Consider the following 57,671-nt stretch of genomic DNA (forward strand, 5'->3'; position numbering starts at 1 on the left):
GTATGTGGTCTAACTATTGGGTCTCACTTCACAATGATTCCACTTTTTCTTTTTTGTATTTTAAAAAGCGTTTACATTATAAAAAATATGTGTTATTCTCTTTGTGTAAACATTATAATGTTATAACAACAAAAGGAACTAGAGGGGGAGCAACATGGATAAATTTGTAGGCATCATTGAGCAAAAGATTATGCCAGTAGCCAATCGAATTGGAACACAACGACACATGACTGCAATCAGAAAGGGAATCATCGCAACAATGCCATTAACGATTGTTGGTTCATTTTTCACTATTTTGTTAAATATTCCGATTGAATCAGTTGCTGCAGTGATTGAACCATACCGAGAAATTTTAGATATTCCATTTCGTTACACCGTTGGGATCTTAGCATTATATGCAACTTTCGGGATTGCTTCATCATTAGCAAAAAGCTACAAAGTCGATTCATTAACAGCCGGAATTTTAGCATTAATGTCATTTTTGATCGTTGCAGCACCACCAACACGTGTATTTGAAGATGTGGATAACGTGATTGGTGCAGGACGCTATATCAATATTGCTAATTTAGGTTCAGGGTCATTATTTGGTGCAATCGTAACTGCAATTATTTCTGTAGAAATTTATCGCTTTTTTATTGAAAAGAAAATTACCATCAAAATGCCAGATGGCGTGCCACCTGAAGTCACCAATTCATTTGTCGCTTTGATCCCAGGTGCAGTAATCTTGATTTTCTTCTGGGTTATTCGTCATATGCTAGGATTCGATTTGAATGGATTCTTAAGTCAAATTTTGATGCCTCTAAAAGGAATTTTAGCTGGAAATAGCTTGTTTGGTGGTTTACTAACTGTTTTCTTAATCTGCTTCTTCTGGGTTTTAGGGATTCATGGGCCAGCAATCATGGGACCAGTTATCCGTCCGTTTTGGGATATTTCAATTGCTGAAAACATTGATGCATTCAATGCTGGAGCAAGTGCACAAAACATGCCAAATATTTTCACAGAACAATTTTTACAATGGTTCATTTGGATTGGTGGCGCTGGAACAACCCTTGCTTTAGTCGTGTTGTTCATGTTCTCAAAATCAAAATATTTGAAGAGTTTAGGACGATTATCCATTCTCCCTGGCTTATTTAACATCAATGAACCAGTGATTTTCGGGGCTCCAATCGTGATGAATCCTGTTTTAGGTATTCCATTTATCGTAGCACCGTTGATTACAACAACTTTATCTTATGTCTTAACAATCAGCGGAGTTGTACCGATGATGGTCGCACGCTTACCATTTGCAATGCCTGCACCAATCGCTGCTTGGATGAGCACGAATTGGAGCGTAGCCGCAGGAATCTTAGTTGTGGTGAACTTCTTCATTACGTTAGGAATTTACTATCCATTCTTTAAAGTATTTGAAAAACAACAGCTAGCAAGAGAAGCTGAAGAACAGGCACAAGAACAAGCAACACAAGAAGTATTGAATACTGGGATCACGCAAGAACAATAAACAACGAAGGGCGGGATGCAGTCCTGCCCTTTATTGAATTGAATCAGTAAAAGTGAATGGTGGTGAAAAAATGGAACTGATCGTTGGCATAGTTGTGTTAATTGCAGCACATACTTATTTGGAAAAAAGAGGATTACCTCCAAAAATGGAGCAGATGAAATTACGTTATTTTCTAGTTATTGCAATCATTGGTATTTCAACTGTGATTATTTTGAGTGGACTTTTTGCTGGTTTACACCAACTTGTAGGAATTGTGACCATTCTTTTTGCCACAAGTATTGCTTATAAGTACCGAAAAAAATTTGAAAAAATGGAACGAGGAGAAGAAGTATGAAGAGAGTTTTAGGTATTTCAGTTTATCCAGACCACAGTGATAGTGAGACAGATCGTGCTTATATTGAACTGGCACATCGTTATGGTTTCCGTCGAATTTTTATGAGTATGTTAGAAATCAATGAAGATAGTGAAGTTGTCAAAGAAAAATTCAAAAATTTGATTTTTTTCGCCAAATCACTTGGTTACGAAACGATTTTAGATGTTGCACCAACGATTTTTGAACAGCTTGGCATTTCGTATGATGATTTGAGTTTTTTCAACGAATTAGGTGCGGATGGCATTCGTTTAGATTTAGGTTTTGATGGAAATAAGGAAGCAATGCTAACATACAATCCTTATGAATTAGCAATCGAATTAAATATGAGTAATGATGTTGCTTACTTAGATAACATTTTGACTTATCAAGCAAATACACCATTTTTATATGGTTGTCATAATTTTTATCCCCAAGAAGGCACGGCTTTACCTTTTGAATTTTTTGAAAAATGTAGCCAACGCTTTAAACGTCAAGGTATTCGCACAGCGGCATTCATTACTTCACAAGTTGGAGAAATTGGCCCTTGGGACATCAACGATGGGTTACCAACATTAGAAATGCATCGCCATTTACCTGTTGATGTTGCTGCAAAACATTTATTTGCGACAGACTTGATTGATGACGTTATTATCGGAAATGCATATGCTTCAGAAGAAGAGCTAGAAGCTTTAGGCAAGATTGATCGTTATCAAACTGTTTTTGCGATTGAATTTGTACCAGAAGTAAATGAAGTAGAGCGTCAAATCGTATTGAATGAGCAACATGTTCGTCGTGGAGATATTACCAACCAAGTGATTCGTTCAACTGAAGTACGAAAAAAATATAAAAATGTAGACAATCCTGTCCATGATGCAAGTTTTGAATTTCAGGTGGGTGACGTTGTGATTGGCAATGATCAATTTGGCAAATACAAAAATGAACTTCAAGTCGTTTTAGAGCCTCATAGTGATTCAAGAAAAAATAAAGTAGGAACAATTCGTGAAGAAGAGCTTATTTTATTGCCATTTATTCATCCTTGGTCAAAATTTAAATTTATTGAAAAGTAGGGTGTCGCCATGTTTGATTTAGTAATAAAAAATGCAAAAGAACTTAAAGGTCCGTCCTTTGAAATTGGTATTGAAAATGGGAAAATCAGCCAAATTGCACCCAAAATTACGGGAGAGACAAAAGAAACGTTGACCTTATCCTCACAGCAATATTTATCAGCTGGCTGGATTGATGATCATGTACATTGTTTTGAAGAAATGACGCTTTATTATGATTATCCGGATAAAATTGGCGTTGAAAAAGGTGTGACGACCGTTATTGATGCCGGAACAACTGGCGCAGAAAATATCGAAACGTTTTATCGTTACGCCAAGCAAGCAAAAACGAATGTCTATGCGCTACTGAATATCTCTAAATGGGGAATTGTCACGCAAGATGAGTTAGCTGATTTAAGTAAAGTGCAAGAAACATTAGTGAAACAAAAAATGAATGAACTTCCTGAATTCATTGTTGGAATCAAGGCACGAATGAGTAAAACTGTGGTAGGAAAAAATGGCATCACACCACTAGATTTAGCTAAAAAAATCCAAAATGAGAATCAGCATCTACCTTTAATGGTTCATATTGGTTCTGCGCCACCAGAATTAGCCGAAGTTTTAGCTAGAATGGAAAAGGGAGATGTCTTGACTCACTGTTTCAATGGAAAAAGTAATGGTATCCTTGATTCAGAAACAAATGAAATCAAATTGATTGCTAAAGAAGCCTTTGCGAAAGGAATCATTTTTGATATTGGTCATGGGACAGATAGTTTCAATTTTCATGTGGCAGAAGTCGCAAAACAAGCAAATATCAAAGCATCATCAATTAGTACGGATATCTATATTCGTAATCGTGAAAATGGACCAGTTTATGATTTAGCAACCACGATGGAAAAGTTACATGTCGTTGGTTATTCTTGGGAAGAAATTATTGAAAAAGTAACAAAGGCACCTGCGGAAAACTTTCATCTAGCCAATAAAGGGCAGTTGAAAGAACGATTTGATGCAGATTTAACGATTTTTGAATTTTTAGAAGAACCAAAAGTGTTAACAGATTCCAATGGTTTTACTCGGACGACGGATAGTCAGATCAAACCAGTCAAAACCATTATTGGAGGGGAAATTTATGACTGTCAGTTATGAAAAATTTCACTTAAAAGAAGTCATCAACGCTTCTGGAAAAATGACCATTCTAGGTGTATCAAAGGTTTCAGAAAAAGTGCTGGAAGCGCAGCGTTTTGGCGGTGAACACTTTTTTGAAATGAGTGAATTAGTGAAAGAAACAGGGAGCTACTTGGCTGGGCTACTTCAAGTCGAAGATACTCAAATCGTTTCGAGTGCCTCAGCTGGAATTGCACAGTCAGTTGCTGGCATTATTGGGCAAGGAAGTGCCTATCACGTGTATCACCCTTATACCAAAAAAATCACCAAGCGAGAAATCATTTTACCTAAGGGTCATAATGTGGATTATGGTACGCCTGTTGAAGTGATGGTTGAACAAGGTGGTGGACAAGTTGTCGAGGCAGGATATGCCAATATGTGTACACCTGATCACCTAGAAATGATGATTACGGAAGAAACAGCAGCAATTTTATATATTAAAAGTCATCACACCGTTCAAAAAAGTATGCTGAGTGTCCAAGAAGCTGCAGCAGTGGCACATCAACATGATCTTCCTTTAATTGTTGATGCAGCCGCAGAAGAAGATTTGTTTACTTATAGTCAACTTGGTGCCGACTTAGTAATTTACTCTGGCGCGAAAGCAATTGAAGGCCCTAGTGCTGGCTTAGTGATTGGCAAGAAAACGTATGTGGAATGGGTTCGTTTGCAAAGCAAAGGAATCGGACGTGCGATGAAAATCGGCAAAGATAATTTACTAGGCTTTACTCAAGCCGTTGAGGACTATTTACTTACAGGAAGTGAAACTGGGGAATCAATGAAAAAAAGATTACTTCCTTTTGTTGAGGCGATGAACCAACTACCAAATATTGAAGCAAAAATCGTGCAGGATGGTGCTGGTCGGGATATTTATCGGGCAAGCATCAAAGTTTCAGGTGAAAAGTCAGCTAAAGAAGTGATTACTGAGTTGAAAGAAAAAGATCCTGCCATCTATACAAGAGAATATCAGGCAAACAATGGTGTGATCGAATTTGATATTCGGTCAGTCACAGAAGCCGAAATGAAAAAAATTATTACACGATTAGCAGAAATTTTAAACTAAAACCAATTGATGAGGAGAATGAAGATGTCACTTAGTCCAAATTATTTAGCCGATCGAATTTGTCTAAACGTTTTAGCAAACTCTGTCGAAAATGCAAAAGCATGTTATGAAGCAGCCAATGGTCATATTGTTTTAGGTGTTCTTTCAAAAAATTACGAAACAGATGAAGCAGCAATTACTGATATGAAAAAATATCAAGAAGCAACGAATAATGCTTTGTCCGTTGGTTTGGGTGCGGGCGATCCCAATCAAAGCCAAATGGTCTCAAGACTGTCGGCTGTTTTGCAACCACAACATGTGAACCAAGTATTTACGGGAGTAGGTGCTTCACGAGCATTACTACAACAAGAAGAAACAGTTGTCAATGGTCTTGTGTCACCGACTGGAAAAGTGGGCTATGTCAATATCGCAACTGGGCCATTAAGTTCACAAGCACCTGCAGCTGAAGTACCAATTGAAACAGCTATTCAGTTGTTAAAAGACATGGGCGGGACATCCATTAAATATTTCCCTATGAAGGGACTTGCGCACAAAGAAGAATATCAAGCAGTCGCAAAAGCTTGTGCGGAATTCGCTTTTGCGTTGGAGCCAACTGGTGGCATTGATTTGGCGAATTTCGAAGAGATCGTGCAGATTGCCGTTGATGCTGGTGTGAAAAAAATCATTCCCCATGTTTATAGCTCAATTATTGATTCAGAAACAGGAGATACAAAAGTTGAAGATGTTAAAACGTTATTGGAAATGATGGAGAAGCTGGTGAAGTAAAGTGAAAAAAATGAAGATTGGTGCATATGGTGAAGTGATGTTACGCTTGACGCCCCCTGAACATTTGCAATTGGAACAAACACATACTTTGCGAATGGCGTATACGGGAACAGGTGTGAATCTGGTTGGAAATTTAGCACATTTTGAAATAGAAAGTTATCTGTTGACGGCGTTACCCGATAATCGTTTGGGGAAAGCTGCGTTAGCTAATTTAAAAAGTTTAGGTATTCAAACAGCGTATATCGTTCAACAACATCAACATATTGGTACGTACTTTGCGGAGATGGGATTTGGTGCAAGACCAACCGAAGTGACTTACCAAAACCGAAAAAGTAGTTCGTTTAGTTTGTCTCCAATCGAAGCTTATGACGTGAAACAATTCATTGAGCAAGTGGATATGCTTCATATCTGCGGAATTAGTTTAAGTTTGACTGAAATTACAGCACAAACGGCGATTACGTTGGCAAAAGAGGCACATGCTGCGGGGAAAATCGTTTGTTTTGATTTTAATTTTCGCCCAAGTTTAAACCAAGAACCAGGGAAAAAAGAGCAAATGAAACAGCGTTACGAAGAAATATTGCCTTATTGTACGATAGTTTTTGGTTCCACCCGAGATTTGGTGGAGTTGATGCAATGGAAAACAGAAGTCTCCGTTTCAGAAAATGAAACAGCCTTTATCCAATCCTTTTTAGCACATTATGATATTACGTGGTTTGCTGGTACAAAACGCCAAGTGATTAATCACGAAAAATTTTTGAGCGGTTATTTGATAACGCCGACAGACGCATTTGAAATACCCAAACAACGATTAGAGGTTTTAGATCGGATTGGTGCTGGAGATGCGTATGCCGCAGGAATCCTACTTGGTTTTGCAGAAGGCTGGTCATTGGAAGAAACTGTTGCATTTGCTATTGCCAATGCACGACTTGCGCATGCGATTCAAGGGGATGTACCATTGACAACGCGAAAACAAGTCAAGCAATTATTGGAACATCCAGACACAGATTTGATTCGTTAAGAAAAAGGCTGTGGCTCAAAGTGGTTAGCTTTAAGTAATAAGGAATTTTTTCTAAAAATAGTTTCTCATGTTTTTATGAAAAAAAGACTTATTACCGAAGAAGCTACTTTGTGAACACCGTGAATAAAAGCTGTGGCTCAAAACGCTCAGCTCTAATAAATAAGAATAAATTTTCAGAAATTGCTTCTAAAATTTTTGTGAAATTTATTCTTATTTTGAAGGAGTTACTTCTTGAGTACCGAGGAAAAGGTTGTGGCGCAAAACGTTTAGCTCCGACAAGATAGCGAGCTGGCACTCAAAATAGCCTTTCATATTTTGAAGTGGATGCAAGCTATTGCGAGGAGTTGTTTTGGGAACACCGAGGAAAAAAGGTTGTAGCTCCAAGCGGTCAGCTTCACGCAATAAGAAATTTTTCTAAAAATAGTTCCTCATATTTTTATGAAAAGAGGACTTGTTGCCGAAAAAGCTGATTTGGGAAATATCGCCTATTAAGAAACAGGAGCTATGACAATCATTTTGTCACAGCTCCTGTTTTACTATGTTTGATGCTACTTTTTTTTGTTTGAATTTTTTATCAATTAATTAGTCTACTCTAGTCCATTCATCTAGACTTTTCCCATTCTCATCCAGAATTTCAAGCCAACTGTTTGTCCCGCCAAGGTAAAGGAACAGACTCACTTCATTGACACTTTTCAAAATAATATCAGCAGTTGTTTTATTACCAGAAATGTTTTCTTGATGATCGGCACGTAATTTGTCACCATACTTTGCGGCGTAACTCACGGAACCATCTTTATTAAGCGGAGCTTCCTCCATCATAATAGCGCCTTTTTTAACTAGCATTTCATTTCGACTTTTCCAATAAAGGGTGGCTTTACTGCCACGAAAATGAACAGTGAATGGAATCTCACTGACTTCTTTTGTCCAACGATGACGTGCTTTGGCTGGTTTCTTTTTCTTTGTTTCTGCTGGCAAGAAGAAGTAACCGATTGTTGTCAGTATACGCAAAAATTGTTCGCGTGTTTCCTCGATTTTCGGTAAAACATTTGTAGGGATCTGCTTGGCAATTTCTTCTGGTTTCAAAATGGTTAAGTTGTTTTCTTCTGCGAGTACTAAAAAGGAGTGACTTAAATAATTTGCTTCTATTTCCCAAGGGAGCGTTACCAAAATAAGCGTATCGAAGTCTTTAGGTACGGAATCAATTCCAACACAGTGGCGATTTTGGAAGTATAATTCAAAAGAGTTGTCCATAGGTTCTACTTTCTTAGTTGAAATGGTTAAGGTTCCTTGGCTCTCAGCTAACTCGATAATTGTTTGGTCTGGTTTGATTGTTCCAGTAAATGAGATTGTCATAATGTTTTCCCTTCTCTCTCGTTTAGTTTAAGCAATAGCTACGTTCAGTTTAGCATGAATGAAAAACAACTTCCCTTTATTTGGCTTTAACTTTAGTGATTTTAGCAAAAGAACGCTAAAATAAAGAGAACTTGATAAGTTTAGAAAGAGGCGAGAACATGAATTATTTTATTAGTGATCTTCATTTTTTTCATGAGGCTCTATTAGGACAAAATGATTTTGCTCCACGTTTATTTAAAACAGTTGATGAAATGAATGCTCAACTTATCGATAGCTGGAATGCTATTGTAAAAGAGCAAGATACCGTTTATCACTTAGGTGATCTTGCCATGCATCCTCAGTATGAAAAGGGGAGTCAGGAAATACTTGAACAAGTGAAACAACTAAATGGGGAAATCCATTTTATTAAAGGCAACCATGATAGCCGTGCCTTTTTTCGTTATTTAGAAAAAAATGATCCTGGAATGATGAATCAAGACAAGAAGTTTTATTTTCATGATGTCGGTGCAATCGTTAAATTTAATCACCATCAATATTACTTAACGCATTATCCTTTATTGTTGGGGCAAAATGATGCCGTTCGTAATTTGCACGGTCACATCCATAATTATAGTGTTCCAATCGGCAATGATGTAAATGTGGGTGTAGATGCGCCGGAAAGGAAATTATTAGCCAAAACCTTACCATTCGGATCGCCATTATCAGAAGCAAACATTGATGAAATTTTTCAAGCAAAGCAAGAAGAATTAGCAAAAATTAACCGATTATGAACAAACTTCATCTTATATAAAACGGTGATTTTTTGGTTATAAATTATTGAAATTATTTTTGGTAAAATCTTAAGAACAAAGAGATGAAATTTTCAAAAAAATGACGTATAATGGAAAGCACTGAAAAGTTGCGACCTTCAACTCGTAGATGTTTCAGAAAATCTAATTGAAATGATGGTGATAGTATGACAGACAACAGCAAAACACGCGTTGTCGTAGGGATGAGTGGCGGAGTTGACTCATCAGTAACAGCACTTTTACTAAAGGAACAAGGGTATGATGTCGTTGGTATCTTCATGAAAAATTGGGACGATACTGACGAAAATGGCGTATGTACAGCGACGGAAGACTACAAAGATGTTGCAAAAGTTGCAGCGCAAATTGGAATTCCTTATTACTCTGTGAATTTTGAAAAAGAATATTGGGATCGAGTGTTTGAATATTTCTTAGCAGAATACCGTGCAGGACGGACACCAAATCCAGATGTGATGTGTAATAAAGAAATCAAGTTTAAGGCATTTTTAGATTACGCAATGGATTTAGGTGCAGAATATGTAGCAACTGGGCATTATGCACAAGTTTCTCGTGATGAAAATGGTGTGGTTCACATGCTTCGTGGTGTGGACAATAACAAGGATCAAACCTATTTCTTGAGCCAATTGTCACAAGAACAATTAGCAAAAACAATGTTCCCACTAGGCGGTATGGAAAAATCAGAAGTACGTGCCATTGCTGAACGTGCTGGCTTAGCGACAGCAAAGAAAAAAGATTCAACTGGGATCTGTTTTATTGGAGAAAAGAATTTCAAACAATTTTTAAGCAATTACTTACCAGCAAAAAAAGGAAACATGGTGACGCTTGATGGTGAAGTCATGGGACAACATGCTGGTTTAATGTATTACACAATCGGTCAACGCCAAGGATTAGGAATTGGTGGTGGCGGAAAGACACAAGAACCATGGTTTGTTGTTGGAAAAGACTTAACAACAAACACGTTATATGTTGGACAAGGATTTAATCATCCTGCCTTGTATGCAACAAGTCTTGAAGCAAGTGAAATTCATTTCACAACCAACAATGAAATGCCGAAAGAATTCAAATGCACAGCGAAATTCCGTTATCGTCAACAAGATGTTCCTGTAACGGTTCGCTTACTTCCTGGAAATCGTGCAGAAGTCATTTTTGATGAACCAGTACGTGCGATCACACCAGGGCAAGCAGTTGTCTTTTATGATGGAATGGAATGTTTGGGTGGCGGTTTAATTGATAATGCCTTCCAAGAAGCAAAAGTGTTGCAATATATCTAAAGGTTGCGGCCCAAATCGTTTAACTCCGAGAAGATAAGGAGTGATGTTCAAAAACAGTTGCCATCGTTTGGAACAATCAAGAGTTATCACAAGGAGTTGATTTGAGAGCACCGAATATCAAAGGTTGCGGCCCAAATCGTTTAACTCCGAGAAGATAAGGAGTGATGTTCAAAAACAGTTGTCATCGTTTAGAACAAACATTAATGATTATTTTAAGTAACGCAAGTAACAAAAAATAAATAAAAAAATAGCTGCTCCTAATTGGGAGTAGCTATTTTTTTATTTACTAGCAGATAAGTTAAGAGAAATTGGTGTAAAAAAGGCTGGCTGACATGGCAACCAACCTTTTCATTTTTTAGTTAATGTAATTGTTTTTTTTTCAAAGAATGCTCTGTTAATGCTGAATCATCTAAAGAAACTGACTTTTCAACAACGGGTTCATGGATTTCTTGTGTATTATGACGGACTAATAAAAAATTAACCATAACGAGTAACGAGGTTGAGAGAAACACGCCCCGATAACCAAAAGCACTTGAAACGCTTGAACCAATCATTGGACCAATCACATTCCCTGTCGCTTGGAAAGATTGATTGTAACTAAAAATTCTACCAGCAGCGTGATGTGGTGAATATTTCGTGATCAATGCTTGAACCGCTGGAAGAAGACAAGCATCCGAGATCCCAACTAAAAAACGCAAACCAGCAAGCTGCCAAACATTTGTGACAAATGCCATTGGAATATAAACTAAGACGGCAAAGCCTAAGCCGATTGCTAGAATTCGTTCACTACCGATTCGATCACCAAGCCGTCCAAAACGAGGTGCTGCAATCAAAGTTGCTATCCCAGGAATCGATGCAATAATTCCGCTAACTAAAGTCACGTCTCCATGTCCATTCAATAACTGACGAATATACAAACTAATGATTGGACTAATTGAATTATTAGATGCTTGGATAATCATTGTAGTGATAAACATTCCCAAGACAACTTGAGGATACTTAAGCTCTCGAAAAATTTGTTTAGCAGAAACCATGTTTTCTTTTTTCACAGGTATAAATTCTTCATGAACAAAAAATAGACTAAGTAGAAAAACCAAAAATAAAATAATTCCAGTAATGAAAAATGTTGGACGATAGCCAAAGGTTGAAGCAGAAATACCACCTAACAGCGGACCGAGTAATGTTCCAGTAACTGATCCAGTAGCCAGTGTTCCAAGAACTTGACCACTTTTTTCTTTAGGAGTACCTGTCGCAACGAGAGCGGTGGCATTACTGATGTAGCCCGAAAAGATACCTTGCAAAAGACGTAAGCCAACAAGTTGATAAACATTGCTGACGCAACCCATTAAGGCAATCACAACTGCCATCCCAAGAGAAGCACGTAACAGCATCAATTTTCGCCCTTTTTGATCGGCAAGTTTTCCCCACCATGGGGAGATAATCGTCGTTACCAAAAAAGTAGAAGAAAAGGTTAAGCCACTCCAAAAATTCAACTGAGCGGTACTATAATGACCTAACGTATCTATGTAAAGTGACATAAATGGCATGACCAGACTGAACCCAATACCAGCCATAAAAGTTCCAAACCATAAAACGAGTAGATTGCGTTCCCAAACTTCTCTTCTTCTAAATATTTTTCTTTTTATTTCCGTAGTCAAGCAAAATCCTTCTTTCTGAAAATTTTCATCTACAGTCGATTATTATAAACTACAACTTGTAGTTTATCAACAAAACTTCCTTTTTTATCCGAGTTTTTCATGTTAAACTATGAATGTTAAGGATTTTTTTACTTATGAGGAGATTAAAGAAATGAAAAAGAGAAATCTGTCTCAAGAAAAAATCATCGACTGTTTTCGTGAGTTAGCAGAAGAAATGGATGTGCAACAACTTACTTTTCAACATTTAGCAAAACGTTTAGACATCAAGTCGCCTTCACTCTATAACTATTTTAAAAATATTCGTGAGGTGAAAACGGCGTTGACTGCGCAGCTTTTACGTGAACTGAATGACCAATTGTTACGAGCATTAGTTGGGAAAAGTGGTGCTGAGGCACTCCGAATATACGCAAAAACTTATCAAGAATTTGCTTTTGCCAATCGCGCAGTCTATGAGTTATTGATTAGTATTCCCCACACGAATGAAGAAATTTTACTCGATGGGATCCATGAAACGAATCAAATCATCTTGCAGATTTTTGAAGTATTTGAATTAACAAATGAAGAAAAAGTTCATCGCAGCCGTGAGCTAAGAAGTCTGATCCATGGGTATTTATCTTTACGTTTTTTAGGCTATTTTACTCGTGAACCACAAGTGGATCCAGAAGAAAGCTATCGCTGGATGATTGAAGATTTTATTGCGACATTGTCATCTAAAAAAGGTTTGGATAAATGAAAATTAAAATAGATTGATTTTCGTAAGAGTGATTTCTTGCAACTTTTTTGAAAAGTGACTAAGATGTAGCTATTGTGAAACGAGCAGAACAAAATGCTTACGTCTAAGTTGAAAAGAGGGAACGCAAATATGTATCAAGTAATAACCATGTTTGGTGATAATGAGCCATGGTGGTTTTTCGAGAATTGGGAAGAAGATATTCAAGATGAGAAAATCTTTGATTCTTTTGAAGAAGCCAAAGCTGAGTATGAAAAACAATGGATCGCAATCCATCAAAAATATGAATATATCAATGCGAAGAGCAACTTTCTAAGCGCCTTTTGGAATGAAGGAGAAGAGCGCTGGTGTGAAGAATGTGATGATGATCTCCAACAATATAAAGGTTTAGCTTTATTAAAAGAAAATCAACCACTCAGCGTAGAAAGTGGAAAGGAATTTTATGAAACAACTAATTCTAGCGGAAAAACCAAGCGTTGCCAAAGACCTAAGCAAGGTGCTTGGAGCTAATCAAAAACATAAAAATTATTACGAAGGACCCAAGGTGATTGTGACCTGGGCCCTTGGTCATTTATTGGGACTGAAAATGCCAGAAGACTTGAACAAAGAATGGCAGAGTTGGCAGATGGAAACATTACCGATGATTCCCAAAAATCTAGGAATCAAACCACTACCAAAAACTGGCCATCAATTAAAGGCAATCAAGCAATTAGCAACCCGAAAAGATGTGGATGAAGTTGTCATTGCAACGGATGCTGGAAGAGAAGGCGAGTTAGTCGCGCGCTGGATTTTAGAATACGTACATTTTAATAAACCAGTAAAACGTTTATGGATTTCTTCTCAAACAGATAAAGCAATCAAAGATGGATTTAAGCACCTCAAGCCAGCCAAAGAATACGATGCACTTTATGCGTCTGCTTTGGCAAGAGCAAAAGCAGACTGGTTAGTCGGTTTAAATGTGACACGAGCATTGACGGTTAAATATCAGGATAATTTATCTGCAGGCCGTGTGCAAACACCAACTTTAGCTTTAGTACGTAATCAAGAAAAGAAGATTGAACAATTTCGACCACAGACTTATTTTACAATCCATTTAGCGGTTGCTAACGAACAAGCGAAAATGATTCAAAAAAATCAATTTGCGTTGAAAAAAATAGAAGAAGCACAAGCACTTGTGAAAACATTAAGTCAGTCGAATGGTACGGTAACAGAGATTCAAGAAAAGCTAAAGACTGAACCTGCTCCGTTGCCTTATGATTTGACAGAAATCCAGCGTGAAGCGAACCAACGACATGGTTATTCAGCGAAAAAAACATTAAGTTTAGTTCAAAGTTTGTATGAAACACACAAAATCGTGACTTATCCGCGTACAGATAGTAAGTATTTGACAAATGATATGAAAAGCACGATGAAAGAGCGTCTACAAGCTGTTAGTGATTTTGCACCAGAAGTGAAACTTTACTTGAAAAATGGCGCAGTAGTGAAACAAACAAAAGTTTTTCAAGATAGCAAAGTAACTGATCATCATGCGCTGTTACCAACGGAAAATCGTCCACGTTATGAAAAATTGAGCAACGAGGAACAAAAAATTTATCAAATGATCGTAACACGTTTCTTAACGTTATTTGCTGAACCACATAAAGTGAGCCAGACAAAAATCACCGTAAATTTTGGAAAAGAAATATTTGTTTTTCGTCAAAATCGAGTGGTTCAAGCTGGCTGGAAGAAATCAGCGGAAGAAACGGTTAACGAAGTTGAATGGAAAAAAGGGCAGCGCATTACGCCAAACTTTACTATCAAAAAAGAACTTTCTGCACCGCCAAAGCCATTAACTGAAGCAAGTTTACTTGGATTTATGGAGAAGTATAGTTTGGGCACACCAGCGACTCGTGCGGAGATTATTGAAAAATTGATTAAATCAGAATTAATGGAGCGGACACCAGCTGGTCTACAAGTTTCGCCGAAAGGTAAGCAATTACTTGAGTTAGTTAATCCTTCATTAGTTACACCGGAATTGACTGAAAGTTGGGAAAAAGATCTGGAAGCCATTGCCGCAGGAAAAAAACAGGCGGGTCAATTTTTACAAGGAATTGAAAAGGAAACGAAACGTTTAGTTCAAGAAATCAAAACAAGCAAGCAATCTTATCAAGATTTTTCAATTACACAAAAGAAATGTCCTGAATGTGGTTCAAATTTACGAGAAAAAAATACGCGTGACGGTAAAATCTATGTCTGTACGAATGCGGACTGTAGTTATCGTCGACGAAAAGATCCTAAGGTCTCTAACCATCGTTGCCCACAATGTCATCGAAAAATGGAAATCATTGAGGGAAAAAATGGCGCTTATTTCCGTTGTAAATATGATGGAACGACAGAAAAAATGTTAGGGAAAAAAGAGCAAAAGAAAAAGATGACGAAGCATGAAGAGCGTCGTCTGATGAAAAAATATTCACAGGCGGAAGAGCCGGAAGAAAGTCCTTTGGCAGCTGCTTTAAAAGCTGCGATGAAAGAGTAGTAGAAAAAGGATGTGGCGCAAAACGCTTAGCTCCGACAAGATAGTGAGCAAACACGCAAAATAGCTTTTCATATTTTGCCGTGTATGCAAACTATCTGGAGGAGTTGTTTTGGGAACACCGTGAAAAAGGTTGTGAAAGAAGTGCGCTGCTCCAATAAATAAGAATAAATTTTCGGAAATTGCTTTTCAAATTTTTGTGAAATTTGGACTTATTTGGAAGGAGTTATTTCTTGAATAACGTGAATAAAGATTGTGGCGCAAAACGCTTAGCTCCGACAAGATAGTGAGCAAACACGCAAAATAGCTTTTCATATTTTGCCGTGTATGCAAACTATCTGGAGGAGTTGTTTTGGGAACACCGTGAATAGAGGTTGTGGCACAAAACGTCTTGCTTCAAACAAGTAAGAACACTTTTCTAAAAATAATAGCTCAAAATTAGTTAAACAACTAAAGAATAAAAGAAAATCAAAAAAGCCACGCAAGCTTCTACATGAGAAGCTGCGTGGCTTTTTATAAGATTTCTGCTATTTTTCAGCAGATTGTTTGATATGAATAAAGAAAATTTGAACCAGACTTATTTACTTAATTTCAAATGCCTATAAACTTTCAAAAATTGGCGGATGATTTAAATACTTTAGAATTTTTTGGAAATCTACAAAATCGATAATTAATGTTGTTGTATTTATGTTTGGGTGAAAGCCAACTGTGTCTTTTTGGTCGATTGCCGCATCAATAACTACTTGAATTTGATTTTCGGTATCGTGCATAAGGGCTAAAGGCGTGAGGGTGCCAGCAGGAACGCCTAATAATTGGGTCATTTGTTCTTCTGATAAAAAAGAAAGACGCTTCTCAGCTAATTCATCGGCTAACTTTTTTAAATCAGCATGTTTTTCATCAGGCAAGATAACAAGATAAATTTGCTTGCCTTTTTTTGATTTCAACAATAAATTTTTAACTTGAGGACCAGGTAAATCAAATGTCAAATTTTTAACAGATGTAATTGCTGGATGGTCCACTTTTTGATAAAAAATTCCTAGGTGAGAAAGTAGCTCGTACGCTTCTTGTTCAGTTGCTTGTGGCATATTTCATTCGACCTCCTTCATTTATTTTTATTTTAACAGGTAAAAAAAATTTGACAAATGAAAATTAATCCTGTAAATTACACGTAAGTAAATGAAATGACATCGAAAAGAAGAGTAGCCATTAGCAGTTTTTAGAGAGTCTCTGGTTGGTGCGAAGAGATAGCAACTAATTGTGAAACACATCTTGGAGTCGGTTTTTTGAAATTGAGAAGTAGGAGAACCCGGGTAGCCCGTTATAGCTGCGGTCATTGTTTGATGACCAGATGAGGTTGGCTGACTGTGAAGTGCCAACAAAAAAAGGTGGAACCACGTTTATTCGTCCTTTGGTCATAACGACCAAAGGCTTTTTTTTTCACCAATTTCTGGAAACAAGACCGCTAGAGGTTTTTTCTGCAAGGAAAAAGCAAACAGAGGTGGAACCACGTGTAAACGTCCTCTTGGCATCAAGCCAAGAGGGCTTTTTTTATTTAAAGGAGGAAAAACAATGAAAGATTTAATTGAAGTTATGCCGCAATTATTAGTTGGAGCACTGACAACCTTGAAATTATTTTGTTTGACATTAGTCGGCTCACTACCACTCGGATTGATTTTAGCGTTAGGATTATCGCTCAACTTTAAGCCAATTCGTTATCTTCTTCAAACGTATGTCTGGGTTATGCGAGGAACACCATTACTTTTACAATTGATTTTTGTTTTTTATGGGTTACCAACGATTGGGATTGTCTTCGATCGTTTTGAAGCAGCTTTACTAGCGTTTGTATTAAATTATGCGGCATACTTTGCCGAAATCTTTCGCGGGGGAATCCAATCTATTCCACAAGGACAGTATGAAGCAGCACAAGTTTTACAATTTAGTCCTTTTCAAACAGTGACGAAAATCGTGATCCCACAGGTAATAAAAATTGTTCTTCCTTCTGTAGGAAATGAAGTCATCAACTTGGTGAAAGATTCTTCATTAGTTTATATTTTAGGTTTAGGGGACGTTATGCGTGCAGGAAAAATTGCCATGGAACGGGATGCTAGTTTATTACCATTACTAGGTGTGGCAGGAATTTATCTTGCACTGACAGGAATCTTGACATTGATTATGAAACAAGTAGAAGAGAAGTTGAACTATTATCGCTAGGAGGAAAAAAGATGATCGAATTAAAAAAAGTAAGTAAAACATTTGGTAAAAAACAAGTAATCAAAGAGTTAGATTTAGTCATTGCTGATGGTAAGACATTAGCTATCGTTGGTCCTTCTGGTGGTGGGAAGACAACCCTCCTTCGTGTATTAGCTGGACTTGAAAAAGTAGATAGTGGTGAGTTTTATTTAGATCAAGAACCATTTAACCCAGCGGAACTAAAAAATCGGGAACAAGTGGTAGGCGTTGTATTCCAAGATTTTCAATTATTCCCACATTTAAGTATTTTCGATAACATCACTTTAGCGCCTAAGAATGTGTTAAAACAGCCAAAAGAAGTGTATACCAAAAAGGCAAAAGAGCTGGCAGAGTCTTTAGGTATCAGTGATTTATTAGACAGCTATCCTTTCCAATTGTCAGGTGGGCAAAAGCAACGTGTTGCAATCGCACGCGCGTTAGCTATGAATCCCAGAGTGTTAGCTTATGATGAGCCAACAAGTGCACTAGACCCTGAGTTGCGTCAACAAGTTGAAAAGTTGATTGTATCTCTGAAAGAAGAAGGTGTAACTCAAATTATTGTGACCCATGATTTAGTTTTTGCAGAAAATGTGAGCGATCAGTTATTAAAAGTAACACCAAACCAGTAAAAGAAAGGGAGAAAAAATAGATGAAAAAATTTACTCAGGCATTATTTTTAGTTCTTTTTATTTTACTCGGACTTTCTGGTTGTGGACGAAAGCCAACAGAAGACAGTTGGGCGACAATCAATCAAGAAAAAGAAATCACGATTGGCTTAGACGATACATTTGTTCCGATGGGGTTTCGTGATAAAGATGGTAAGTTAACTGGCTTTGATATCGAGTTAGCTAAAGCTGTGTTTAAAGAATATGGAATCAAGGTCAACTTTCAACCGATTGACTGGTCAATGAAGGAGTTTGAGTTGACTAATGGAACGATTGATCTGATTTGGAATGGCTATTCCAAAACCCCTGCACGTGAAAAAAAAGTACAGTTTACACAACCTTACATGGAAAACATGCAAGTTTTAATAACGCCTAAAAGTTCTAAAATCACAAGTTTTGCAGACATGAAGGGGAAGATTCTAGGTGCTCAAAATGGTTCATCAGGTTACGATGTCTTTACGAAGCAACCGGAAGTCCTAAAAGATTATGTTAAAAACAAGGAAGCTGTTCTATATGATAGCTTTAATGAAGCATTGATTGATTTGAGAAGTGGTCGAATTGATGGTTTATTAATGGATCGTGTGTATGCAAATTATTATTTGAAACAAAAAAATCAATTGCAAGATTATCACATTTTAACTGGAGATTATGCAAGCGAGGATTTTGCAGTAGGGGCGAGAAAATCAGATCAGACATTAGTGACAAAAATCAATCAGGCGTTTGATCAACTAGAAGCCTCAGGTGAGTTTCAGAAACTGTCACAGCGATGGTTTGGGGAAGATGTGACGCCAAAATGACTAAATGAAAGATAGTTTAAGAAATCAGTAACGGGGTTTCTTGAGCTATTTTTTATTTAAGTAAGTAAATATAAAGAAACAGAAGAGAAGGTTACCCTATAAAAAAGGAACACTGGTATGTGAAGATAAGAGCAGGTATGCGTCCGTTTGGATCACTCATGTTTTTTTATAAATGTAAAAAAGAATGTTATCATAAATGAGACATATTTTTACGGAGGAACAGTTTAATGAAAAAGGGTGTAGGGTATTTAGTATGTGTGACGTTGCTGTCAACAACGATGTTAGCAACGATGTTAGCAACGATGTTAGCAACGACAAGTGTTCTTGCTGAAGAAACAATTGATACAACGACGAATACAACAATGAATAAGCAGACGATAATGTCTACTTATACGGAGGAACAAACGAAAAGTAGTACAGTTACAGAGGAAGACCAAGTGAATGAAGAAGTTCAGACAACTATTGTCAATGGGGAACAAGTAACTGTTGAGCCACCAGTCAAAGAAGGTCAAGCTGAGGCAGAGGCAACGGAGGCACCAAAAGAAGAGTTGCAAGAAGGTGGATCAAGTCTTTATGCGCGAAGTGCGATTCAAAGTTCTGTTCAAACATTTCCGATGTATCGTTTATTCAATCCCTATAGTGGGGAACATTTTTACACAAGAGATACTGGTGAGCGTGATAAACTGAGAAAAATTGGCTGGAACTATGAAGGAGTCGGCTGGCAAGCGCCAACAACTGGTGCACCTGTTTATCGTTTGTACAACCGTTACAATGGGGAACATTTTTACACGCTAAATGCGAAAGAGCGCGACAATATCACTAAATATGGTTGGAAGTATGAAGGCATTGGTTGGTACTCTTACACTGGCACAAATGGAATCCCCGTTAGCCGTCTGTATAGTAAACGGGTCAACTGGCATCATTACACGCTAGACGAAAAAGAGAAAAATGTGATTAGTAAACAAGGCTGGAACTATGAAGGTGTAGGTTGGTATGCGGTAGGGAATGGCCAACAAACGAATGATGACTATAAGTTTCTTGGTGTGAAAAATTACAACCAATACGCTTTAGGTGCACCAAGCGGTTGTGAGGGTGCTTCATTACTGCAAGCTTTACAATACAAAGGGAAAATCACTAACTGGAGCTTAACTCAATTTTTAAATACGATTCCTAAATCTACAAATGGAAATCCAAATACTGGTTTTGTTGGCAGTCCTTTTGTAGAAAATTCTTGGACCTATTCCGCAATCTATCCTGCACCATTAACAACTTGGGGACAAAAGTATGGCAATGTTCAAAACATTTCTGGAAGTTCGATGAATATTCTTTTAAATGAAGTGAAAAGCGGGAACCCAGTTGTTGCTTGGGTAACGATTAATTTCCAACCGATACGCTGGGGCAACTGGAATTTTGGGGTAGCAGCCAATAATAATCACGCAGTAACACTCGATGGCTACAACAAGGGCAGTAATCAAGTTCATGTTTCTGATCCAATCAGTGGCTCCTATTGGCTAAGCCGAACAACATTTGAGAATATTTACAATGCAAGAAAATATGCAGTAGTTGTAAAATAAGTAAAAGACAAGACAGGGACAAAATTAAAATCCAGCCGTTCTTAACACATTTTCCAATTTAAAAAACGCCTAAAATTATCGTTTTCAAAACGAATTTTGGGCGTTTTTCTATTTAGGTTACTTTTGTTCCAGTCCAATTCTTTTATGAATTAGCCACCTGATTGAAAATAAAAAAATGAAAGTTAAAAGGCAATCTCTTGAAAATGAGCAGGAGAATGGTTATAGTTTGTGGATTTATTTCCAGAAGGGAATAGGAAGGTAACGCATTTGAAGCAACTAATATATGATAATTAGCTACTTTTCTAAAGAAAAACAAGGATTGACTTTGAAGGCTTTTTTTCTATTATAAAGAGAAGGGGGGGAGTACATGAAAGAAGAATTGTTGAATTATTTGAAGAACCAAACGGCATTTCTCAATTTGAATGATTTAAGTGATATCTTCACTGCTTCAAAGTTGGCTGAAATATTTAAAGTGAAACGAAATACAGTTAGCCAATATTTAAATCTTATGACAGAAACTGGTGAGTTAGTGAAGATAAATTCACGCCCAGTTTATTATTTTCACAAAGAAGCATTCGAAAAACAGTTTTTTACTTTGCGCACAAACTATTATGAAAGCGCTAAACAAATTTTATCTGAGCAACCCTTGTTTGGTAAAAAACAAGATTTATTTTCTCTTCTAATCGGTCACGATAAGAGTTTGCATCAAGTAATTGAACAAATCAAAGCAGCGCTTAACTATCCTGATGGTGGATTACCTGTCTTGATTAATGGAGAAAGTGGTACAGGAAAAAGCTATTTGGTTAAATTGATTCATCATTACTGTATCCAAAATGATCTTATCGCAGAAGACGCACCTTTTGTGACATTGAATTGTGCACAATATGCGAATAATCCTGAACTTCTGACTAGTAATCTTTTTGGACATGTGAGAGGGGCTTACACTGGGGCGGATGACGATCGCAAAGGCGCATTTGAATTAGCAAATGGCGGGATTTTATTTTTAGATGAAGTGCATCGCTTGACTGCTGAAGGTCAAGAAAAATTATTTACTTATTTAGATCAGCATTTAATTTATCGAATGGGAGATACAAGTAATCCAATTAATGTTCAAACAAGGTTATTTTTTGCAACAACAGAAGAGCTAACTAGTAATTTCTTAAATACATTTATTCGGCGAATCCCGATCCAAGTGACAATTCCTTCACTACAACAGCGAGAGAAGAATGAACGAGTCGAGTTAATTTATTCTTTTCTGATTAATGAACAAACAAAAATCAAACGCGATCTTTTGATTAGTGGTCAAACACTTGAATTACTGGCTAATGGAAAATTTAAAGGGAATATTGGGGAATTAAAAAATATTATTAAGGTCATGGTGGCTAAAGCTTTCTCTGAATCGATGAAAGAACAGCCAATCAAATTGACCATTTATCAGCTACCAGAAAGATTGTTTTCGCAACATAGTTACAACTTACAAACATCATTTCCAGAAGAAATAGTCATTCATAGTGAATCTAAAGTAGAACATTTAATGATGCCAAATACGCATAATCAAAAAAAAGTGGATGACTTTTTATCAACTATCATTTTAGAATATCAAAAATCTAACGGGCATTTGAACGAGTGCCATTTAAAATTAAAAGAAATAGTTGATCGGTTATTTGACTATTTGCTATTTAAAACAGACCGTAACCAAAAACATGAGACATTGCTATACCTAACTCAATATGTTCGTGAAACTTTTCAACAAATGGAAAATGCTTATCAGATAAAGTTTAACGGAAATAGTGTATACGCAGTTGGCTATTATTTATTTCAACGTGGTGCTAGTCGTTGGATACCTGAGGATCGACAGATTATGGGATTAGTCTATCAACTGGAAGCACAGCTCTTGGAAGCCTATCCAGCAAGCTATCATTATGTTGAAAGAATACTTGAGTTATGCAAACCAAAGGTCGATATTGAAGTATCAGTAATGGATCGAATCGTTCTGACCCTATATTTAAAAAAAGCAGATTGGACCAAAAAACAGGGAATACCGAAAGCAATTATTGTCGCCCATGGTTATGCGACAGCTAGTAGTATTGCAAATGTTGCGAACCGTTTTTTAGAACATAATATTTTTGAATCATTTGATATGTCTTTAGATGTAACGCCACAGCAAATTGCAGAAGAAATCCTAGTATACAGTGAAAACAATGATATTTCTAATGGACTAGTCATTTTAGTGGATATGGGCAGCCTCAAAGAGATCTATCAGTATTTTCCGAAGCAAATCAATGTACCAATTGTCATTATGAACAATGTGACAACGCCACTAGCGATTTTAGTAGGTGAAAACATTAAGAACCAACGAACTTTAAATGAAATTGCAAGTGAGTCTGTTGATAAAGTACATTTTGATTGGGAAATCATCTATCCAGAGGAAAATCGACCAAAAGCCTTGTTAACCACTTGTCAAACAGGTATAGGAACGGCAACTAAGATTAGTCAGTTATTAGAAAAAAGTTTACCTAATTCCTGCAAACTAAAAATTTTGCCACAAGAATATCGGATTTTAAATGAAAGAAAAGTAAATGAGATTGTTTTTTCTGTTTATGACGTCTTAGGGATTATTGGTACAGATGATCCAGCAATTGAAGGTGTAGCATACCTATCTTTAGAAGAACTGATTTCAGGAGATGAGCATCAGAAATTGAATGAGTGGCTAAGTCAAGTGATGACACCAGAAGAAAAGCAGATTTTTAATACAAACATCGTCCGCAATTTTTCATTAGAAAGAGTGATTGATTCAGTCACGATTCTTGATACGGATAAAGTGATGAGTGAAATTGATTTATTTATACGCGACCTGGAATTAGTTAACTTGATTCAGTTATCAAATGCAAAAAAATTAGCACTATATGTCCATGTTAGCTGTCTGATTGAGCGTTTGATTCGAAATATCCCAATCGAAACTTATGAAGGACCCTTGGTATTTGATCAGTGTCAAAAGGAACGCTTGAAGAGCCTTAAGAAAGCTTTTAGTGTCATTGAACGTGATTATAGTGTCGTGATTCCAGATTCTGAAGTTGCTTATATTTTTGATATCGTCTATAGAAACACGGACACCTCAATGAAAACTGAAGAATTTTAGAAAAGTAAGCAGTACGCCACTAAAGTTGGCACGCTGCTTGCTTTTATTTAACTGTAAAGGACGGAGAGGTGAACATTATTGAAAAGAAAGCTGATTTTAGCATCACATGGAAAGTTAGCATCGGGGATAAAATCTTCTTTGGATTTGATTTGTGGAGAAAAAGAAATTGAAACACTAGATTGCTACTTGAGTGAAGAGTTTAATTTAGAAAAAGAAGTCAAAAAAATAATGGAACGTCACCAAGATCATCAGTTAGTAGTTGTGACGGATTTATTTGGTGGGAGTGTGAACAATGAATTTTTAACGTATATTCAACAAGACAATTTTTATTTAGTTACAGGAATGAATTTACCTTTTTTAATTGAGTTAACTATGCAGTTTCAAATAACAGAATCACTCTCAAGTTTAATTAAAGAAACTTTAGAGAAAACGAAACAAACGATTCTGTTTTGTAATTCATTAATCAGCAACGAAGTAGAGGAAGAAGAGTTTTAAATCATTAAATAAATGGAGGAAAAATAATGATTTTATTAACAAGAGTGGATCACCGTTTATTACATGGACAAGTGGCATTTTCTTGGACACAAGGGTTGGGGGCAGATTGTATTTTGATTGCAAATGATGATGTACCAACAAATGAAATTCGGAAAACGACAATCAAGTTAGCTAAACCACAAGGAGTAAAGTTGGTTATCAAAAATATCGAAGATTCAATTTCAGCATTACAAAGTGGTGTGACAGATAAGTACAAACTTTTTATTGTAGTGGAGTCAATTGCTGATGCCAAGAAATTAGCAGAAGGCTATCCAGAAATCAAAAAAATCAATTTGGGTGGAATCAAAGCAAAAGAAGGAACGCGAAGTCTGGGTAAGGCAGTCAATGTTTTACCGGAAGAAGAAGATCTATTAGCAGAAATGGTCGATAAAGGAATCGAAGTAGAAATACGACAAGTACCATCTGATAAAAAAGTTATTGTTACTGAAGTTCTTTAAAAGAAAGGTTGAAGAAAAATGTTCATTCAAGCAATTTTACTCGGACTCGTTGCATTTATTGCCCAGTCGGAATATGCATTAGGAACATCATTACTGTCACGGCCAATCGTTACAGGTCTATTTACTGGACTAGTATTAGGTGATTTGAAGACTGGAATCGTTATGGGAGCTACTCTAGAATTAGCATTTATCGGTTCATTTTCTGTTGGTGCAGCGATTCCACCAGATGTTGTTACTGGTGGTGTGTTGGGAACAGCTTTCGCAATTACTGCTGATGCGGGACCCGAAACAGCTTTGCTATTGGGCTTACCTATTGCGACATTGACTTTGATTTTAAAGAATGTCTATCTTGGCCTTTTGATTCCAATCATGAACCAAAAAGCGGACAAATACGCTCTAGAAGGAAACTATAAAGGTATTGAGCGAATGCATTTGACTGCAGGGTTTGGTCTATCATTGATGCTAGGTTTAGTGGTCATGGTTTCATTTGTGGTGGGTAGTAAAACAATCGGTGATTTATTAAACATGATTCCTGATTTCATTCAGCATGGATTATCTGTAGCGACGGGATTGATTCCAGCACTTGGATTTGCTATGCTCGCACGACTTTTAATCAATAAAGAAGTAGCACCGTATTTTTTCCTAGGTTTTGCTTTAGCTGCTTATCTAGAAATTCCAGTTACTGGAATCGCAATTTTTGGCGCTATCGTAGCAGTCGTAGTTGTTAACATTATGAATGTACGTGGTAATCAAGAAAACAGTGCCCAAACTTCAACAGGAGGGATAGTTGATGATGACTTCTAATGAGAATAATGAGTTGAAAATCACTAAGAAAGATCTGAGCAAAGTATTTTGGCGTTCATTTCAGATGGAATTTTCTTGGAATTATGAGCGACAAATGAATCTTGCTTATTGTTATGCAATGATTCCTATTTTGAAAAAACTTTACAAAACTAAGAACGAAATGGCCAATGCTTTGAGACGTCATTTGGAGTTTTTCAATACAACACCACACATTGTTACGCTGATTTTAGGAATCAATGCAGCGATGGAAGAAGAAAATGCCAACGATCCCAATTTTGATGTGTCCACGATTGATAATATCAAAACCTCACTTATGGGACCATTGGCAGGCATCGGCGATTCTTTCTTTTGGGGAACACTACGTTTAATTGCTACTGGTGTAGGTACTTCGTTAGCAATGCAAGGAAATATATTAGGACCTATTCTATTTATACTTATTTTCAACATACCTCATTTACTATTTCGTTATTTTGCAACATCTTGGGGATATAAATTGGGAACAGGGTTCTTAAAGAAAATTCAAGAAAATGGCATGATGGGAAGTTTGACATTGGGAGCGTCGATCATTGGTTTGATGGTAGTGGGAGGAATGACAGCTTCAATGATTGATATCAATATTCCATTAAAAATTGGCACAGGAGAAAATGCAGTAACAGTTCAAAGTATTTTTGACGATATTGTTCCTCAAATTTTATCGCTTGGCGCTTTCGGTGTGGTCTTTTACTTACTTAAAAAGGAAGTCAAAGCATTAACGATTTTATTAGGCTTAGCTATCTTTGGGATTTTTGGTTCATGGGTCGGCTTTTTTTAGAATGGGGGAAATAAAATGGAACCAATGACAATGCTTCACTATATCAATGAGGAACAAAAAGCACTGTCTAAAATTTTAGATGAGTATGATTTTACGTTAGATCCCAGATTGACAAAGCTGAAAACAGTGACAATTTTGGCTACAGGATCTTCGTATAATGCGTGTTTATCCGCTAAAATGGCATTTGAAAAAATAGCTGATGCTACGATTGTGATTGAAGAGCCGTATCATTTTAATCATTATGGACGACTGATAGCGGGAACAGATACGATCATCGGTGTTTCACAAAGCGGGAAAAGTGCTTCTACTGTGGATGCTATCAAAAACTTAAAAAGTAGTGAGATACAACAAATTATTTTAACAAGTGATGTAACAAGTCCCATTGCACAAGTAGCTGATTATGTAATTGATTTGAATATGGGAGTTGAGACAGTAGGGTTTGTGACAAAAGGTTTTTCAGCAACGGTGTTACATCTTATGCTACTTGCCATTCGTGTTGGCGTTTCTAAAAAACAGATTGATAGTCACAGACTAAACGAATTAAAAAAAGAATTATATGAGCTAATCAGTCATTTTCAAGGAGTGATTGACCAGTCGAATGCTTTTTTTGAACAACACGAGAAAATATTGAAACTTGGTGGAAGATTCGTTGCATTAGGTTATGGACCAAATTGGGGAACGGTAAAAGAATTTGAAACGAAATTCACTGAAACAGTTCGTCGTCCTAGCCAAGGATTTGAGCTAGAGTCATACATGCACGGTCCTTATTTGGAGGCAAACTGGGAACATACACTGTTTTTTGTTGAAACGCCAAGTTGTAACAAAAGTCGGTCATACGCATTAGCAAATTATATGGCTAATTATGTTGGTAAATTGTTCAAGATTACAACAGAGGACAGCCCTGATAGTGATACTCTGGCATTGAATATTGCTGTTTCTGAGGAGTTTTCTCCACTACTACTAGTTATTCCGTTTCAAGTATTAGCTTATCGGATAGCCACAACCAAAGGGATAGATTTAAGCAAACGAATTTTTAATGATTTTGATTCAGTATTAAAAAGTAAAATAGAAAAAGTTGAGGAGAGTTAAAAATGTTGAAATTTAATGAACAAAAACAAGTTGATGATATTCAAGGTGCATTAAACTTGCGTCCACACGTAGAGCAAATCGTAGATAAGATTTGCGAAAAAGGATATGATAACATTTTTTATTTAGGAATTGGAGGAACATACGCTTCAGCACTACAAGCGGAAACGTACATTAAGGGACATAGTAATTTACCGGTTTACGTTCAACATGCTGCCGAATATTATACGACAGGAAATCGGAGATTAACGAAAGATTCACTTGTGATTTTGTCATCTGTTACAGGAACAACGGAAGAAGTTGTTAAAGCAGTTAATGAAATCGAAAAAGTTGGGGCAACATTAGTAGGATTTATTGATACGAAAGATACACCACTTGCTGAAAGCTGTGACCATGTAATCACTTATCCTGCACCTGGTACAGAACAAATCAAATTCTTTATGGTAGCTGATCGACTAATGAATAACAATGGTGATTTTCCTGACTATGAAGAATATTATGCGGAACTAGAAGGTCATTTAGCCAAAGGATTAGTTGAGGCAGAAAAGCAGGCAGATACTTTTGGTCAAGCGTTCGCGGAAAAACATCGCCACGATGCAATGCATTATTTCATTGGTGCTGGTAATCAATGGGGAGGCGTATATTCGTATGCAATGTGTTATTGGGAAGAACAAAGTTGGTTGCGATCCAAGTCAATTCATGCAGCTGAATTTTTACATGGCACATTAGAAATCGTTGATGAAACAACACCAGTAACTTTATTCCTAGGCGAAGATGAGCAACGGCCACTAGCTGAACGCGTAAAAAAACTATTACCGCGTATCTGTGGAAATTATACGTTTATTGATTCAAAAGACTATCCTATCGAAGGAATTAGTGAAAAAAATAGAGGGAGAGTATTATCTCATTTATTGATGCACTGCGTGACACAACGAATTGATGCTCACGTTGAAAAACTAAATTGTCATCCACTAGATATTCGTCGTTATTATCGTCAATTTGAATATTAATTAAGAAAATAATGAATCTCTTTTGTGTGAGCAAAAGAGATTCAGACTTTAGAAAAACACGCTCAACACTCTATTATTTTAATGATGTATTTTGTATCTAAGATTAATAGTTAGTGATATAGCAGGCGAAAATAGCAATACAGTTAGAATTAGAATGTAGAATCACGAGAAACAATCGGACAATTTTTGAGGTGATTAATGATGTAGATCCTGAAAAAAACTAAACTGGGAAAATTTGCTTAGCCAATTCGATTGCAGGATTTGAAATTTTGATTCTAAATGCCGAAGTTAGTGATGGAAAACTTCATTTTATTTAAAAGATGTTTCTTTGCAAAGTTATGTAGATTTAAGGACCACTATCGCTGGTGATGAAGGCGTAAAATCACCAGCTAAGATTAGCAGTTTACCGCAATATATAATGAGAAAATGAGTATGGTTGAATTACGCAACAGTTAATTCAACCATACTCATTTATTTAATAGAATAATCAGTTAGGAGAGGAGGAACCTTCAAGTGAAAAGCTTCTTTTATTTGAATTCACTATACCGACAAGCTTGCAACAATTCATTGACTATTTAGTCAGTTAAAGTACTAATTAGCGACAGTTATGAGTGAGCCGTTTATTCATAATACTTGGATTGCTGAAATTATACTCAATTTAAAATTCAAAAGTACTTGCATTTTCTTTCGTTTATATGTATAATTTCGATAATTTAGGGTTATTTTTCAGGAAAAGGGGTAAGGTGAAATGTCAAAGTATCAACGGAAAGTTTTATTGTCAACATCAGCGGGAATCGCATTAGAAAATATGGATATCATGTTTTTAGCTTTTTCTTTATCTTCAATGATTGCAACTTTTCATATTAGTGGAACACAGGCGGGAATGATCGCTACAATCACTAATTTGGGGATGCTCGTTGGAGGTATTTTTTTTGGGCTCATGGCAGATAAATATGGACGAGTAAAAGTATTCTCACAAACAGTCATTTTATTCTCAATTGCTTCATTATTGATGTTTTTTGCTTCAAATATCTATCTCGTTTATCTTTTTCGTTTTATCGCAGGGATCGGTGCAGGAGGAGAATATGGCGCATGTATGTCCTTAATTTCTGAAAGCTTTTCGAAAAAACAAATTGGAAGAGCTTCTTCGATTGCAGGAATTGGCGCTCAGGTAGGGGCTGCTTTAGCAGCTATTTTAGCAGCTCTCGTTATTCCTTTGCTAGGTTGGAAAATGTTGTATGTTATTGGGGTACTGCCAGTACTAATGGTTTTATTTATACGTCGAGGATTGAAGGAACCAGAGGAATTCCAGAAAAAGCGAGTGACTGGTAAACCAACGAAACTGATTAATCTATTTGAAACAAAGAAACTAGCCTGGCAAACAATTGGTCTAAGTATCATGGTGACAGTGCAAATTGCTGGTTACTTTGGTTTGATGAATTGGTTACCTTCCATTATGCAGAAACAATTAGGTTTATCTGTCTCAGGTTCTTCAATATGGATGGTTAGTACGATTGCAGGGATGTCACTAGGAATGTTGACTTTTGGTATCATTATGGACAAATTAGGACCTAGAACTGCATTTACGTTATTTTTGATTTGTTCTTCATTGTCAGTATTCCTACTGGTAATGGCTCACAGTCAGTGGAGTTTAATCGCAGCTGCAGTTGTCGTTGGCTATTTTATCAACGGCATGTATGGCGGGTACGGTGCAATTATTAGTAGTTTATATCCAACTGAAATTAGAGCAACTGCGAATAATTTCATTATGAACTTAGGACGTGCAGTTGGTGGTTTTTCTTCTATTATTATTGGTTTTTTGATGGATCATTATGATTTGACCGCAGTTATCATTTTTTTAAGTAGTATTTATCTAGTTAGTTTGCTGGTTTTGATGACACTTACTGAGGTTAAAGCTTTAAAGGTAAGTTTGCAAGAATAGATGGTGTTGAAAGTGCTTAGCTGATTTAGATGCTAAGCTCTTTATTTATTACGTGATAAAAGGGACTACCTTCAATAGATAGTCCCTCAGACTGTAGACAAATACGTTCAACATTTAGAAAATAGAGTGTTGAACGTATTTTTTGTCTTAGTATCAAAGTAAAAAAAGAAAGATGAAGGCTTTTCTTTTAGCCCCGTATGCACTGTGACTTTTCCCAACAAGGAAACCATCATGTATTGATTTATTTCATTCATTGAGTGTTTTGACATGTTTCTTCCGCATTTCTTTAAAGTGTTTTCGTATATTAAGTGTAAAATAAAAAAACTATAGATGGCACCCCTTTTTTGGGACTTTGTTTACAGTCTGGAACCTCTTTTGTGTGAGCAAAAGAGGTTTTTGTTTTATAGAAAAACAAAATGGCTTATCTTACTAGTCCTGACTGAATAAATTTCATTTAAAATCATTTGGCCAGCTATTTAGGAATAAATGGCTGGTTTTGGTCGTTAAAAAAGCAAATTTCCTCCTTGCTACAGAAAAATGGACAATTTCGGACAAAAGAAAAATGCGGAAATTTCGAGTGCTTGCTAACATAAATTATAGAGTTGAGGTACTTGATTCGCCAGCCACCACCATAATGCGAAAGGGGGGATAATATGGGCAGTATGGAAATGAAAAATATTAATGTTTATCGTGTGGGATTTTGTAGTCAAAGAAAAAATGGTGGGATGTTACATGTAGAACGAGCTTTTGCATTTGAGCCAGAAATGACTGAAGCAGAAATCAAAAAAGTTTTGTCTGCTCGTATGGGAAGAATTTTATCGATTGAATATATTGATGAAATTGAGCGAGATGTCATTTGTTGGTAATTAAGTTGCTAAAAAGAAGATGGGAGGAAAACAGTGTGTAAATTTATTCGTTCATGTTTTCTAGCACTTCTTTGTACGCTGAGTTTGGGTTATACCTCAGAGGTAAATGCCAGAACAACGGTCCAAAGAGAATCTGAAGTACGTGTGAGAATCATCAATCCGCAAGATAGTAAGTTGGTCAATAACGAGAACAATTTGCTTCCCAAAACAGGGAGCATTGCAAATAACAAGTTCTTCTTTAGCGGTGTATTACTACTGTTGAGTGGAGCATATTTAATCAAAACTAGAAAAAGAAAGAAGGAACAGGAATAATGAAAAAAATTGGATTAACAGCTGTCGGTATTTTAGCTATTACAGGAGGTAGTGTTGTTGCACAAGCTACAACCGAGTTTCCAGAAGCAGGAAAAGCAGAGAGTTCTGTACGAGTATTGATTGAAGATGATGGAGAAATTGTCATTCCACCGATTGATCCGGAGGTGCCAGAACCACCAATTGACCCAGAAAAGCCAAATCCAGAACCTGGTTTACTAGATGTTTTGTATGTATCTCCTTTAGATTTTGGCACAGTTGTGTTGAATGGTGAAGAACAAGTGATTGATGCTGCAGATGATGTAGATAAAGCAGGACAAGTTTTTTCACCAATGGTTTCCGTTCAAGATCGACGCGCAGATGCACAACGTCAAGGCTGGGCTTTAACGGTTCGGTACGAAGCTGATTTCTTAGATGGTGCAGAAATCAAAATGAATCCATATGTTCATAGTAGTAATCAAGAAGACTTTGGCATTGAGCCTGGCAGAGAAATTTCATTAAGCACTAATGCAACAACCTTTGCGGAAGCTGGTCAAGTACCATATGCACGTCACACGGTTTCCATGGGAATGGCACAACCAGATCAAGCTGTTCAATTAGTTATTCCTGGAGAAGATTATGCTTCAGGTGAGTATACAACGACGATTATCTGGGAATTAACAGACGGTCCGTTGGGCTAAACATTGGGTAACTCAAGCTAAAACTCCTTATGAAAAAAGTATTTAAAATAACAACAACAAACTTAGAAAAATAAAGATTAGAAAGCAGGAAAAAGATGAAATCAATCAAATTAATGAGCACAGCTGCCTTAATGGCAATGCTAGTAGGGACAGGTATTCAAGTTTCTGCAACGACATATAATGGACCGCTTGATGCAAACTCTTCAGTTACAGCGGAAATTACGATTCCACCGATTGATCCAGAAAATCCAGAGATTCCGCCAATCGATCCAGAAAATCCGGAACCACCGATTGATCCAGAAGTGATTAATCCAGATCGTGGAGATGGGTTATCGATTCGTTATGTTTCTTCATTAGACTTTGGAAGTGCGGAATTCTCAACAGAGGCTCAACGTTTGACGGCAAGTCTAGATTTTGGGCTTGATGAAGAGTCAGAAGTACAAGAATTTGAAAACATGGTCACGGTAGAAGATATTCGTGGGGAACGAGATGGCTGGACATTGACCGTTCGTCAAGCAACAGCATTCATGGACGGCTCTGTTATGACGCTGAATCCACATGTGGCAAACAATGACTATGGCGTAACGACTACTTCGGGTGCGCTAATTGTCAATACAGAAGATGAAGTTTTTGCACAAGCGGATAATCAAGAGGCCGATGCTGGTGTGATTTCCATGGGGATGGGGAATGTCACACTAGATGTACCCGCACGTGCAGGTGTAGGGGCATACGAAACAAGTTTGATGTGGAATTTGACAAACGGACCTGAGTAAGTCAAGACAAAAAAGCAAAAAAGAATGAACAACAAAAAAGGGTACTTATTCCCTTTTCTTGTTCATAACTAAAAAACAGTCAAAAAAGAAAGGAAGATGCATACGTGCGACGAGTAGTAGTGGGATTGATTTGCTTTGCCTCTGTAGTAGGTTTGTTTTTTACGGGAGGCAGTGTAGTAGAAGCAAGTTCACCTGATTTTAGTGTGCAAGCAGTGTTGCCCGAAAGCCAAACGAATGAAGGCGTTTCGTATTTTGATATCAACTTAGAACCAAAACAGGAAGAGACGTTGGCAGTTCAAGTTACAAACAATTCGGAAGAAGAAATGACCCTTGATATAGGTGTGAATACTGCAACAACCAATAGTAATGGTGTGATCAACTATGGATTTAGTGAGGCAGAACCGGATGATACCTTACCAGTTAATTTTGCTGAAATCGTTGAACTCGAAGACCAAGCAATCACACTAGCTGCAAACGAAACGCGCACGGTTGAAGCGAAAGTAAAGATGCCAGAACAATCTTTTGATGGCATCTTACTGGGTGGAATCACGGTTTCTGAACAAGTACCAGAAAGTGAGAGCCAAATCACAAACCGCTTTTCCTATTCCTTAGCTGTGGTCATTAACCAAACGGATCAAGAAATTTCACCTGTGGTAGACCTCACACAAGTAAACGTAGACCAACGAAACCGTCGAAGTTTTGTGATTGGTTCGATTCAAAATCAAGCAGCAATGATTTTGAATGACGTACAGGTAGAAGCACAAGTGTTTGAAAAAGGAAACGAGACACCGATTTATACAGAAGCACGAGGCGATATGCGCATGGCACCTAATTCGACTTTACCTTTTGGGATTAGTACAGGGACGAAACCATTACAGGCTGGCGACTATCGACTAAAAATGGTTGTTGCTTCTGGCAAGGAAGAGTGGCAATTCGAAAAAAACTTTACCATCACCGCAAAAGAAGCCAGAGAACTAAATGAGAAAGCGGTGAATTTAGAAACGAATCGAACCGGTCTTTACTTGGCAATTGCTAGTGGTGTGGTCGTGTTGTTATTATTAGTGATTGCTTGGTTAGTGTATTCAAAACGAAAAAAGAAGTAGGTGAAAACATGAAACAGAAAATTTGGCAGAAGTTTTCCGTCCTATGTATGGTTTTAGCTTTGATGATGCCAAGTATCGTACAAGCAACAGAAATCGTCGCCACAAGTGAGGCGGAAGTAAGCACTGATAAAATGGCAGAAGAAACTTCTGAAAAAGCAGAAGTGTCTAGCGAAAAACTGCCCGTCGAAGATGAAAATCAGCACAACAAAGAACATTTACCTACTGAGTTTTTAGAATCAGAAATCCCTGAATTAGAAGAAAATCGTTTATATGAGAATGAAATTCTAGAAAATAAGATTGGAGACGAATCTGATGAGTTAGAGTCAGGAATTGAGCCAAGCTGGATAATTATAGATGATATAATCTTTCGGTTTGAGGGAACGGACGGCAATTCATCAGCAACTGTGACCGGTTATTTGGGACCAGGAGGACATGTAGAAATTCCTTCGAAAGTTACTAATCAATTAGCTGGGTGGGTAAATCCCTCGCCAGTGACTCTTATTGGATCTCACGCGTTTCAAGGGGATAGTATTACAAGTGTGACAATCCCTGATACAATGGTTGGAATAGGAACATATGCTTTTTCTGACAACCAACTTACAAGCCTAATAATTCCTAATAGTGTGACAACCATCGACCCCTATGCCTTTATAAGAAATCGGCTTAATAGTATACAGATTTCCGAGAACCTTCAATCCCTATCTGTCGGTGTTTTTGGTTCAAACCGCTTATCAGATATAACGTTTCCGAGCAGTGTACAGTGGATAGGCCAAGGTGCTTTTGATAGTAATCTGTTAACAAGTTTAGTGCTACCAGAGAAAATTGGATATATAGGCGAGCGTGCGTTTAGTCGGAATTTAATTTCGCATGTAAAGTTTCTAGGTATGGGGGGCACTATACAGAGATGGATATTTGAAGGGAATCCAGTGCGTTATATAGAAACTAAACTCGAATACCTAGAAACAGTACGGAATTCATTGGAAGCACACTTGGTCATGTCTGGAGTTTCCGAACAAACGATACTTCGTTCATTGGCGTATATAGAGGGGACTCAGAGTAATCTTACGGTGGGCTATGGAGAAGATGTCAGTTATGAAATTTCACAGCAATATCGACTACAAACAAATTTTATGGGAACCATATACACCAGAGGTTCAGTGGTTTAAGGATGAAGCTGAATTATCTAGTCAAACAGAGCCAATACTTCATCTTGAATTGGAGGAACTACTCAATATTTAGATGATTCTTATCCTTTTGCTATGAGTATGACGAACTGGAAAGTTACAGGGGACACCTTTCTTGGCAATGAAACAGTAGCCGCTTCTCCTGGAGTAATCAGAATGTGTGATGATTATGATGATAGTTATAATTTAACACCTGAGCGGATTATTGATAGCTATCTCCAATTAGGTTATACCAAAATTGTGAACTTTTACATTGGTGCCTCCCATTACTATGATAAAAAAATTGTAGATGGTACTGGGATTTTACTCGAAGATAAATTGTTCAATCAGGCATTTGAAGCTTGGTATAAAGACTATGTAAGACGATTAGCTGATAACCAAATGGCTATTATTCATTCAATTTCCATGGAAAATGTAGATGCGAAAGAAGGATGGTGGCAACGAACATATGATGGAACACCAGGGACAAGTGGTTGGACACCTACCCCGCATTTTTTAAGTTTCACAAATGCAGAAGTTCAAGCATTTTATCAACGACTAGCAGTTGGCCTAGCTGACATTTCCAATCAATTTGGCTTAACGCCTATCGTGCAATTAGGAGAACCTTGGTGGTGGCATCAAGATGAATTAACTCCTTGTTTTTATGACCAAGCCACTAGAAATCTTTATAAAGCAGAAACTGGATTAGATATGCATGAATTTCATACAGTTAACGAATCAATCGTTGGTCATGAATCAATGCTTTCATGGTTGCAAACAAAAATTGGTTCCTTTACATTAATGTTGCGTGACGCAGTCAAAGCAAATTATTCAAATGCACAGTTCACAGTATTATTCTTCCCACCTTCTGTTATGGATAAGACTCGAACACCGATGATGATGGGAATGGTAAATTTTCCTAAAGTAGAGTGGGCATATCCAAATCTTGATTTCTTTATGCTGGAAGATTATGATTACTTGATTAAGAATCAGATGCGTGAACATCAAGATGTATTAGAATTCATTCAAAATAATTTGGGCTATCCTTCGGAAAAAATTCATTACTTTACGGGATTTGTACTTGATCCGGAAAAGGACGCACATGTCTGGAAAAGAATTCATCAAGCGATTATGGATGGCGTGAATGTCGGAATGGGCGAAACTTATATTTGGGCGTATGCGCAAGTCAAAAGGGATAATTGGTTACAACCAAAAGTGATTTATGCATCGCATAAATCTGGAAATTATACCCAACCATTTAATTTATCCTTTAACTACACTGGGGATAAATTAATCTATACAACGAATGGCTTGAACCCGACATTAGAGAATGGCACGGTGTATTCTGGGCCTATAAAAATCGATAAGTCGGTCACGTTTAAAGTCGCTCAAGTGATTGGAGACACAATATCTGAAATTTCTCAATTTAGTTATACGATGTACATGTCTAAAAAATTAAAAACGACAATTAGCTCAACGGGGGATTTTTCTGAGTGGGTAACAGTTAAGTCTCTAGCTATGGGTTCAGGTAAAATTTTTGATTTGAGTGCAGCCGAAGATAGTAAAAATCTTTATATTTATGTACGAGGATATGAGCTAGATACCTCTAGCAATTTTTACTTAGATACAGGTGCTGGAGCTGGAATGGACGTTTGGGCTTGGCCAAATGCAAAGATGAATCGGATGATTCAAAATGATAAAATTTATCGTTATACAGGGACAGGTTCTGATTTTTCTTGGGAGGAAATAGGACAAGCAAAAATCATCAAAAAAAGTAACTTTATTGAAGTGACAGCTAAATTAAGTGACCTAGGGATTGGTTCGCCAAAAGAAATAAAGCTTGGTTATGGTCGAAACTTCGAAGATTTTGCGCCTATTCCTGGTCGAAACGCAGCAGTCGTCAATACACAAGTAACTAATTACGAGAACGATCAAAATAATTTTATTGCGTTTGTTCAAAAAGTGGAAGATCTAGCTAAAGAGTATAAGCCTTTGTATTTACCACTTCATCGAGCACATTTAGTTGCAGATTATTTTAGACACGAGGTATATTCAGGGTACATTTGGGAATCCGTTGCGGGGAAAATTGATGATGATTTTGTAGCACTTGTTCATTCGAAAGTACCTGAAAATGAACGATATTTTGATTATATTGATCCTAGCAGTGGCGATACTATTGGTGGCGCACATTGTTTCGCCGCTATTGCAGGTTATTTACAGCATGGGTTACCTGATATTAGCGGAGCAAACCTTGGCGATGGCTGTGGCTGGTTGGGTGATTTAGATACTTTCCTAATTGATTATTGGAATAAAAAAGATATAATTGAATCTGTTTATAACTTTAGCTATGATTGGATTGGTGGTACGGGTGAAAATGCCAAGAGCTTCTTTTCAAGAGAAGACTTGATTTCTGATGTTGATGCATGGAATATGGCTTACCAAGTACTTAAAAATGAACGATCACTTGCTAGTGCTTTTACAGATTACTTAGGAGAACCTAGTTTATATGGTTATCGTTATACGAATTTTATTGCTACAAGATATGGTGCCACTGAAGATTATATGTTAGAAAGTGCAAAAGAGGCACTGTTAAGTTCAGCCGTAGAACATCCAATTATTTATGGATTTAGAATCGGATTACTTACCCTGTTTGGGGGTTCAGATGCAGCCCTTGGTATTGAACAGGGCGAAGAATCAGTAGAAGCGAAGAAAGATATCTGTAAAGCGTTTAAAGACAAACTTTTGGCCTTAGCAAAAGAAGAAATGTGACAACAGTAGAAACCAAAGAAGCGGAGACGAACAGAGAATGATGGAACTTAGTTATGCATTAATACTATTTTCAACCGTATTTTTTATGGTAATTAATCCGTGGATAAGAACGATTTTTTTGTTCATAGGCATATTAACTTGGAATAGCTTCTTTTTTAGTCAATTTTTAGCAATGTTTCAGCAGACGATAACTACCAGTTTCTTGCTAACAATAATGAATTTTTTTGTTTTTCCTCTCTTTTTTCTTGTGATAGGTATCCAGATGCTTATCATGGGAATGATTAAAAAAAATTGGAAGAATATCTTACTGTCGATAACACTATTGATCTTCCTTATTTATACGTATAAACATCCTGAAGTAAGTATTCGTTTTAATTTGGTAGATAGTGTAATGAGACTTAGTATTTTAGTAGCGCTATTTTTTAAAGGAAAACTTTTTTTAAAAAATACCAGTAAAAGTGAAATCAGCTAGCTGAATTAGTTAGAACGGTGATGATCGTTTACTCTTATAAATTGTGTTCACTTTTTCAAAATAAGAACCATATCTGGTATAGATGTGGTTCTTATTTGCTTTTTTTAAGAGAAAAAAGATGAGACAAGGTCAACAGGTCTGTCTTAACCAATGTCCGTACAGGTCATAGATATAAGAAAAGGTAAGTAATGAAAATTCGTTACGTTAATCAGGATTTGCGATTGATTTTCAAATGATATATGGAAAAGCCACTGCTCTTAAATAGAGCAATGGCTTTTTTGTTAATCAATTGTTACTTTCTTTCCTTTAAAATAGCTAGCTGAAATAGGGATTTTTCGTGCTACAAATTCAGCAGTGGAAGTTGCATCAACTAATGTGAAATTTGCGGGCATGCCGATTTTTACCCAACCATCTGGCTCAATTAGCGGCTGATTCGTCACTAATTCGAGACTTTCAGTAAGTGCTTGCTGACTCGTCAAATTAAAAATTTCGGCATAACGATTTAGTTTATCTAGCACGTCACCATTACCGAAAGGAGACCAGCAATCATAAATATTGTCACAGCCAATGAATGTTTTTACCCCAGCAGTCCTTAATTCTGTTAGGGGTGGGATCACAGGGTTCAGTGGAATGCTTGAGATAATCGTGATGTTATTTTCTGCTAAACGTGGAAACAGTTCTTTTCGTTCACTAGCAGATAAATCTTTCAGCCCATAAGCATGACTGACAGTTACTTTGCCAGCCCAGCCACTTTCTTCAGTTAATGCAATGATCTTTGCAAAAGTTTGGCGAACGTTGTCACCGCGTTCATGCAGGTGAAGGTCGATGGGCGCATCAAATTGTGTAGCCAAATCAAATGTGGTTGTTAATGATTTCTCCAAGTTACCATCAAGACTGAGTGGATCAACTCCGCCGACCAAGCTTGCACCATTTTGCAAAGCTTTTTTCATTTCATCGTAAGCATTTGAACGAAGTAATCCATGTTGTGGAAAGGCAACTAATTCGTACGCCAGTTTATCTGTATACTCAGTTAAAACTTTTTGTGCCCCTTCTAAATAACGTTGACCGACTAAGGGATGAACATCAATATGCGAACGAAAATGCGTGGCGCCATGAAGCAATTCCAAATCGAGCAAATTTTTCATTCGTTCGTCAAAAGAAAGCGGTGCAGATTCTAAATAGTCGTACTCTCGAGTAAAGCGCTCGACAATGTTTGCTGCTGGCTCGATGGGTGTCCAAGGAATACCCAGTTTACTTTTATCAAAATGACAGTGCATTTCTCTTAATTGGGGCAGAAAAAGTGCATTTTTGCCATCAATAACCTGTCGATTTTTGTCGGGTGTTTCGCCAGCAGTTCGAACAGAAACGATCGTGTCTTGGTTGAATAAAATATCGACTGTTCTCGTTTCCGTTCCATACGTATAATTTCCAGCTGTTAAGTAATTTGTTTCAACACGCACATTTTTTAACAAAATTTCCATTTTTGCACCTCCAAGTATGTATGATTACCATACCTAATTTTTGGAAAAGATACGAATTTTTGGCTTTTGATTAGCTTCTTGGATAAAACGAACACATCCACCAAAAGCACCAACTGATATGCATAAACCAGTTTCAAGCATTTCGGTAACACATTTAGCTATACTTTTTGAAAAAAAGAGGGTCTTGGAAACAAAGTGTGAAGAAAAGTTTTGATTCGTTAGAAATTTTGTCATTTTATTTTCGAAACTAAAAAAGGATTTTTTGTTTGGCAAAGACTATACACGAAAAAGAAAAATCAATCTGGAACCCTTTCTTTCCTGTGTTCTTTTTTGAAAAACTTGGAACAATCAGTTTACAAAGGGAACGTATGTTTGTATAATGAGGGCGTGAAGTGAGGTGTAACGACGTGTTAGACTATTCAAATGAACCAGTGAATGACTATTTCATGATTGATATAAAGAGTTTCTATGCCTCAGTTGAATGTGTTGAACGTGGACTGGATCCCTTAGCAACAGAACTGGTTGTAATGAGCCAAGCTGACAATACTGGTTCAGGACTTATTTTGGCTTCATCACCGATGGCTAAGAAACATTACGGAATCTCCAATGTAAGTCGTCCAAGAGATCTGCCTTCGCCTTTTCCTGATAGCCTAGTTATTGCCGCACCTAGAATGAATTTATACATCAAGAGAAACATGGAAGTGAATGATATTTTTAGGCAGTATGTAACTGATGAAGATTTGTTAATCTATTCAATTGATGAATCTATTTTGAAAGTCACTAAGTCGATGAAGTTATTTACGACAGAAGGAAAAAGTCGGAGTAAGCAGCGAAAACAATTAGCTAGAAAAATTCAACGGCATGTTTATCAGAAAATGGGTTTGATCGCAACTGTTGGAATTGGGGACAATCCCTTGCTTGCGAAACTGGCATTAGACAACGAAGCCAAAAAAAATAACGGGTTTATCGCTGAATGGACATATCAAGATATCTCTAAGAAAGTTTGGAACATAGCAGAAATGACCGATTTTTGGGGGATTGGTTCACGAACGAAAAAAAGATTACATCAGATGGGCATTATGTCCATCGAAAATTTAGCTAATTGGAAACCTGATTTACTTAAGAATAAATTTGGTGTGATAGGTCTGCAATTATATTTTCATGCAAATGGTATAGATCGAACCGATATCGCAGTTGCGCCACCACCAACCAAAGAAAAAAGCTATGGCAATTCTCAAATATTACCAAGAGATTATACTAGAAGAAATGAGATTGAGATTGTCGTGAAAGAAATGGCTGAGCAAGTAGCCATTAGAATTCGAAAGCACGGCTGTAAAACAAGTTGTATTCATGTAGGTATTGGCACATCTATATTAGAAGAGAAAGAAGGCTTTTCTCGCCAAATGAAAATACCTTTGACTGATAATACGAAACAGCTACAAATGTATTGCGTGTATTTATTTAATAAATTTTATAATGGTCAAGAAGTTCGCAAAGTCTCCATCTCCTATAGCAAGTTAGTTTATACAGAGTCGATGCAATTGGATTTGTTTAGCAATCCAGAAAAACAAATCAAAGAGGAAAATTTGGATCGAATTATTGATAAAATTCGAGAAAAATATGGTTTTAGCTCAATTGTTCATGCATCTTCTTATCTTGAAGGTGCAAGAAGTATTGACCGAAGTCATTTGGTTGGTGGACACGCTGGTGGAAATGGAGGAATCAATCATGGTTGATTATGAAGATCGTGGAATAATCAAGTGGCAAGGGATGTATTTGTCTGACCATACTGAAAAAATTGCTTGCCAAGCGAAAGAAAAAAGGACAATCAATTTGGCAAAGGTGAAAATGACAAACGAAGAAATCGCTCGAGTCTTAAACAAAGCAATCATCAAAAATAAAGCAGTCGCGATCCAAAAAGAAGAAATAGATGTGGAAGGTCACTATTCTGATGAACTTATCGGACAGATTGATGGTCATGATGAATTAGGGATTTACATTCATTCAAATAAAGTGAATTATGACGAGATCAGGCATGTCGAATTATATACCCCAAAAAAATGGAGTGCGTTAGACTAGGTTTATTTTTGAAAGAATTCGAAAGCCTAGCCATGGTCAGAATATTCTTTCCTGAGTAAGTAAAGCTGTGATTGCTGAAGAAGTATTTTATTTATGAAAGAAGTTGAAAAATAGTTTTGAATTTTTTTCAATCGATTTAAAATAACCTATTATGGTAAGCAATGAAAACAAGCAAATAATGGCTATTTTCACACTGAAGCTCATTGATTTGATTATTCCTGAAATTGAATTTTTACTAGGGATATTTTATTACTACACAAATTATTTGTTTGAATCAGCCTTAATGCCAATAAAACTGAAACACTATCCTTATTTTAAAATGTCTAGTCTTTTTCGATAAAACTCTTTGAACTGAAAGGGGTTTCGTGTTATTCTAAGGTTGTAAGGATTGAATGAAGGAAGAGAGGAAGTAGACAATGGAACATCAAACATTAACTTCATTTCCAAATGATTTTTTATGGGGATCTGCCTCAGCTGCTTACCAAGTCGAAGGTGCTTGGCAAGAAGATGGTAAAGGAGAATCTGTCTGGGATCGGTTTGTCCGAATTCCGGGTAAAACATTTAAAGGTACCAATGGTGATTTAGCGGTCGATCATTATCATCGCTTTCAAGAAGATATTGCTTTAATGAAGGAACAGGGATTGAAAGCTTATCGTTTTTCAATTGCCTGGACTCGAATTTTCCCAACAGGTCGCGGGGAAGTCAATCAAGCTGGGTTAGCCTTTTATCAGGAACTAGTAGACGAGTTGATTAAAAACGACATTGAACCAATGGTTACTTTGTATCATTGGGACTTGCCACAAGCATTGCAAGATGAATACAATGGGTGGGAATCACGCCAAATTATTGAAGACTTTACGAAGTATGCTGAAACTTTATTTGAAGCTTTTCGTGGAAAAGTTCATTATTGGATTAGTTTAAATGAGCAAAATGTCTTCACTTCATTAGGCTACTTACTGGCTGTTCATCCACCAGGTGTAACCGATCCAAAAAGAATGTATGCAGTGAATCACATCGCGAATTTAGCGAATGCTTCTGTAATCAATAAATTCCATGAATTAAAAATGCCAGGAAAAATTGGTCCAAGTTTTGCGTATACGCCAAATTATCCAATCAATAGCGATCCAAAAAATATTTTGGCTGCTGAAAATGCCGAAGATTTAATGGCAAATTATTGGATGGACGTCTACATGTGGGGCAAGTATCCAATTGCTGCAATGAAGTTTTTAGAGGAGCAAGGTTGGGCACCAACGATTGAAGCGGGCGATGAAGAACTGCTAGAATCAGCAAAGCCTGACTTTTTAGGTATCAATTATTATCAGACAGCAACGAATGCATTTAACCCCTTAGATGGCGTTGGCGCAGGTAAAATGAACACAACTGGTAAAAAAGGTTCTTCTGAAGAAACCGGTGTACCGGGAATGTACAAAAAAGTTGAAAATCCTTTTGTGGAACGCACAAATTGGGACTGGGAAATCGATCCAGAAGGGTTAAGAATTGCTCTTCGTCGAATTACCAGCCGTTATCGAACACCTATTTTGATTACCGAAAATGGATTAGGTGAATATGATAAGTTAACTGACGACAAAAAAATCCATGATGAGTATCGAATTAATTATTTGGCGAGTCATGTGAAAGCCATCAAAGAAGCAATCTCTGATGGTGCGACGGTTTTAGGTTACTGCACATGGTCCTATACAGATTTGTTAAGTTGGTTGAATGGCTACCAAAAACGTTATGGCTTTGTTTATGTGGATCAAGATGAAACACAAGAAGGATCGCTTGAACGTTACAAAAAAGACAGCTATTATTGGTATCAATCAGTCATTAAAGAAAATGGCGAATCAATCGAATAATAAAAAATGAAGTCGAAAAGTTGAAACGATAGCTACGTAGCTGTTGTTTCAACTTTTTTGCGAGCAAAAGTTTAACTGAAAAATTCATTCTTGATAATAAAAAAATAAAGCATTCACTTCTTCCATTGTTATAATCAAATTTCTTTCGCATTTTTATGAAAAAATGACGAAATGAAAAGAAAGAGACGAGTTCTTTGAAACAAAACTTTAGTTCCCTTCTTTTTTTTTGTATAATGGGGAATGAAATGAGGGATAAATAATGGCGCAGAAAAAACGTCCTGCAAAGAAAAAGAAAAAGACGAAAAAGCAAAAGCAGCAACAAGAGCAACTCTTGACGATTTTTGTCGGTTTTGCACTGATTTTATTTGCTGCATTTGGTTTTTTAAGATTAGGGTTCTTAGGAACTTTAGTTGCTAATGGTTTTCGAATCTTTGCAGGTAACACTTATCCAATTCTTTGTTTGTTATTAGCCATCACAGGATTCTGGATCATTATCAAGAATACGGAATTAAAGATTGGCAAACCTCGACGTTTGGTAGGAGGTATTTTCTTTTATTTAGGAATATTACTTTTCTTCCACGCTCATTTATTTGGGAAGCTCCACAGCGGAGAACCGAATATTCTTGGCACTACTTGGGATTTATTAGCAAGTGATATTAAGCAAAGTCAAGTCAGTAGTAATGTAGGTGGTGGGATGGTTGGAGCACTGTTGTATCATTTCACTTACTTTTTGATTGCTCAACCAGGTAGCTATCTGGTCGCTGTTTTACTATTGGTTGTCGGCGCGTTTTTATTTAGCAATCTTGAAGGGTATCAATTACTGGAGGGCATCCAAACATTAGGGGAGAGACTGCAAGGATTGTTGGAAGGTGACCCAGCAAAACAAGCAAAAAAACAAGCTGAAAAAGCAGAGAGAAAAGAACAACGAGCACAAGCAAGAGAAGCAAAACGTTTGGCTGCTCAAGAAGCAGCTGAGGCAGAAATCGCCGAAATGGAAAAAAATCGGGAACGTCAACAAACAAGAAACGACGAACCAGATGAATTACCAGCGACAGAAACAAACGAACCGAGTTTTGTGCCAATCAATAGCTTCCAAGAACAAATGCAGACGAAGCCACCGATTGAACATACACCTACACAAACAACGTTGCCGATTGATGCGCATGAAGGGCTTGAAGAAGAAGAAGTTCCTGAAGATGACGGCTCTGTTTTAGAGTTTGAGATTGCCGCTGAAGAAGAAAATCATGCGTATGAATTACCGTCTGTTGATTTGCTCGATTCGATTCCAGCAGTGGACCAAAGTGATGAGTATAAGAAAATCGAAAAAAATATTGGTGTGCTAGAACAAACTTTCCAAAGTTTTGGCGTAGATGCCAAAGTAGTGAAAGCGAGTCTTGGTCCTTCCGTTACGAAATTCGAAGTACAGCCTGCCGTTGGTGTAAAGGTAAGCAAAATTGTTAACTTAACTGATGATATTGCCTTAGCTTTGGCAGCAAAAGATGTGCGGATGGAAGCGCCAATTCCAGGTAAATCTTTGATTGGGATTGAGGTTCCTAATGGCAAAATCAGTATGGTTTCGTTTAGAGAAGTAATTGAAGCACAGCCAAAACATCCGGATAAACTTTTGGAAGTACCATTAGGTCGTGATGTTTCTGGTCGCGTACAAACAGCTGATTTAAGCAAAATGCCTCACTTACTTGTGGCAGGTTCCACCGGTAGTGGGAAGTCTGTTGCAATCAATGGTATTATCACAAGTATCTTGATGCAGGCAAAACCACATGAGGTCAAATTAATGATGATTGATCCGAAAATGGTTGAGTTGAATATGTACAATGGGATTCCGCATCTTTTAACGCCCGTTGTAACAAATCCAAGAAAAGCAGCACAAGCTTTACAAAAAGTTGTTCAAGAAATGGAAGAACGTTACGAAAAATTTGCCGCTACAGGAGTCAGAAATATTTCTGGGTACAATGAATTTGTACAACAAAAGAATTTAGAAGATGGCACGAAGCATCCGACATTACCGTTTATTGTGGTAATCGTTGATGAATTAGCAGACTTGATGATGGTTGCCAGTAATGAAGTTGAGGATGCAATCATTCGTTTGGCACAAATGGCTCGGGCTGCTGGGATCCATATGATTCTAGCAACACAACGCCCTAGTGTGGATGTTATCACAGGGATTATCAAAGCTAATGTTCCTTCGCGAATGGCTTTTGCAGTTTCTAGTGGGACTGACTCTCGTACGATCATTGATTCAAATGGGGCAGAAAAATTACTTGGACGTGGTGATATGCTCTTCTTACCAATGGGAGAAAATAAACCAATCCGTGTTCAAGGCGCCTTCATCTCTGATCATGAAGTCGAACGCGTCGTAAGTTTTGTAACAGCACAACAAGAAGCACGTTATGAAGAAAAAATGATGCCAACAGATGAGGTCGAGACCACTGGTACTCCAGAACAACCACAAGATGAGTTATATGAAGAAGCGAAAGCTTTGGTTGTTGAGATGCAAACGGCAAGTATTTCTTTATTGCAAAGAAGATTTAGAATTGGCTACAATCGTGCAGCACGTCTAGTAGATGAACTAGAAACGCATGGTGTGGTAGGCCCCTCAGAAGGAAGCAAGCCAAGAAAAGTCTTTATTGAGCAATTAGAAGATTCAATGAATGATTTACCAGAAGGACAGCCAGAGGATCATCTATAATTAATAGAAACAAAAAATTATATGTGTGTAAAAAAAACAGCCAACACAGAGAATACTCCGTGCTGGCTGTTTTTTTAGTTGGACTTCACTACGAAAGAACAAGTGAAGGATCTCGCAAACTTTCTTGCATTCCCAGATAGAATCAGTTATAGTATGTAGCGAAACTTTGAGAAAAAGAGGGAAATAATTTTGGAAAAAACGTCCATTTATGGCTTGACGAATGAAGAACTAACAAATTGGTTTATCAACAATGGCGAAAAGAAATTCCGTGCAGCCCAAGTTTGGGAATGGCTTTATCAAAAACGGGTAACAGCGTTTTCAGAAATGACCAATTTATCAAAAAATTTGATTGAAAAACTAACAGAAAACTTTGTGATTAATCCATTAAGACAAATGGTTGTGCAAGAAGCAGCTGACGGAACAGTCAAATATTTATTTGAATTACCGGATAAGAATATGATTGAGACTGTCTTGATGCGTCAAGAGTATGGTCTGTCCGTTTGTGTTACAACTCAGGTTGGCTGTAATATTGGCTGTACCTTCTGTGCTAGCGGATTACTGAAAAAAAATCGTGATTTAACTGCAGGAGAAATCGTTGCTCAAATCATGATGGTTCAACATTATTTTGATGAACGCGGAGAAGGTGAACGAGTATCTCACGTTGTTGTAATGGGGATTGGTGAACCATTTGATAACTATGATAACGTGATGGATTTCTTGCATATTATCAACGATGCGAAAGGTCTAGCAATCGGGGCACGTCACATCACTGTGTCAACGAGTGGCTTAGCAAATAAAATCAAAGAATTTGCCGATAATGGGCTGCAAGTAAACTTAGCAATCTCCTTACATGCATCCAATAATGAAGTTCGTACGTCAATCATGCGAATCAATCGAAGCTTTCCAATCGAAAAATTGATGGAAGCAGTCGATGAATACCTTGAGAAAACGAATCGTCGAATCACGTTTGAATACATTATGTTGAACAACGTGAATGATCAGCCAGAACACGCACAGCAGTTAGCAGATTTGTTACAAGATAAGAAAAAATTAGCATATGTCAATCTGATTCCATACAACCCAGTAAGTGAACATGACCAGTATTCACGTAGCCCTAAGGCAGATGTTTTGAAATTTTATGATGTCTTGAAGAAAAATGGGGTCAACTGTGTCGTTCGTAAAGAACACGGGACAGATATTGATGCAGCTTGTGGTCAATTGCGTAGCAAGCAGATGAAGAAAGAGAAAAAAGTAGCAAGTAAGTAAGAAACCGCTGTTTATTATTAGAAGACGTGACTTGTTCACGTCTTCTTTTTTATCTAAAATGATCGATCATTTTTTAAACGTCAAGAAGAAATCTTTGGGTTTTTCCACAATCATTGCTAAAATAAGTTGGAACGGGGGGAAACAAATGATTATTACTGAATTCGATCGTGACGATCTCGATCTGCGAGACCAACTTGCAGATTTATTGAGATTAACTTGGCCAGAAGAATATGGTACTGATGCGACAAAAGAAGTTGACCAGTTGATGGAACCAGATCGCATTGCTGTTTCTGCCTTAGATGGAGATACGCTGATTGGTTTTGTTGGAGCGATTCCTCAATACCGATTGACAGGCTGGGAATTGCATCCCTTAGTAGTAGAGAGCACTCGAAGGAGAAATCAAATTGGTACCAGACTTGTGACATACCTAGAAAAAGAAGTAACATCAAAAGGTGGAATCACGATGTACTTAGGTACAGATGATCTGGATCATGGAACAACGTTAAGTTATGAGAATTTATTTGAGCATACTTTTGATAAAGCAAAAGCCATTCAAAATTTGAAGAGTCATCCTTATGAGTTTTATGAGAAAATGGGGTATCAAATTGTTGGCGTGATTCCAGATGCAAATGGCTGGAATAAGCCTGATATTTGGATGGCAAAAGGTCTTGTGCCAAGACCAACCACATAAAAAGAAGAAAAAATGAGAAAGAGCCGTGCAAGAAAATGACTTGTACGGCTCTTTTTTTGAGCAAAAACCGAACATTGAACCCTTTTTTTAAGAAATCAAATCTTTTTTACGTATTATTTTATTGAAAACAAAAAATTGTTATTTTCTTTATAAATAAAGGGAATTTTCTGAAAAATCTAACGAAAAATACTGATTAAAGAGATTATTTTAAGAAAAAAGAGAAAAAAGTAGTTGCTTTTTTAATAATTATTCATTAAACTCTTAAACAACTTCAGAAATATTTAATTATTCTGAAAATTCCGATAAAAGGGGTACGAAAGATGAAAAAGAAAGTAACTTTTGGTTTTGTTGCGGTTTGTGGCCTTGTCCTTGCTGGCTGTTATGGTGGCAGCTCAGATACAGGGAGCAGTAATACAAAAAGCAGTGGTTCTGCTAGTGGAGGCGGCGTATTTAATTTAGTTGTACCTCAAGAAATGCCAACAGCTGATTTATCTGTTGCGACAGATACAATTAGTTTTACAGCGTTGAACAACGTATATGAAGGAATTTATCGTCTTGATAAAGATAGTAAACCACAACCTGCAGGTGCAAGTGAGTTGGCAGACGTCAGCGAAGATGGTTTAACTTATAAAATCAAATTACGTGAAGATGCAAAATGGTCGAACGGTGAACCAGTAACAGCAGCAGATTATGTTTATGGCTGGCAACGTACGGTTGATCCAAAAACAGCATCTGAATATGCGTATCTATTTGAACCAGTTGCTAATGCAGCAGACATCACAGCTGGTAAAAAAGATAAATCAGAGTTAGGCATCAAAGCGAATGGTGATCACGAATTAGAAATCACACTAACAAAACAAACACCTTATTTCCAATATTTACTCGCTTTCCCATCTTTCTTCCCGCAAAGTCAAGCTGTTGTTGAAGAAAACGGTGATGCTTATGCTTCAGCAAGTGACAAAGCAGTATACAATGGTCCATTCACATTAGAAGACTTTGATGGTCCAGGAACGGATACAGAATGGACATACAAGAAAAATGATGAATACTGGGATAAGAACGAAGTGAAATTATCAGAAGTCAAAGTCAGTGTAGTAAAAGAATCTTCTACTTCATTGAATCTCTTTAAAGATGGTCAAGCAGATGATGTTATTTTATCAGGTGAGTTAGCACAACAAAATGCAAATGATCCAGCGTATACATCTGTGAAAGAAGCTCGTACAAGTTATATCGAGTTTAACCAACGTGAAGAAGACTCTCCATTCAACAATGCTGATTTGCGAAAAGCGATTTCTTACTCAATCAATCGCGATGCATTAGTAAAACAAGTTATGGGGGATGGCTCGGTTGCATCAACTGGCTTAATTCCAGCAGACATGACAAAAAATCCTGATACAAACGAAGACTTTGCCAAAGAAGCTGGTGATTTAGTTTCTTATGATAAAGACAAAGCAAAAGAACATTGGGAAAAAGCGAAGAAAGAGCTAGGTATTGATTCACTCGAATTTGAGTTGATGGCATCAGATGATGACTCAACGAAAAAAGTAATTGAATATATCCAAAACTCAATTCAAGAAAATTTAGATGGTGTGAAAGTTAAACCAGTTCCAGTACCGTTCTCTGTTCGTTTGGATCGTTCATCATCAGGTGATTTTGACACAGTATTAGGTGGTTGGGGTGCTGACTACGCAGATCCAAGTAGCTTTACTGATCTGTTCGTAACAGGAAACTCTTATAACCGTGGACAATGGAGTAATGAAGAGTATGACAAAGTAGTGAAAGCATCTTCTTCAACTGATGCCGGCGATGAAAAAGCGCGTTGGGATGATTTGCAAGAAGCAAACAAAATCATTGCTGATGATATGGGTGTAGCACCAGTTTACCAAAAGGCTGAAGGTCATTTAGTTAATGAAAAAGTTAAAGGAATCGTGCATCACGCAGCTGGGGCTTCATGGGATTACAAGTGGACATATATCGAAGAATAACCACTTTTATTCGTTAACAATTGAAGATGAGAAAAAACAGGGTAGGTCATTGATCCAACGACACACCCTGTTCTCATCAACAATTATAAAAGAGCGAATAGCATGAAGAGAATTGAAAAAATAAGTAAAATCCCGGCAATAATCAGCCAAAAGCTGTACATACCATGGCTGGCAGATGAAAGCAGCGAGAACTCTGGTTTTTTCTTCCGGTTTCTTGTTCGAGCTAGGTGAATCGATCGTTGAAAATGATCAAAGAAACCCGAGGAAAAAACCCATAAAAATCCGCCGATAATCAAAAACGGCAACGCGCATAAGAAAGAATCATTTGATAATTGTAGAAAAGTTAATTGATTGGTTAAAAAATTTTTTATCAAAATGAGGACCATCAACAAAATGGAAATGGCATAGGGAAGATACTTTTTGTTCATTTTTTTGCTCCTTTATCAGTGGGTTCATTACTTAATAATGTAGCGAAACATTTGTCAGAAGTCAAAAGCTAGGGGGAAACATCTGTGAATAGTTATATCAAATATGTTTTAAAACGTGTCTTCTTCATGATGATCACGCTGTGGCTGATTGCCACCATCACTTTTTTCTTAATGCAGTTATTACCAGGAACACCTTATACCAATCAGGAACGCTTGAGTCCTGAAACGATTGAAATGTTGAATAAACAAGTAGGTTTAGATAAGCCGGTCCTTGTTCAATATGGCATTTATCTTTCTAATCTACTTCAAGGTGACTTTGGTATTTCTTTCCAATTTAAAAACCAACCTGTGGCTAATTTATTAGCAGGCAGAATTGGACCTTCTTTACAGTTAGGTTTACAAGCAATTATTGTTGGGACATTTGTTGGAACGATTTTAGGAACGATTTCCGCAATGAAGCAAAACACTTGGGTCGACAGTTCGTCAACCTTGATTGCAATCTTAGGACGTTCGATTCCTAACTTTGTGTTTGCGGTATTGCTTCAATATGTGTTTGCAATGAAATTACACATTTTACCAATCGCAAAATGGGATGGATTCGCTTATACCATTTTACCGACAATCGCTTTAGCGATGTCCCCGCTTGCCGATTCCGCCCGCTTTATTCGAACCGAAATGGTTGAAGTTCTTCATAGTGATTATGTTGAATTAGCTAGAGCAAAAGGGCTAAGTCGTTGGGAAATTGCCTTTAAACATGGCTTAAGAAACAGTTTGATTCCATTGATGACTTTATTAGGACCACTGGCAGTTGCTTTGATGACTGGTTCATTAGTGGTTGAAAATATTTTTGCCATTCCTGGAATCGGGGAACAATTTGTTAAATCAATTACCACAAATGACTATCCGACAATCATGGCTGTGACAATTCTTTATTCATTTATGTTGATTTTTGTCATCTTAGTCGTTGATTTATTGTATGGATTAGTTGATCCAAGAATTCGTGTTTCTGAAGGGAGTCGAGGATAGATGGAAATGGTACCAAAACGCTATGAAACAGTTGCGGAGATTCCTGCAGACGAGTTTCTTCCTTTACAAAAAAATACCGAAGCTGAGCGTGAACAGATTTCTGCTCCTTCGCTGAATTTCTTACAAGATTCTTGGCGTCGATTGAAGAAAAATAAAGCGGCAGTGGTTTCAATGCTCTTACTAACGACGATTATTTTGATTTCAATCGTGACAATTTTTGTTTCACCGCATAATCCGACTGCACAAAATGTTGATTATATCAACTTACCGCCACGTATTCCTGGTATCAGTATTGATGGTCTAAACGGAAAAGCGATGGTTGGTGGCGAGTTAGTCGATAAATATGCACAGGCAAATGTTCCAGCAAATGTGAACTTTCTTTTGGGAACAGATGGCCTAGGTCGTGATGTGCTGAGTCGCTTGTTTATGGGCACGAGAATCTCTCTATTAATTGCATTTATCGCAGCTATTCTAGACGTGACGATTGGTGTTGCTTATGGATTGGTTTCTGGTCTTTTAGGTGGACGTGTAGATAATGCAATGCAACGCTTTTTGGAAATCTTATCTGGGATTCCTAACTTAGTTGTAATGATTTTGATGCTGGTTGTATTTGAGCCAGGAATTTTTTCAATCGTAGCAGCGATGGCAATCACGAACTGGATTCCAATGGCACGGATTGTTCGTGCACAGACATTGAAATTGAAAGATCAAGAATATGTTTTAGCTGGTTTGACTTTGGGTGAATCAAAGTTGAAAATCGCGTTCAAACATATCTTACCGAATATCTCAAGTGTGATTATTATTCAAATGATGTTTAGTATCCCATCAGCTATTTTCTTCGAAGCATTCCTAAGTTTCATCGGGCTAGGTTTAACACCACCGTCTGCTTCATTAGGAACAATGCTAAGTGATGGCTACAAAACATTCTTATATCTGCCATATCTATTATGGATTCCGGCAGCAACTTTATCGGTTATCATGATTGGCTTTAACTTATTAGCTGATGGATTACGTGATGCCTTCGATCCTAAAATGAAAGAGTGAGAATTATGACGAAAATTTTAGAAGTGAAAGATTTAGAAATTTCTTTTGACACTTATGCTGGTAAAGTTCGAGCAATTCGCGGTGTTAATTTTCACTTGAATAAAGGAGAAACTTTGGCAATCGTTGGTGAATCTGGGAGTGGAAAATCTGTTACAACTCGGAGTATCATGCGACTTCTGTCAAGTAATGCCAACATTGACGCTGGTCAGATCCTATTTAAAGGAGAAGACATTGTTAACAAATCCGAAAAAGAAATGCAAAAAATTCGCGGAAAAGAAATTGCGATGATTTTCCAAGATCCAATGACATCGTTAGATCCAACGATGACGATTGGAAAGCAAGTAGCGGAATCTTTACGCAAACATAATAAAGTATCAAAAAAAGATGGCGAAAAAGCAGCGCTAGACCTACTAAATTTAGTTGGGATTCCAGAAGCTGAAAAACGAATCAAAAGCTACCCACATCAGTTTTCAGGTGGGCAGCGTCAACGGATCGTGATTGCGATTGCTTTGATTTGTTATCCAGAAATCTTGATTGCAGATGAACCAACAACCGCGTTAGACGTAACAATCCAAGCACAAATTTTAGAATTACTCAAAGAAATTCAAACAAAAATTGATACATCAATTATTTTTATTACCCATGACCTTGGTGTAGTGGCAAATGTCGCTGACCGAGTGGCTGTTATGTATGGTGGGAAAATCATCGAAGTAGGAACTTCGGAAGAAATTTTTTATAATCCACAACATCCTTATACTTGGGGATTACTTGGTTCAATGCCGACGTTGGAAAGTACAAGCAAACAGCTTTATGCGATTCCTGGTTCACCTCCAGATTTGTTGAATCCACCAAAAGGAGACGCATTTTATCCACGTAATGAATATGCTTTGAAAATCGATGCAGAGCAAGAGCCACCATTTTTTGAATTATCTGCAACACACAAAGCAGCAACTTGGTTATTAGCACCACAAGCACCAAAAGTTCTGCCGCCAGAAGAAATTCAACGTCGTTGGGCAATTTTTAAAGAAAAACAAGGGAGCCAAGGGGGAATAGTGGATGAAAAAAAAGCTACTCGAGGTTAAAGGTCTAAAACAATATTTCAACATTGGCAAAAAAAATGAAGTGCATGCGGTTAATGACATCAGTTTTCACATTTATGAAGGGGAAACGTTTGGATTAGTTGGTGAATCTGGGAGTGGAAAGTCGACGACCGGTCGGACAATCATTCGTTTAAATGAGCCAACTGGTGGCGAAATTTTATTTGATGGACAAGATGTGACAAAAATCAAAGGAAAAAAAGAAATGACGAAATTTCGTCATGAAGTCCAAATGATTTTTCAAGATCCATACGCATCCTTAAATCCGAGAATGAAAGTTCGTGACATTATTGCAGAAGGTATTGATGTGAACGGCTTAGCGAAGTCGCCACAGGAGCGTGCGCAAAAAGTCGATGATTTATTAAAAACAGTTGGGTTAAACCCGAGTCACGGAACGCGCTATCCCCATGAATTTTCAGGTGGACAACGTCAACGGATTGGCATTGCTCGAGCGTTAGCAGTCAATCCACGTTTTGTTATTTGTGATGAGCCTATTTCTGCACTAGATGTGTCCATTCAGGCTCAAGTAGTAAATTTATTACAAGACTTACAAGAAGAACAGAATTTAACTTACTTATTTATTGCCCATGATTTATCAATGGTGAAACACATTAGCGATCGCATTGGCGTTATGCACAATGGCTTGTTGTTAGAGATGGGAACAAGTGACGAAATTTATAACTTTGGTGTTCATCCATACACCGAAAGTTTGTTGTCTGCTATTCCATTACCAGATCCAGACCATGAGAGACAGCGCCGTCGAATCAAATACCAGCCAGAACCAGATGATAATCAAGTACGTACATTAAGAGAAATTGCACCAGAACATTTTGTGTACGCAACAGAACAAGAAGTTGCCTACTATGCGAAAAAATTGCAACGAAAAAAAGAAAACTTACTCGTAGCAAACTAGGGGGTAAGTGCTAATGCTCAAAGCCTTTAAATTCCGGATGTATCCCACCGATGAACAAAAAAAGTGGTTAATTCAAAATTTTGGTTGTGTTCGGTTCACCTATAATCATTTATTACTTTCACGACAAGAAACTTACAAGCAACTAGGTGTGATTGATTATTCGTTGACACCGGCTGCTTTGAAAAAACGTTATTCGTTTTTAAAAGAGGCGGATAGTTTGGCATTAGCCAATGCTCAGTTGAATTTGGATCGTGCGTTTCGCAATTATTTTAAAGGACGAGCCAGCTTTCCAAAGTTGAAAAGTAAGAAGAGTATGTGGCAATCTTATACCACAAATAACCAAGGACACACCATTTATTTAGAAGGAAATCAATTAAAATTACCAAAGCAAAAAAAGTTGTTCAACGTGCATGTCCACCGGCCAATCGAAGGAACAATTCGTTCAGCTACGATTTCTTCACGATATAATGAAGAGTTTTATGTTTCATTTTTATGTGAAGTTCCGCTGAATAAAAGACAGAAAACCAATGAATGGGTGGGAATCGCGTATTGCCCCAAAGGCTTAGTCGAAACTTCGCAGAAAATTGAGGTTGTTGCACCTAAACTTTTGGTGACAAATCAAAAAATCGCTGTAGCAGAAAGAAAATTGAGTATTCGAGCAAAAGCAGCTCAACAACGAAAAAAGGCTTTAGAACGAGCAAAAAATTATCAAAAGCAAAAAAGAAAAGTGCTAAATCTGTATCAAAAACAAAAATATCAACGGGAAGACTACTTAGAACAGCTTTCTGCTATTCTGGTGAATAAATTTGATTATTTGTTTATTGAATCATTACCAGATGAAAAGCTTGCTTCTGATTTTTCAGTGCAAGACTGGCACAAGCTGTTGACCAAATTGAGGTATAAAGCAGAATGGTATCAAAAAACTTTTATTTTGATTAATACACAAGATATCCACAGTCATTCTGCACAAGAAAAGAGTCGGCTGTTGGAACGAATTGGGAAACAATTACTTTTTGATGTCTAAACTGGTAGGAGCGCCAGAGTTCGCCTTGCTAATAAAAAGTTTTTAAAACTTTTGTTTCTAGGAATTTTCTTTTCGCTTAAAGAGAAAGCTCACTAATTATGAGAAACCAAAAACCAAGGACTGTAACATAAATCAGCAATGATTTTGTGTTACAGTCCTTGGTTTTTACCGATTAATCTTCCATTTTTGGATGGTGTTCAGGTTTTAATTGATAGATTTTTGATGGACGACCGATTCCAACGGGGCGTTCACCGATTTCGTCAAAATATTGCAACATTGCCTTTTTAAAATTTGAGTGGTCGATTGTTTTAAAATCAATTCCTAAAAATTTTGCAAACACTTTGCGAGCTTCAGTAATTGTAAAATCCTTGCCTAATACTTGAAGGACTTGTGGCTCATGTTCCATTTTATTGACGATACGGTTAAAGGCTTTTAACACGATGAAACTGTGGTCAAATGCTAACTTATCTTTTCCAGTTGATTGGCCAGTTGCTAAATCAAGTGCGATTGAGACATCGCCACTGGTCAAGTGGATTTGATTCATTTGTCGTTCTAAAGTGAACCAGCGAACCTCTTTGGCGTCATCTCCGGCAATCAAAGGTTCTTCACCAATAAAGGCAAGATAGCTGACCGTCACGACCCAGCCACGTGGATCACGATCAGGTGTGCTGAATGTATGAAGCTGTTCGATATTTTCCTTAGAAATAATAACTCCAGTTTCTTCTTGTGTTTCGCGTAAGACACTTTCACCAGTTGACTCATCTCGTTGGACAAAGCCACCAGGCAATGCCCAAGAGTTTCGATAAGGATGCCCTTTTCTTTGAATCAAAAGAATTTTTAACTGATCTTCTTCTTTGTTGTAACACATCAAAACGATGTCGACAGTCAAAGAAGGTTTGTCGTATTCAGGGCGTTCTTGTGCTTGATACCAAGTTAAAAAATCTTCTTCGCTGGCTTCTTGTTCATAATATAGTTTTTCTTCTTCTTTAGAAGCAAATTCTTTCATTCTGACACCTCCACTGCCGATAAAAGTACATTTTACTTTATTGTAGCAGACTCTTGGAAAAAACCAAGGACTTCCCGCAAAATTTCGTGGTTATCAAAGATGAAAGATGAATGGTAAAACTAAATTGACTAAAAAGAACAGTAGATAAAAAGGTAAAAACTTCATTTTTTCTTCACGAAGTGCAAAGAACCCGCAAATAATGATAAATAAATCGAATGCGATACGAAAGAGATTCGAAACAAGAAGGAAACTATTCAAGTTACCATTTAAGTTAAAGTAACCATACATCCTTATATAAAAATAACTAAAAAATAAGTGAGCAATTGTCAGTACTGCGATACTGATCATAAAAATCGTGTGTTTTTTCTGCATAATCATTCCTACCTTTGTTCATTGGTTTTTCCCCTTCTATTATACATGATTCATTTTTGGAAAAATAGCGGGGAAAATTTTCCCAAAAAACGTAACTTAATAAACGTACAAAGAATTCTAAGTTTTTCCTTTTTTTCAACTAGGAAGACGAGTAATCCTACCGAATTCCCTTTTCAAAAATTCGCTAACATTAAGATTATTTTGTGGTATACTAGCAAGGAAACGAATTCGCATCATGCGATAAAGGAGGAGGAGCCCCGTGGCAGAAAAGGAAACTTTTTA

At 37.2% G+C, this 57,671-nt stretch carries 51 protein-coding genes and 1 other annotated feature (1 of these 52 running past the window's edge); of the genes, 44 read left to right on the forward strand and 7 right to left on the reverse strand.

Features of this window, described 5'->3' with window-relative positions; genetic code table 11:
* The first annotated feature begins 154 nt into the window (after positions 1 to 154).
* The 7 genes from RV17_RS06915 to RV17_RS06945 all read left to right on the forward strand — a co-directional run bounded on the left by RV17_RS06915 (position 155) and on the right by RV17_RS06945 (position 6,900).
* Positions 155 to 1,498 (forward strand): PTS sugar transporter subunit IIC, encoded by a 1,344-nt coding sequence (locus RV17_RS06915; RefSeq protein ID WP_067482684.1) that lies wholly within the window; start codon positions 155 to 157, stop codon positions 1,496 to 1,498.
* A 70-nt stretch (positions 1,499 to 1,568) separates the two neighbouring features.
* Positions 1,569 to 1,832: a hypothetical protein gene (locus RV17_RS06920; protein WP_067482682.1), complete on the forward strand. Its 264-nt coding sequence runs from the start codon at positions 1,569 to 1,571 to the stop codon at positions 1,830 to 1,832.
* Positions 1,829 to 2,917 (forward strand): DUF871 domain-containing protein, encoded by a 1,089-nt coding sequence (locus RV17_RS06925; protein WP_071868833.1) that lies wholly within the window; start codon positions 1,829 to 1,831, stop codon positions 2,915 to 2,917. The genes RV17_RS06920 and RV17_RS06925 overlap by 4 nt, the downstream gene beginning before the upstream one ends.
* Before the next feature lie 9 nt (positions 2,918 to 2,926).
* Positions 2,927 to 4,039, forward strand: coding sequence for an amidohydrolase/deacetylase family metallohydrolase (locus RV17_RS06930; protein WP_067482678.1), 1,113 nt, complete (start codon positions 2,927 to 2,929; stop codon positions 4,037 to 4,039).
* The gene (locus RV17_RS06935) at positions 4,023 to 5,117 is read left to right on the forward strand and encodes a DgaE family pyridoxal phosphate-dependent ammonia lyase (protein ID WP_067482676.1); all 1,095 of its coding nucleotides are present in this window, start codon (positions 4,023 to 4,025) and stop codon (positions 5,115 to 5,117) included. Before RV17_RS06930 ends, RV17_RS06935 begins: the two co-directional genes overlap by 17 nt.
* A gap of 24 nt (positions 5,118 to 5,141) precedes the next feature.
* Positions 5,142 to 5,882 carry a 2-dehydro-3-deoxy-phosphogluconate aldolase gene (gene dagF, locus RV17_RS06940; protein ID WP_071868834.1) on the forward strand — a complete coding sequence of 247 codons (741 nt, stop codon included), beginning with the start codon at positions 5,142 to 5,144 and terminating at the stop codon, positions 5,880 to 5,882.
* A gap of 10 nt (positions 5,883 to 5,892) precedes the next feature.
* A complete protein-coding gene (locus tag RV17_RS06945) occupies positions 5,893 to 6,900 on the forward strand; it encodes a sugar kinase (RefSeq protein WP_067483112.1) in 1,008 nt (335 codons plus the stop codon).
* A gap of 582 nt (positions 6,901 to 7,482) precedes the next feature.
* Here the strand turns inward: RV17_RS06945 and RV17_RS06950 are convergent.
* Complete coding sequence (locus tag RV17_RS06950; protein WP_071868835.1) at positions 7,483 to 8,253, reverse strand: hypothetical protein; 771 nt, start codon at positions 8,251 to 8,253, stop codon at positions 7,483 to 7,485.
* Positions 8,254 to 8,411: 158 nt separating this feature from the next.
* Between RV17_RS06950 and RV17_RS06955 the strand changes: the two genes are divergently transcribed.
* The gene (locus RV17_RS06955; protein ID WP_071868836.1) at positions 8,412 to 9,023 is read left to right on the forward strand and encodes a metallophosphoesterase family protein; all 612 of its coding nucleotides are present in this window, start codon (positions 8,412 to 8,414) and stop codon (positions 9,021 to 9,023) included.
* A 185-nt stretch (positions 9,024 to 9,208) separates the two neighbouring features.
* Complete coding sequence (gene mnmA, locus RV17_RS06960; RefSeq protein WP_067482668.1) at positions 9,209 to 10,330, forward strand: tRNA 2-thiouridine(34) synthase MnmA; 1,122 nt, start codon at positions 9,209 to 9,211, stop codon at positions 10,328 to 10,330.
* Positions 10,331 to 10,689: 359 nt separating this feature from the next.
* Here mnmA and RV17_RS06965 read toward each other — a convergent pair whose 3' ends face one another.
* Entirely contained in the window at positions 10,690 to 11,988 is a 1,299-nt protein-coding gene (locus RV17_RS06965; RefSeq protein WP_071868837.1) for a multidrug efflux MFS transporter, read from the reverse strand.
* 151 nt (positions 11,989 to 12,139) lie between these two features.
* On the opposite strand from RV17_RS06965, the gene RV17_RS06970 reads away from it, so the two are divergent.
* From RV17_RS06970 to RV17_RS06980, 3 genes are all read left to right on the forward strand, one after another.
* The gene (locus RV17_RS06970) at positions 12,140 to 12,721 is read left to right on the forward strand and encodes a TetR/AcrR family transcriptional regulator (RefSeq protein WP_071868838.1); all 582 of its coding nucleotides are present in this window, start codon (positions 12,140 to 12,142) and stop codon (positions 12,719 to 12,721) included.
* Positions 12,722 to 12,850: 129 nt separating this feature from the next.
* On the forward strand, positions 12,851 to 13,228 hold the full coding sequence (locus tag RV17_RS06975) for a DUF1033 family protein (protein ID WP_067482663.1): 378 nt from the start codon (positions 12,851 to 12,853) through the stop codon (positions 13,226 to 13,228).
* Entirely contained in the window at positions 13,161 to 15,233 is a 2,073-nt protein-coding gene (locus RV17_RS06980; protein ID WP_071868839.1) for a DNA topoisomerase III, read from the forward strand. Before RV17_RS06975 ends, RV17_RS06980 begins: the two co-directional genes overlap by 68 nt.
* A 596-nt stretch (positions 15,234 to 15,829) precedes the next feature.
* On the opposite strand, the gene RV17_RS06985 is transcribed toward RV17_RS06980, so the two are convergent.
* A complete protein-coding gene (locus RV17_RS06985; RefSeq protein WP_071868840.1) occupies positions 15,830 to 16,315 on the reverse strand; it encodes a prolyl-tRNA synthetase associated domain-containing protein in 486 nt (161 codons plus the stop codon).
* Positions 16,316 to 16,408: 93 nt separating this feature from the next.
* Positions 16,409 to 16,642: a binding site (T-box leader), on the forward strand.
* Between the two features lie 157 nt (positions 16,643 to 16,799).
* Between RV17_RS06985 and RV17_RS06995 the strand changes: the two genes are divergently transcribed.
* The 19 genes from RV17_RS06995 to RV17_RS07085 all read left to right on the forward strand — a co-directional run bounded on the left by RV17_RS06995 (position 16,800) and on the right by RV17_RS07085 (position 37,942).
* Positions 16,800 to 17,441 (forward strand): amino acid ABC transporter permease, encoded by a 642-nt coding sequence (locus RV17_RS06995; protein ID WP_067482655.1) that lies wholly within the window; start codon positions 16,800 to 16,802, stop codon positions 17,439 to 17,441.
* 11 nt (positions 17,442 to 17,452) lie between these two features.
* Positions 17,453 to 18,088, forward strand: a complete 636-nt coding sequence (locus RV17_RS07000) for an amino acid ABC transporter ATP-binding protein (RefSeq protein ID WP_071868841.1) — start codon at positions 17,453 to 17,455, stop codon at positions 18,086 to 18,088.
* A gap of 20 nt (positions 18,089 to 18,108) precedes the next feature.
* Positions 18,109 to 18,921 (forward strand): amino acid ABC transporter substrate-binding protein, encoded by an 813-nt coding sequence (locus RV17_RS07005; RefSeq protein WP_067482651.1) that lies wholly within the window; start codon positions 18,109 to 18,111, stop codon positions 18,919 to 18,921.
* A 227-nt stretch (positions 18,922 to 19,148) separates the two neighbouring features.
* Positions 19,149 to 20,495 carry a C39 family peptidase gene (locus RV17_RS07010; protein ID WP_071868842.1) on the forward strand — a complete coding sequence of 449 codons (1,347 nt, stop codon included), beginning with the start codon at positions 19,149 to 19,151 and terminating at the stop codon, positions 20,493 to 20,495.
* A gap of 367 nt (positions 20,496 to 20,862) precedes the next feature.
* Positions 20,863 to 23,634 (forward strand): sigma-54-dependent transcriptional regulator, encoded by a 2,772-nt coding sequence (locus RV17_RS07015; protein WP_071868843.1) that lies wholly within the window; start codon positions 20,863 to 20,865, stop codon positions 23,632 to 23,634.
* Positions 23,635 to 23,712: 78 nt separating this feature from the next.
* The gene (locus RV17_RS07020) at positions 23,713 to 24,129 is read left to right on the forward strand and encodes a PTS sugar transporter subunit IIA (RefSeq protein WP_071868844.1); all 417 of its coding nucleotides are present in this window, start codon (positions 23,713 to 23,715) and stop codon (positions 24,127 to 24,129) included.
* A gap of 26 nt (positions 24,130 to 24,155) precedes the next feature.
* On the forward strand, positions 24,156 to 24,626 hold the full coding sequence (locus tag RV17_RS07025; RefSeq protein ID WP_071868845.1) for a PTS sugar transporter subunit IIB: 471 nt from the start codon (positions 24,156 to 24,158) through the stop codon (positions 24,624 to 24,626).
* An 18-nt stretch (positions 24,627 to 24,644) separates the two neighbouring features.
* Complete coding sequence (locus RV17_RS07030) at positions 24,645 to 25,430, forward strand: PTS mannose/fructose/sorbose/N-acetylgalactosamine transporter subunit IIC (protein ID WP_071868846.1); 786 nt, start codon at positions 24,645 to 24,647, stop codon at positions 25,428 to 25,430.
* Positions 25,417 to 26,241, forward strand: coding sequence for a PTS system mannose/fructose/sorbose family transporter subunit IID (locus RV17_RS07035; RefSeq protein WP_370629891.1), 825 nt, complete (start codon positions 25,417 to 25,419; stop codon positions 26,239 to 26,241). Before RV17_RS07030 ends, RV17_RS07035 begins: the two co-directional genes overlap by 14 nt.
* A 15-nt stretch (positions 26,242 to 26,256) precedes the next feature.
* Positions 26,257 to 27,330, forward strand: coding sequence for an SIS domain-containing protein (locus RV17_RS07040; RefSeq protein WP_071868847.1), 1,074 nt, complete (start codon positions 26,257 to 26,259; stop codon positions 27,328 to 27,330).
* A gap of 2 nt (positions 27,331 to 27,332) precedes the next feature.
* A complete protein-coding gene (locus RV17_RS07045) occupies positions 27,333 to 28,337 on the forward strand; it encodes an SIS domain-containing protein (protein ID WP_071868848.1) in 1,005 nt (334 codons plus the stop codon).
* Positions 28,338 to 29,085: 748 nt separating this feature from the next.
* Positions 29,086 to 30,279, forward strand: coding sequence for an MFS transporter (locus tag RV17_RS07050; RefSeq protein ID WP_067482647.1), 1,194 nt, complete (start codon positions 29,086 to 29,088; stop codon positions 30,277 to 30,279).
* Between the two features lie 653 nt (positions 30,280 to 30,932).
* Entirely contained in the window at positions 30,933 to 31,145 is a 213-nt protein-coding gene (locus RV17_RS07055; protein ID WP_071868849.1) for a hypothetical protein, read from the forward strand.
* Between the two features lie 144 nt (positions 31,146 to 31,289).
* Positions 31,290 to 31,457 carry an LPXTG cell wall anchor domain-containing protein gene (locus RV17_RS13820; RefSeq protein ID WP_368027101.1) on the forward strand — a complete coding sequence of 56 codons (168 nt, stop codon included), beginning with the start codon at positions 31,290 to 31,292 and terminating at the stop codon, positions 31,455 to 31,457.
* A complete protein-coding gene (locus tag RV17_RS07065) occupies positions 31,457 to 32,134 on the forward strand; it encodes a WxL domain-containing protein (RefSeq protein WP_071868851.1) in 678 nt (225 codons plus the stop codon). The genes RV17_RS13820 and RV17_RS07065 overlap by 1 nt, the downstream gene beginning before the upstream one ends.
* A 95-nt stretch (positions 32,135 to 32,229) precedes the next feature.
* Positions 32,230 to 32,907 (forward strand): WxL domain-containing protein, encoded by a 678-nt coding sequence (locus RV17_RS07070; protein WP_071868852.1) that lies wholly within the window; start codon positions 32,230 to 32,232, stop codon positions 32,905 to 32,907.
* Positions 32,908 to 33,011: 104 nt separating this feature from the next.
* Positions 33,012 to 34,010, forward strand: a complete 999-nt coding sequence (locus RV17_RS07075) for a WxLIP family cell surface protein (protein WP_071868853.1) — start codon at positions 33,012 to 33,014, stop codon at positions 34,008 to 34,010.
* Between the two features lie 8 nt (positions 34,011 to 34,018).
* Positions 34,019 to 35,176: a leucine-rich repeat domain-containing protein gene (locus RV17_RS07080; RefSeq protein ID WP_071868854.1), complete on the forward strand. Its 1,158-nt coding sequence runs from the start codon at positions 34,019 to 34,021 to the stop codon at positions 35,174 to 35,176.
* Between the two features lie 99 nt (positions 35,177 to 35,275).
* Complete coding sequence (locus tag RV17_RS07085) at positions 35,276 to 37,942, forward strand: non-contractile tail sheath protein (protein ID WP_169819329.1); 2,667 nt, start codon at positions 35,276 to 35,278, stop codon at positions 37,940 to 37,942.
* Positions 37,943 to 38,695: 753 nt separating this feature from the next.
* Here RV17_RS07085 and RV17_RS07095 read toward each other — a convergent pair.
* Entirely contained in the window at positions 38,696 to 39,895 is a 1,200-nt protein-coding gene (locus tag RV17_RS07095; RefSeq protein WP_071868857.1) for an amidohydrolase family protein, read from the reverse strand.
* 407 nt (positions 39,896 to 40,302) lie between these two features.
* Here RV17_RS07095 and RV17_RS07100 point away from each other — a divergent pair, with 407 nt between their 5' ends.
* From RV17_RS07100 to RV17_RS07130, 7 genes are all read left to right on the forward strand, one after another.
* Positions 40,303 to 41,631: a Y-family DNA polymerase gene (locus RV17_RS07100; RefSeq protein WP_071868858.1), complete on the forward strand. Its 1,329-nt coding sequence runs from the start codon at positions 40,303 to 40,305 to the stop codon at positions 41,629 to 41,631.
* Positions 41,624 to 41,974, forward strand: coding sequence for a hypothetical protein (locus RV17_RS07105; RefSeq protein ID WP_071868859.1), 351 nt, complete (start codon positions 41,624 to 41,626; stop codon positions 41,972 to 41,974). The genes RV17_RS07100 and RV17_RS07105 overlap by 8 nt, the downstream gene beginning before the upstream one ends.
* A 416-nt stretch (positions 41,975 to 42,390) precedes the next feature.
* On the forward strand, positions 42,391 to 43,830 hold the full coding sequence (locus RV17_RS07110; protein ID WP_071868860.1) for a glycoside hydrolase family 1 protein: 1,440 nt from the start codon (positions 42,391 to 42,393) through the stop codon (positions 43,828 to 43,830).
* A gap of 259 nt (positions 43,831 to 44,089) precedes the next feature.
* Positions 44,090 to 46,537: a DNA translocase FtsK gene (locus RV17_RS07115; protein WP_071868861.1), complete on the forward strand. Its 2,448-nt coding sequence runs from the start codon at positions 44,090 to 44,092 to the stop codon at positions 46,535 to 46,537.
* A gap of 189 nt (positions 46,538 to 46,726) precedes the next feature.
* Positions 46,727 to 47,803: a dual-specificity RNA methyltransferase RlmN gene (gene rlmN / locus RV17_RS07120; protein ID WP_071868862.1), complete on the forward strand. Its 1,077-nt coding sequence runs from the start codon at positions 46,727 to 46,729 to the stop codon at positions 47,801 to 47,803.
* A gap of 145 nt (positions 47,804 to 47,948) precedes the next feature.
* Entirely contained in the window at positions 47,949 to 48,494 is a 546-nt protein-coding gene (gene aac(6'), locus RV17_RS07125; protein ID WP_067482595.1) for an aminoglycoside N-acetyltransferase AAC(6')-Ii, read from the forward strand.
* 320 nt (positions 48,495 to 48,814) lie between these two features.
* A complete protein-coding gene (locus RV17_RS07130) occupies positions 48,815 to 50,479 on the forward strand; it encodes a peptide ABC transporter substrate-binding protein (RefSeq protein ID WP_071868863.1) in 1,665 nt (554 codons plus the stop codon).
* 83 nt (positions 50,480 to 50,562) lie between these two features.
* Here the strand turns inward: RV17_RS07130 and RV17_RS07135 are convergent, their stop codons facing one another.
* The gene (locus tag RV17_RS07135) at positions 50,563 to 50,907 is read right to left on the reverse strand and encodes a DUF3899 domain-containing protein (RefSeq protein ID WP_067482591.1); all 345 of its coding nucleotides are present in this window, start codon (positions 50,905 to 50,907) and stop codon (positions 50,563 to 50,565) included.
* An 84-nt stretch (positions 50,908 to 50,991) separates the two neighbouring features.
* On the opposite strand from RV17_RS07135, the gene opp3b reads away from it, so the two are divergent.
* The 5 genes from opp3b to RV17_RS07160 are packed head-to-tail and all read left to right on the forward strand — an operon-like array spanning position 50,992 to position 56,011.
* Positions 50,992 to 51,933 carry an oligopeptide ABC transporter permease gene (gene opp3b, locus RV17_RS07140; protein WP_067482589.1) on the forward strand — a complete coding sequence of 314 codons (942 nt, stop codon included), beginning with the start codon at positions 50,992 to 50,994 and terminating at the stop codon, positions 51,931 to 51,933.
* The gene (locus RV17_RS07145) at positions 51,934 to 52,977 is read left to right on the forward strand and encodes an ABC transporter permease (RefSeq protein WP_071868864.1); all 1,044 of its coding nucleotides are present in this window, start codon (positions 51,934 to 51,936) and stop codon (positions 52,975 to 52,977) included.
* A 5-nt stretch (positions 52,978 to 52,982) separates the two neighbouring features.
* Positions 52,983 to 54,059 carry an ABC transporter ATP-binding protein gene (locus RV17_RS07150; protein WP_067482585.1) on the forward strand — a complete coding sequence of 359 codons (1,077 nt, stop codon included), beginning with the start codon at positions 52,983 to 52,985 and terminating at the stop codon, positions 54,057 to 54,059.
* On the forward strand, positions 54,034 to 54,987 hold the full coding sequence (locus RV17_RS07155; RefSeq protein ID WP_067482583.1) for an ABC transporter ATP-binding protein: 954 nt from the start codon (positions 54,034 to 54,036) through the stop codon (positions 54,985 to 54,987). Before RV17_RS07150 ends, RV17_RS07155 begins: the two co-directional genes overlap by 26 nt.
* A 13-nt stretch (positions 54,988 to 55,000) precedes the next feature.
* On the forward strand, positions 55,001 to 56,011 hold the full coding sequence (locus RV17_RS07160) for an RNA-guided endonuclease TnpB family protein (protein ID WP_067482581.1): 1,011 nt from the start codon (positions 55,001 to 55,003) through the stop codon (positions 56,009 to 56,011).
* 172 nt (positions 56,012 to 56,183) lie between these two features.
* Here RV17_RS07160 and RV17_RS07165 read toward each other — a convergent pair whose 3' ends face one another.
* Together RV17_RS07165 and RV17_RS07170 are read right to left on the reverse strand one after the other, a co-directional pair.
* Entirely contained in the window at positions 56,184 to 57,017 is an 834-nt protein-coding gene (locus tag RV17_RS07165; RefSeq protein WP_071868865.1) for an NUDIX domain-containing protein, read from the reverse strand.
* A 93-nt stretch (positions 57,018 to 57,110) separates the two neighbouring features.
* Entirely contained in the window at positions 57,111 to 57,389 is a 279-nt protein-coding gene (locus tag RV17_RS07170; protein WP_067482577.1) for a hypothetical protein, read from the reverse strand.
* A 259-nt stretch (positions 57,390 to 57,648) separates the two neighbouring features.
* Between RV17_RS07170 and metG the strand changes: the two genes are divergently transcribed.
* A protein-coding gene (gene metG, locus RV17_RS07175) for a methionine--tRNA ligase (protein ID WP_071868866.1) crosses the window boundary here: on the forward strand, positions 57,649 to 57,671 show its 5' end (the start). The gene runs 1,987 nt beyond the window's last position; only the first 23 of its 2,010 coding nucleotides appear in the window; it begins with the start codon at positions 57,649 to 57,651; its stop codon lies beyond the right edge, outside the window.

Origin of the sequence: Enterococcus thailandicus, from assembly GCF_001886265.1 — a bacterium.
Lineage (GTDB): Bacteria > Bacillota > Bacilli > Lactobacillales > Enterococcaceae > Enterococcus_B > Enterococcus_B thailandicus.

Coding starts and splice junctions, on each gene's coding strand:
- RV17_RS06915 (WP_067482684.1), top strand. CDS start 155: ATGGATAAATTTGTAGGCATCATTGAGCAAAAGATTATGCCAGTAGCC.
- RV17_RS06920 (WP_067482682.1), top strand. CDS start 1,569: ATGGAACTGATCGTTGGCATAGTTGTGTTAATTGCAGCACATACTTAT.
- RV17_RS06925 (WP_071868833.1), top strand. CDS start 1,829: ATGAAGAGAGTTTTAGGTATTTCAGTTTATCCAGACCACAGTGATAGT.
- RV17_RS06930 (WP_067482678.1), top strand. CDS start 2,927: ATGTTTGATTTAGTAATAAAAAATGCAAAAGAACTTAAAGGTCCGTCC.
- RV17_RS06935 (WP_067482676.1), top strand. CDS start 4,023: ATGACTGTCAGTTATGAAAAATTTCACTTAAAAGAAGTCATCAACGCT.
- dagF (WP_071868834.1), top strand. CDS start 5,142: ATGTCACTTAGTCCAAATTATTTAGCCGATCGAATTTGTCTAAACGTT.
- RV17_RS06945 (WP_067483112.1), top strand. CDS start 5,893: ATGAAGATTGGTGCATATGGTGAAGTGATGTTACGCTTGACGCCCCCT.
- RV17_RS06950 (WP_071868835.1), bottom strand. CDS start 8,253: ATGACAATCTCATTTACTGGAACAATCAAACCAGACCAAACAATTATC.
- RV17_RS06955 (WP_071868836.1), top strand. CDS start 8,412: ATGAATTATTTTATTAGTGATCTTCATTTTTTTCATGAGGCTCTATTA.
- mnmA (WP_067482668.1), top strand. CDS start 9,209: ATGACAGACAACAGCAAAACACGCGTTGTCGTAGGGATGAGTGGCGGA.
- RV17_RS06970 (WP_071868838.1), top strand. CDS start 12,140: ATGAAAAAGAGAAATCTGTCTCAAGAAAAAATCATCGACTGTTTTCGT.
- RV17_RS06975 (WP_067482663.1), top strand. CDS start 12,851: ATGTATCAAGTAATAACCATGTTTGGTGATAATGAGCCATGGTGGTTT.
- RV17_RS06980 (WP_071868839.1), top strand. CDS start 13,161: ATGAAACAACTAATTCTAGCGGAAAAACCAAGCGTTGCCAAAGACCTA.
- RV17_RS06985 (WP_071868840.1), bottom strand. CDS start 16,315: ATGCCACAAGCAACTGAACAAGAAGCGTACGAGCTACTTTCTCACCTA.
- RV17_RS06995 (WP_067482655.1), top strand. CDS start 16,800: ATGAAAGATTTAATTGAAGTTATGCCGCAATTATTAGTTGGAGCACTG.
- RV17_RS07000 (WP_071868841.1), top strand. CDS start 17,453: ATGATCGAATTAAAAAAAGTAAGTAAAACATTTGGTAAAAAACAAGTA.
- RV17_RS07005 (WP_067482651.1), top strand. CDS start 18,109: ATGAAAAAATTTACTCAGGCATTATTTTTAGTTCTTTTTATTTTACTC.
- RV17_RS07010 (WP_071868842.1), top strand. CDS start 19,149: ATGAAAAAGGGTGTAGGGTATTTAGTATGTGTGACGTTGCTGTCAACA.
- RV17_RS07015 (WP_071868843.1), top strand. CDS start 20,863: ATGAAAGAAGAATTGTTGAATTATTTGAAGAACCAAACGGCATTTCTC.
- RV17_RS07025 (WP_071868845.1), top strand. CDS start 24,156: ATGATTTTATTAACAAGAGTGGATCACCGTTTATTACATGGACAAGTG.
- RV17_RS07030 (WP_071868846.1), top strand. CDS start 24,645: ATGTTCATTCAAGCAATTTTACTCGGACTCGTTGCATTTATTGCCCAG.
- RV17_RS07035 (WP_370629891.1), top strand. CDS start 25,417: ATGATGACTTCTAATGAGAATAATGAGTTGAAAATCACTAAGAAAGAT.
- RV17_RS07040 (WP_071868847.1), top strand. CDS start 26,257: ATGGAACCAATGACAATGCTTCACTATATCAATGAGGAACAAAAAGCA.
- RV17_RS07045 (WP_071868848.1), top strand. CDS start 27,333: ATGTTGAAATTTAATGAACAAAAACAAGTTGATGATATTCAAGGTGCA.
- RV17_RS07050 (WP_067482647.1), top strand. CDS start 29,086: ATGTCAAAGTATCAACGGAAAGTTTTATTGTCAACATCAGCGGGAATC.
- RV17_RS07055 (WP_071868849.1), top strand. CDS start 30,933: ATGGGCAGTATGGAAATGAAAAATATTAATGTTTATCGTGTGGGATTT.
- RV17_RS07065 (WP_071868851.1), top strand. CDS start 31,457: ATGAAAAAAATTGGATTAACAGCTGTCGGTATTTTAGCTATTACAGGA.
- RV17_RS07070 (WP_071868852.1), top strand. CDS start 32,230: ATGAAATCAATCAAATTAATGAGCACAGCTGCCTTAATGGCAATGCTA.
- RV17_RS07080 (WP_071868854.1), top strand. CDS start 34,019: ATGAAACAGAAAATTTGGCAGAAGTTTTCCGTCCTATGTATGGTTTTA.
- RV17_RS07085 (WP_169819329.1), top strand. CDS start 35,276: ATGACGAACTGGAAAGTTACAGGGGACACCTTTCTTGGCAATGAAACA.
- RV17_RS07095 (WP_071868857.1), bottom strand. CDS start 39,895: ATGGAAATTTTGTTAAAAAATGTGCGTGTTGAAACAAATTACTTAACA.
- RV17_RS07105 (WP_071868859.1), top strand. CDS start 41,624: ATGGTTGATTATGAAGATCGTGGAATAATCAAGTGGCAAGGGATGTAT.
- RV17_RS07110 (WP_071868860.1), top strand. CDS start 42,391: ATGGAACATCAAACATTAACTTCATTTCCAAATGATTTTTTATGGGGA.
- RV17_RS07115 (WP_071868861.1), top strand. CDS start 44,090: ATGGCGCAGAAAAAACGTCCTGCAAAGAAAAAGAAAAAGACGAAAAAG.
- RV17_RS07130 (WP_071868863.1), top strand. CDS start 48,815: ATGAAAAAGAAAGTAACTTTTGGTTTTGTTGCGGTTTGTGGCCTTGTC.
- RV17_RS07135 (WP_067482591.1), bottom strand. CDS start 50,907: ATGAACAAAAAGTATCTTCCCTATGCCATTTCCATTTTGTTGATGGTC.
- RV17_RS07145 (WP_071868864.1), top strand. CDS start 51,934: ATGGAAATGGTACCAAAACGCTATGAAACAGTTGCGGAGATTCCTGCA.
- RV17_RS07150 (WP_067482585.1), top strand. CDS start 52,983: ATGACGAAAATTTTAGAAGTGAAAGATTTAGAAATTTCTTTTGACACT.
- RV17_RS07155 (WP_067482583.1), top strand. CDS start 54,034: ATGAAAAAAAAGCTACTCGAGGTTAAAGGTCTAAAACAATATTTCAAC.
- RV17_RS07160 (WP_067482581.1), top strand. CDS start 55,001: ATGCTCAAAGCCTTTAAATTCCGGATGTATCCCACCGATGAACAAAAA.
- RV17_RS07165 (WP_071868865.1), bottom strand. CDS start 57,017: ATGAAAGAATTTGCTTCTAAAGAAGAAGAAAAACTATATTATGAACAA.
- RV17_RS07170 (WP_067482577.1), bottom strand. CDS start 57,389: ATGCAGAAAAAACACACGATTTTTATGATCAGTATCGCAGTACTGACA.